At 72.0% G+C, this 57145-nt stretch carries 49 protein-coding genes (2 of these 49 running past the window's edge); 23 read left to right on the plus strand and 26 right to left on the minus strand.

Annotation, left to right across the window (positions count from 1 at the left end):
• Positions 1-1066, minus strand: the 5' portion of a protein-coding gene (locus tag ACO0E0_RS01855) for a threonine/serine exporter family protein (protein WP_422869700.1). The gene continues 248 nt to the left of window position 1, outside the view; only the first 1066 of its 1314 coding nucleotides appear in the window; its start codon is at positions 1064-1066; its stop codon lies beyond the left edge, outside the window.
• A 156-nt stretch (positions 1067-1222) separates the two neighbouring features.
• Between ACO0E0_RS01855 and ACO0E0_RS01860 the strand changes: the two genes are divergently transcribed.
• Entirely contained in the window at positions 1223-1648 is a 426-nt protein-coding gene (locus tag ACO0E0_RS01860) for a VOC family protein (protein ID WP_422869701.1), read from the plus strand.
• A 115-nt stretch (positions 1649-1763) separates the two neighbouring features.
• Here ACO0E0_RS01860 and ACO0E0_RS01865 read toward each other — a convergent pair whose 3' ends face one another.
• Entirely contained in the window at positions 1764-2165 is a 402-nt protein-coding gene (locus ACO0E0_RS01865; protein ID WP_422869702.1) for an EVE domain-containing protein, read from the minus strand.
• A gap of 361 nt (positions 2166-2526) precedes the next feature.
• A complete protein-coding gene (locus ACO0E0_RS01870; protein WP_422869703.1) occupies positions 2527-3171 on the minus strand; it encodes a TetR/AcrR family transcriptional regulator in 645 nt (214 codons plus the stop codon).
• A 90-nt stretch (positions 3172-3261) separates the two neighbouring features.
• Between ACO0E0_RS01870 and ACO0E0_RS01875 the strand changes: the two genes are divergently transcribed.
• Positions 3262-3606 carry a DoxX family protein gene (locus tag ACO0E0_RS01875; RefSeq protein ID WP_422869704.1) on the plus strand — a complete coding sequence of 115 codons (345 nt, stop codon included), beginning with the start codon at positions 3262-3264 and terminating at the stop codon, positions 3604-3606.
• 383 nt (positions 3607-3989) lie between these two features.
• Here the strand turns inward: ACO0E0_RS01875 and ACO0E0_RS01880 are convergent, their stop codons facing one another.
• Together ACO0E0_RS01880 and ACO0E0_RS01885 are read right to left on the minus strand one after the other, a co-directional pair.
• Positions 3990-5387, minus strand: a complete 1398-nt coding sequence (locus tag ACO0E0_RS01880) for a GNAT family N-acetyltransferase (protein WP_422869705.1) — start codon at positions 5385-5387, stop codon at positions 3990-3992.
• A gap of 77 nt (positions 5388-5464) precedes the next feature.
• Positions 5465-5980, minus strand: a complete 516-nt coding sequence (locus ACO0E0_RS01885) for a hypothetical protein (RefSeq protein ID WP_422869706.1) — start codon at positions 5978-5980, stop codon at positions 5465-5467.
• Between the two features lie 173 nt (positions 5981-6153).
• Here ACO0E0_RS01885 and pnuC point away from each other — a divergent pair, with 173 nt between their 5' ends.
• Together pnuC and ACO0E0_RS01895 are read left to right on the plus strand one after the other, a co-directional pair.
• Positions 6154-6822, plus strand: a complete 669-nt coding sequence (pnuC, locus tag ACO0E0_RS01890; RefSeq protein ID WP_422869707.1) for a nicotinamide riboside transporter PnuC — start codon at positions 6154-6156, stop codon at positions 6820-6822.
• Between the two features lie 59 nt (positions 6823-6881).
• Complete coding sequence (locus ACO0E0_RS01895; protein WP_422869708.1) at positions 6882-7181, plus strand: hypothetical protein; 300 nt, start codon at positions 6882-6884, stop codon at positions 7179-7181.
• 33 nt (positions 7182-7214) lie between these two features.
• Here ACO0E0_RS01895 and ACO0E0_RS01900 read toward each other — a convergent pair whose 3' ends face one another.
• The 10 genes from ACO0E0_RS01900 to ACO0E0_RS01945 form a co-directional block, all read right to left on the minus strand.
• Positions 7215-8408: an alpha-hydroxy acid oxidase gene (locus ACO0E0_RS01900; protein ID WP_422869931.1), complete on the minus strand. Its 1194-nt coding sequence runs from the start codon at positions 8406-8408 to the stop codon at positions 7215-7217.
• A 128-nt stretch (positions 8409-8536) separates the two neighbouring features.
• Positions 8537-10051 carry a rhamnulokinase gene (locus ACO0E0_RS01905; protein ID WP_422869709.1) on the minus strand — a complete coding sequence of 505 codons (1515 nt, stop codon included), beginning with the start codon at positions 10049-10051 and terminating at the stop codon, positions 8537-8539.
• Positions 10052-10055: 4 nt separating this feature from the next.
• The gene (locus ACO0E0_RS01910; RefSeq protein WP_422869710.1) at positions 10056-12194 is read right to left on the minus strand and encodes a bifunctional aldolase/short-chain dehydrogenase; all 2139 of its coding nucleotides are present in this window, start codon (positions 12192-12194) and stop codon (positions 10056-10058) included.
• Positions 12187-13350, minus strand: a complete 1164-nt coding sequence (gene rhaI, locus ACO0E0_RS01915; RefSeq protein ID WP_422869711.1) for an L-rhamnose isomerase — start codon at positions 13348-13350, stop codon at positions 12187-12189. The genes ACO0E0_RS01910 and rhaI overlap by 8 nt, the downstream gene beginning before the upstream one ends.
• 211 nt (positions 13351-13561) lie before the next feature.
• On the minus strand, positions 13562-15919 hold the full coding sequence (locus ACO0E0_RS01920) for a family 78 glycoside hydrolase catalytic domain (RefSeq protein WP_422869712.1): 2358 nt from the start codon (positions 15917-15919) through the stop codon (positions 13562-13564).
• A 25-nt stretch (positions 15920-15944) separates the two neighbouring features.
• Positions 15945-16781, minus strand: coding sequence for a carbohydrate ABC transporter permease (locus ACO0E0_RS01925; protein ID WP_422869932.1), 837 nt, complete (start codon positions 16779-16781; stop codon positions 15945-15947).
• Positions 16782-16822: 41 nt separating this feature from the next.
• Positions 16823-17755, minus strand: a complete 933-nt coding sequence (locus ACO0E0_RS01930) for a carbohydrate ABC transporter permease (protein WP_422869713.1) — start codon at positions 17753-17755, stop codon at positions 16823-16825.
• 5 nt (positions 17756-17760) lie between these two features.
• On the minus strand, positions 17761-19110 hold the full coding sequence (locus ACO0E0_RS01935) for an ABC transporter substrate-binding protein (protein ID WP_422869714.1): 1350 nt from the start codon (positions 19108-19110) through the stop codon (positions 17761-17763).
• Positions 19111-19283: 173 nt separating this feature from the next.
• Positions 19284-20375, minus strand: a complete 1092-nt coding sequence (locus ACO0E0_RS01940; RefSeq protein ID WP_422869715.1) for a LacI family DNA-binding transcriptional regulator — start codon at positions 20373-20375, stop codon at positions 19284-19286.
• Positions 20376-20469: 94 nt separating this feature from the next.
• Positions 20470-21474 carry a LacI family DNA-binding transcriptional regulator gene (locus ACO0E0_RS01945; RefSeq protein WP_422869716.1) on the minus strand — a complete coding sequence of 335 codons (1005 nt, stop codon included), beginning with the start codon at positions 21472-21474 and terminating at the stop codon, positions 20470-20472.
• 219 nt (positions 21475-21693) lie between these two features.
• On the opposite strand from ACO0E0_RS01945, the gene ACO0E0_RS01950 reads away from it, so the two are divergent.
• From ACO0E0_RS01950 to ACO0E0_RS01970, 5 genes are all read left to right on the plus strand, one after another.
• Positions 21694-23040, plus strand: coding sequence for an MFS transporter (locus ACO0E0_RS01950; protein ID WP_422869717.1), 1347 nt, complete (start codon positions 21694-21696; stop codon positions 23038-23040).
• On the plus strand, positions 23037-23378 hold the full coding sequence (locus tag ACO0E0_RS01955) for an L-rhamnose mutarotase (RefSeq protein WP_422869718.1): 342 nt from the start codon (positions 23037-23039) through the stop codon (positions 23376-23378). Before ACO0E0_RS01950 ends, ACO0E0_RS01955 begins: the two co-directional genes overlap by 4 nt.
• Before the next feature lie 477 nt (positions 23379-23855).
• On the plus strand, positions 23856-24284 hold the full coding sequence (locus ACO0E0_RS01960; RefSeq protein ID WP_422869719.1) for an HhH-GDP family DNA glycosylase: 429 nt from the start codon (positions 23856-23858) through the stop codon (positions 24282-24284).
• Between the two features lie 144 nt (positions 24285-24428).
• Positions 24429-25355, plus strand: coding sequence for a metallophosphoesterase (locus ACO0E0_RS01965; protein ID WP_422869720.1), 927 nt, complete (start codon positions 24429-24431; stop codon positions 25353-25355).
• Positions 25356-25472: 117 nt separating this feature from the next.
• Positions 25473-26468 (plus strand): NADP-dependent oxidoreductase, encoded by a 996-nt coding sequence (locus ACO0E0_RS01970; protein ID WP_422869721.1) that lies wholly within the window; start codon positions 25473-25475, stop codon positions 26466-26468.
• A 149-nt stretch (positions 26469-26617) separates the two neighbouring features.
• On the opposite strand, the gene ACO0E0_RS01975 is transcribed toward ACO0E0_RS01970, so the two are convergent.
• From ACO0E0_RS01975 to ACO0E0_RS01985, 3 genes are all read right to left on the minus strand, one after another.
• Positions 26618-27556, minus strand: a complete 939-nt coding sequence (locus ACO0E0_RS01975) for an ABC transporter permease (RefSeq protein WP_422869722.1) — start codon at positions 27554-27556, stop codon at positions 26618-26620.
• Entirely contained in the window at positions 27543-28493 is a 951-nt protein-coding gene (locus ACO0E0_RS01980; RefSeq protein ID WP_422869933.1) for an ABC transporter ATP-binding protein, read from the minus strand. Before ACO0E0_RS01980 ends, ACO0E0_RS01975 begins: the two co-directional genes overlap by 14 nt.
• A 73-nt stretch (positions 28494-28566) precedes the next feature.
• A complete protein-coding gene (locus ACO0E0_RS01985) occupies positions 28567-29649 on the minus strand; it encodes a LolA family protein (RefSeq protein ID WP_422869723.1) in 1083 nt (360 codons plus the stop codon).
• A gap of 195 nt (positions 29650-29844) precedes the next feature.
• On the opposite strand from ACO0E0_RS01985, the gene ACO0E0_RS01990 reads away from it, so the two are divergent.
• Positions 29845-30693, plus strand: a complete 849-nt coding sequence (locus ACO0E0_RS01990; protein ID WP_422869724.1) for a hypothetical protein — start codon at positions 29845-29847, stop codon at positions 30691-30693.
• Between the two features lie 129 nt (positions 30694-30822).
• Here the strand turns inward: ACO0E0_RS01990 and ACO0E0_RS01995 are convergent, their stop codons facing one another.
• Positions 30823-31353, minus strand: coding sequence for a DinB family protein (locus ACO0E0_RS01995; RefSeq protein ID WP_422869725.1), 531 nt, complete (start codon positions 31351-31353; stop codon positions 30823-30825).
• Between the two features lie 75 nt (positions 31354-31428).
• Here ACO0E0_RS01995 and ACO0E0_RS02000 point away from each other — a divergent pair, with 75 nt between their 5' ends.
• On the plus strand, positions 31429-32085 hold the full coding sequence (locus ACO0E0_RS02000; RefSeq protein WP_422869726.1) for a histidine phosphatase family protein: 657 nt from the start codon (positions 31429-31431) through the stop codon (positions 32083-32085).
• A 614-nt stretch (positions 32086-32699) separates the two neighbouring features.
• Here ACO0E0_RS02000 and ACO0E0_RS02005 read toward each other — a convergent pair.
• Positions 32700-34487 carry a glycerol-3-phosphate dehydrogenase/oxidase gene (locus tag ACO0E0_RS02005; protein ID WP_422869727.1) on the minus strand — a complete coding sequence of 596 codons (1788 nt, stop codon included), beginning with the start codon at positions 34485-34487 and terminating at the stop codon, positions 32700-32702.
• Between the two features lie 227 nt (positions 34488-34714).
• Here ACO0E0_RS02005 and ACO0E0_RS02010 point away from each other — a divergent pair, with 227 nt between their 5' ends.
• The 4 genes from ACO0E0_RS02010 (at position 34715) to ald (ending at position 39424) form a co-directional block, all read left to right on the plus strand.
• Positions 34715-35677, plus strand: coding sequence for a sugar-binding transcriptional regulator (locus tag ACO0E0_RS02010; RefSeq protein WP_422869728.1), 963 nt, complete (start codon positions 34715-34717; stop codon positions 35675-35677).
• Between the two features lie 40 nt (positions 35678-35717).
• Positions 35718-36728 carry an AraC family transcriptional regulator gene (locus tag ACO0E0_RS02015; RefSeq protein WP_422869729.1) on the plus strand — a complete coding sequence of 337 codons (1011 nt, stop codon included), beginning with the start codon at positions 35718-35720 and terminating at the stop codon, positions 36726-36728.
• 23 nt (positions 36729-36751) lie between these two features.
• The gene (locus tag ACO0E0_RS02020) at positions 36752-38155 is read left to right on the plus strand and encodes an FAD-binding oxidoreductase (RefSeq protein ID WP_422869934.1); all 1404 of its coding nucleotides are present in this window, start codon (positions 36752-36754) and stop codon (positions 38153-38155) included.
• Positions 38156-38326: 171 nt separating this feature from the next.
• Positions 38327-39424, plus strand: a complete 1098-nt coding sequence (gene ald, locus ACO0E0_RS02025; protein WP_422869730.1) for an alanine dehydrogenase — start codon at positions 38327-38329, stop codon at positions 39422-39424.
• 122 nt (positions 39425-39546) lie between these two features.
• Here the strand turns inward: ald and ACO0E0_RS02030 are convergent, their stop codons facing one another.
• Complete coding sequence (locus tag ACO0E0_RS02030) at positions 39547-40356, minus strand: TspO/MBR family protein (protein ID WP_422869731.1); 810 nt, start codon at positions 40354-40356, stop codon at positions 39547-39549.
• 212 nt (positions 40357-40568) lie between these two features.
• Here ACO0E0_RS02030 and ACO0E0_RS02035 point away from each other — a divergent pair, with 212 nt between their 5' ends.
• From ACO0E0_RS02035 to ACO0E0_RS02070, 8 genes are all read left to right on the plus strand, one after another.
• Positions 40569-41552 carry a magnesium and cobalt transport protein CorA gene (locus ACO0E0_RS02035; protein WP_422869732.1) on the plus strand — a complete coding sequence of 328 codons (984 nt, stop codon included), beginning with the start codon at positions 40569-40571 and terminating at the stop codon, positions 41550-41552.
• A gap of 23 nt (positions 41553-41575) precedes the next feature.
• Complete coding sequence (locus ACO0E0_RS02040) at positions 41576-42550, plus strand: PhzF family phenazine biosynthesis protein (RefSeq protein WP_422869733.1); 975 nt, start codon at positions 41576-41578, stop codon at positions 42548-42550.
• 76 nt (positions 42551-42626) lie between these two features.
• On the plus strand, positions 42627-43142 hold the full coding sequence (locus tag ACO0E0_RS02045; RefSeq protein WP_422869734.1) for a hypothetical protein: 516 nt from the start codon (positions 42627-42629) through the stop codon (positions 43140-43142).
• Positions 43143-43291: 149 nt separating this feature from the next.
• Positions 43292-44581 carry a chloride channel protein gene (locus tag ACO0E0_RS02050; RefSeq protein WP_422869735.1) on the plus strand — a complete coding sequence of 430 codons (1290 nt, stop codon included), beginning with the start codon at positions 43292-43294 and terminating at the stop codon, positions 44579-44581.
• Between the two features lie 153 nt (positions 44582-44734).
• Positions 44735-44947, plus strand: a complete 213-nt coding sequence (locus ACO0E0_RS02055) for an antitoxin (protein ID WP_422869736.1) — start codon at positions 44735-44737, stop codon at positions 44945-44947.
• Positions 44948-45158: 211 nt separating this feature from the next.
• Complete coding sequence (locus tag ACO0E0_RS02060) at positions 45159-46544, plus strand: aminotransferase class V-fold PLP-dependent enzyme (protein WP_422869935.1); 1386 nt, start codon at positions 45159-45161, stop codon at positions 46542-46544.
• Positions 46541-46990, plus strand: coding sequence for a Fe-S cluster assembly sulfur transfer protein SufU (gene sufU / locus ACO0E0_RS02065; RefSeq protein WP_422869737.1), 450 nt, complete (start codon positions 46541-46543; stop codon positions 46988-46990). The genes ACO0E0_RS02060 and sufU overlap by 4 nt, the downstream gene beginning before the upstream one ends.
• Before the next feature lie 170 nt (positions 46991-47160).
• Entirely contained in the window at positions 47161-48582 is a 1422-nt protein-coding gene (locus tag ACO0E0_RS02070; protein WP_422869738.1) for an LLM class flavin-dependent oxidoreductase, read from the plus strand.
• An 819-nt stretch (positions 48583-49401) separates the two neighbouring features.
• Here the strand turns inward: ACO0E0_RS02070 and ACO0E0_RS02075 are convergent.
• From ACO0E0_RS02075 to ACO0E0_RS02095, 5 genes are all read right to left on the minus strand, one after another.
• Positions 49402-50298, minus strand: a complete 897-nt coding sequence (locus ACO0E0_RS02075) for an NAD-dependent epimerase/dehydratase family protein (protein WP_422869739.1) — start codon at positions 50296-50298, stop codon at positions 49402-49404.
• Positions 50299-50444: 146 nt separating this feature from the next.
• A complete protein-coding gene (locus ACO0E0_RS02080; protein ID WP_422869740.1) occupies positions 50445-51431 on the minus strand; it encodes an ABC transporter ATP-binding protein in 987 nt (328 codons plus the stop codon).
• Entirely contained in the window at positions 51424-52506 is a 1083-nt protein-coding gene (locus tag ACO0E0_RS02085; protein ID WP_422869741.1) for an ABC transporter ATP-binding protein, read from the minus strand. The genes ACO0E0_RS02080 and ACO0E0_RS02085 overlap by 8 nt, the downstream gene beginning before the upstream one ends.
• Positions 52503-54827 (minus strand): FtsX-like permease family protein, encoded by a 2325-nt coding sequence (locus tag ACO0E0_RS02090; RefSeq protein ID WP_422869742.1) that lies wholly within the window; start codon positions 54825-54827, stop codon positions 52503-52505. The genes ACO0E0_RS02085 and ACO0E0_RS02090 overlap by 4 nt, the downstream gene beginning before the upstream one ends.
• On the minus strand, positions 54824-57145 hold the 3' portion of the coding sequence (locus ACO0E0_RS02095; RefSeq protein WP_422869743.1) for a hypothetical protein. It continues 465 nt past the right edge of the window; 2322 of the gene's 2787 nt are visible here — the last part of the coding sequence; the start codon falls outside the window, past its right edge; it ends in the stop codon at positions 54824-54826. The genes ACO0E0_RS02090 and ACO0E0_RS02095 overlap by 4 nt, the downstream gene beginning before the upstream one ends.

Genomic DNA, 57145 nt, shown 5'->3' on the forward strand with positions numbered 1-57145 from the left:
CACCGGTCGCGACGATGCTGCCGAGGAGGGGCGAGAAGGCCGAGACCAGGGCGTACGCCCCGATCATGACCACGATGGACGCCGCGGTGAGCTTCCATCCGGCACCGAACACCAGGCCGATGCCGACGGCCAGCACCGCGACGGCCACCCAGGACAGCCAGTAGGGAGGTACCGCCTCCCAACCGCCGCGGTCGGTGCCGACCCCCGCGACCTGGCCCACGAGCGCGGCCGACCGCGGGTCCACGTGCAGGCCGGTGAGAGCGGCGCCGGCAGCGATCCCGGCAGCCATGAACCCGAGCATGATGATGCCCTGCATCAGGCGCGCCGACCCGGTGACGATGTCCGCGGCGGTCAGCTCGAGGAGTGCGTTCGTGATGAGTGCCCCGGGGACGAACACCGCGACCGGCGCGCAGACGGCGAAGAGCGGGACGTGTCCGAAGGACGTCTCGGCGGCGACGAGTCCGACGATCGTCGTCGACACGAAGGCGGCGAGGAACGGGATGACGGCGACGGCCTCGCGGAAGCGGCGCAGGAGCAGTCCGATGACGCCGACGACCGCGCCGACCCCGAGCGCGACGAGGATCGCCCACCACGGGCAGCGGAACACAACGGCGAGCCCGGCGGAGGTCAGCGCGTTGCCGAGCACCCAGGGGAGCGGGGCCGGGGGACGACTGCCAGCACGGATCGCGGCCGTGCGCGCGGGGATCTCGGCGAGGGCGATCGAGCCGCTCTCGAGACCGAGGACGAGTCGGTTCGCGCGGGCGGCCTGACGGAACGAGAGCTCGGTGCCCGCCGCGTTCACGACGGTGGCGCTCCCGGTCGTGGCGTCGCTGATGATGACGAGCGCGGGCAGGACCCCGATCGTGAGCTCGTCACCGACCCCGGCGGCGTCCCGGGACTTCTCGACGGCGGACCGGACGTCGGTGACCGAGCTGCCGGCGTCGAGGAGGAGCGCGCCGAGCGTGCCGAGCAGCGTCCCGACGGGGGCTGGGTCGCCGTCGCCGTCGCCGTCCTCGCGGTCCGGTGCAGGAACAGGGGGTCGGAGGACTCCGCGGAGAGTTGCCAAGGCGCTGCCGAATCCGACCACACCGAGCATCGTAGGTCCTCGGCGGGGCAGGGTGCGTCTTGCCTCGGCGGGCGGCCGACCTCCCGGCGGTGCGGATCGCGGGACCAGTCTGGTAGCGGACATGCACTGACCGCTTCTCCTGCGAGAGTCGTCTGCATGACGATCATCACGACTCCGCATCTCAACTTCGACGGCAACGCCCGCGAGGCGCTCGACTTCTACGCCGCCGCACTCGGCACCCAGGTCACGTCCATGACCTACGGCGCGATGGGTGCCAGCGACGAGCCGGCCTGGGCCGACCGCATCGTGTGGGGGCAGGTCGAGTCCGCGTCCGGCGTCCGGGTCATGGCGTTCGATGTCTGGCCGGGACAGCCCTACGACCAGGGCGCGAACGCCTCGTACGTCTACCTGCACGGCGACGACGCCGACGAGGTCACGAGCGTGTGGAACGGCCTGCTCGACGGCGCAGAGGTCCGCCAGCCGCTCGGTCCGTCGGCATGGGCACCGCTCGCCGGACAGCTGCGGGACCGGTTCGGGGTCATCTGGGCCCTCGACGTCGCGGGCGACGCTCCGGCACACTGACCGGAGCCCGATCGGACGGGAGGCGCGGTGCGGGGCCGTCCCGCGCCTCCCGTCCGTCAGTGCTCGTCTCCGTCAGTGCTCGAGGTGCGTGTGTCGATCCTGTCCGCGAGGGCGTTCAGCGCGACATGCTGGCGACGATCGTGTTGAAGTCGCGTTCCGGGATCCGGAAGAGTCCGTGACGGAACGGGAGTCCCCAGTGCGTCGGGTCGGCGATGAACGACAGCTCGTCCACGAGGGGCTTCGCATCCACCGGCCGCCACGGATGGAAGCTCGCCGCGAGTCGCCAGGGGTGGAAGTCCTCGCTGACGTGTGCCTGGTACGGCTCCTCGCCGGTGATCGTGGCCCACGCGGTGAACTGCCGAACGGGTCTGCCGCCCATCAGGTCGGTGCGCGGGGAGTAGAACAGCATCTCGTCGCCGGGTCTGGGTCGCCGGAGCCGGGTCCCCGCTCCGTGGTCGGCCTGGGTGAACCCACCGACCGCCGCGGCTTCGACGTGGTCGAGGCTGACGGTGTTCATCCAGTGCCCCACGGTGTCGCTGATGGTCGGCTCCCTCGTTCGCGACGACGTCGGGGCGAACGTGCTCCGACCTCCACCAATCTATGTCAGAAGACTGACACGCGTCAACGGCTGGGGCGTCAGATGCCGGCGGTCACGACCGCGACGGCTGCGAGCCCGGCGAGCGTCACCACGAGCGGGAACACCCAGCCTGTCCGGACCGGTCGGCGATGGTGGCGCGGTGCGTTCGTCATCCCACGACCGTACGGAGCGGTGGCCCGCTGGTGCATCGACCGAACGGACCGGTTGTCCCGTCGATCGGACCGGTTCGTCCGTCGAACGGATGAACCGAACGGATCGGGGTCCTCGCCCGCGGAGGACGTCAGGTCCGCTGCATGACGGCGCGCCAGACCTGGTTCGGCAGGAGCGGCGGGGCGCTGAGCGGGCCCGGCGTCGGCGTCCGCAGTCCGTCCAGGACGAGGTCGACCCAGCGGCGGTGGACCTCGGGTGCGACGTCACGGAACACCTCGATGGTCCGGGCGATCGAGAGCTGCACCATCGCGATGTCGGTGGTCGCGAGGTCGGGGCGCACCGCCCCGGCGTCTCGTGCGCGGGTGATGATGCGGTCGACGTGCCCCTGGATCGCAGCACGGATCCGGAGGAGTTCATCGGCGCCCTCGAACCGCGTGGTCATCAGGGAGTGGTACCCCTCGCGGCGCGCCTCGATCGCGGCCGTACGGTGGACGTACTCGGCGAGGCCCGTCCAGGGATCCGGCTCGACCTCGCACGCGGTCACGACGTCGAGCACCTCGAGGAGCGGGTCGCGGAGGACGGCCTCCCAGAGGGCGGCGCGTGTCGGGAAGTGCCGGTGGAGTGTCGCGTTCCCGAGTCCGGCGGCCGCGGCGATCGGCTCGAGGGGTGCGTCGAACCCGAGCGCGGCGAAGGCTCGTCCGGCCGCGTCGAGGAGCGCGCTCCGGTTCCGGGCGGCGTCCTTCCGCACCGGACGTCCTCCCTGGAGATCGACCACGACCCGATCCTATGCTTGCGGATCGAAGAAATGGACAGTAGTGTCCAGATCGAAACGGATACACCTGTCCGTTTCAGACTCGGAGTCCTCATGACCATCGCAGCAGTTGTCCTGTCCCTCGTCCTCGCCGCCGCCATGCTCGGCTCGGGCACCATGAAGCTCCTCCGCACTCCGCAGATGCTGGCGCAGGTGGGCGTCGTGCACGTGACGCCTGCGCAGACACCCGTGCTCGGCGCGATCGAGGTCGCCGCGACCGTCGGGCTCGTCGTCGGACTGTTCTGGACCCCGATCGGGATCGCGGCGGCGATCGGCGCGGTGATCTACTTCGTCGGCGCGGTGGTCGCGCATGTTCGTGCCCATGACCGTGGGTTCGTGCCTGCGCTCGTCCTCGCGCTGCTGTCCGTCGCGACGCTCGTGGTGCTCATCCTGCGCTGACCGTGCGGTTCGGCCCCGTCTGAGGCTGTCCCACGCGGCCGAACTGCACGCTCGGCGGGTGGGCTGCGGCCGGCGGGCTGTGGGCGGCGGGCTTCGGGGCTGCGGGCTGCGGGACGCTCGGGACTAGGGACGTTCACCCTGCGCTGACCGTGCAGTTCGGCCGCGTCGGAGGCTGTGGCACGCGGCCGAACTGCACGCTCGGCGGCTGCGGGCTGCGGGCTGCGGGCTTCGGGGCTGCGGGCTGCGGGACGCTCGGGACTAGGGACGTTCACCCTGCGCTGACCGTGCAGTTCGGCCCCGTCGGAGGCTGTGGCACGCGGCCGAATTGCACGCTCGGCGATGCGAGGGTGGGCGGACGGGGCGGACGGGGCGCGGGCGGCGGGCTAGAAGTAGCTGATGCCGTGAGGGGCGCGCTCCGGAGCGAGCATCGCACGGAGCAGTCGGACGGCCGCCGGGCTCCCGTCCACGAGTCCCGCCGCGGCCAGCCCTACCGGGTCGATCGCCCCGATGAGCACCGCACCGAGATCGGCCACGTCGAGCAGGAGGTCCGGAGTACCCGCCTCGGGAGCGCCAGCGCCCCCGAGCTCAGCACCAGCAGCGCTCGCCGGACCCGCACCCGCCGGACCGGACGCCGGACCGCCGCCGATCCGCTCGACGCGCCCGCGGCCCTCCCGGACGGTGAGCCGGTACGTGCCGGACGCGTGTTCGAGCGCATCCGCGATCCCGATCGTCAGCACGCCATCGGTGGCGTACGGGCGGGACTCGAGCACCCGCACCGGATCGAGGACCCGGAGCCAGACGTGGTCCTCCTCGTGGACGATCGACACGGCCCGGTTCTCCGGGACGGCGTGCACGATCGGGTCGTCGAGGCGCGCGCGGGTGTACCGCACGCGCTCGTTGAGGTCGACCGCGAGCAGGTAGTCCCAGAGCCCCAGGTACGCCTCGTCGGTCGCGTACACCAGGTCGATCACGTCGAGGCGCGCACGGTCCGTCTCGCCCTCGACGACGCGGTAGGCGACGTACCCGTCCACGGTGCCGCCGTCCGCCGGGTGGTGGACGGCAGCACGCACCGCGGGGTCCTGCTCGTCATCGGACGTGCGGCCGAGCAAGGAGTCCCACGCCCCGGGGTTCCGCGCCATCGATCCCGGGGTGCGCGTGTGGAAGCGGGCGTACACGTCGGCGGCCAGCCCGTCCTGGAGTGTCGACGGCTCGACGACGACGACCTCGCCCGACGTCGGGACGAGGAACGGCGTGGCACCCCGGCGGCGGACCTCGATCACGCGCTCCCGGATCGCACAGCCGAACCCGAAGCGGCGGTAGATCGAACCCTCGCTCGCGGTGAGGGCGGCGATCGCGTACCCCTGGTCGACCGCGCGGTCGAGGGACGCCGTCATCATCCGGCGGAGGACGCCGCGCCGGCGTTCGGTCGGCCGGACCGTGACGCCGGCGATCGCGAACGTGTCGATCACGGCCCCGTCCTGGCCCCAGCTCAGCTCCTTCCGGAACGACACGAACGTGCCCACCGGCTGGGTCTCGTCGACGGAGCCGGGGACCGGGTCGCGCCGGTGGACGGCGAGGAGGTCCTGTCCCATCGCGATCTGGTGCCGGACCTGACGGAGGAGGTCGGCGGGCTTGTCCCGGGGCTCGTGGAACCCCATGCCGATCGCTGCGGTGAACGCCGTCGTCTGCGCGTCGACGGCGGTGCCGTCCGCGGTGAGGGCCGGCTGGGACCAGCGGAGCTCGTACCGGTCGTCGGGGGCGTCGTTGCTCGTGGTGCGCACATCCCGAGCCTAGTGACGAGCGGGCCGCGGTGGCAGGGTGCACGCGCGGTCTCGGGACGGAGGGACGGGGCGAGCCGTCACGCACCCTGCGGCGGGTGGACGAGCAGTTCGACACGGTCGGTCAGGTAGTCCGTCAGCGGGACCGCCGCGTCGTCGCTCGCGGTCGGACTCCAGCGCACGAGCGCGCGATCGCCGTCGATGAAGACCGGTCCGGACGCGCCGACGAGGTGCTCGTCGATCGTGATCGGGCGGGCTCCGTGGTTGACCGTGTCGCCCGTCCGGAAGTGCCCCTTGTTCGCGGCGGCCCGGTAGGCGCGGCGGATCTCGGCGGAGGTCGACTGATACTGCGGGCGTCCGGGCTCGGTGACGCGCGTGATGGAGCCGGTCGCCCAGAGCGATCCGTCGCGGTGGAGCAGGAGGGTCCCGAGCCGCCAGACGCGTCCGAGGTCGCGCATCGTCGGGTCGCGGCGGATGCCAAGCACGGGTCGTGGCCGGACGTACTCGCCGAGGGCCTCGTCGCGCGCGCCGGCGGCCTCGAGCGTCGCCCGGGTGTCGTCGAGCAGCGCTCGCACCGACCGCAGCACCTCGTCCACGCTGCCACCCTAGGCTGGTCCGGGCACACGGGAATGGGACCCGGGTCGATGCGGTTGCATGGAGCGACCCCGAGGCGTTCGGCCCCGAGGCGTTCGGTCCCGAAGCGATCGGTCCCGAGGCGTTCGGCCCCGGGTGCGCCACGGGGTGCGTTCCCGGCAGGACGAGAGGCGACATGGGCATCGTGCACTGGCTGTTCGACGCGCAGATCGTCATCGGCGACCAGACGATCCTCTGGCGCGAGGTGATCGGCAACGTGTTCGGCCTCCTCAGCGCCCTCGGTGGGATGCGCCGCCGGGTCTGGGCCTGGCCGGTCGGCATCGTCGGGAACGCCCTGCTGTTCACGGTGTTCCTCGGCGCGGTGTTCGACACCCCGAACCCCGTGAACCTGCTCGGTCAGGCCTCCCGTCAGGTGATGTTCGTCATCGTCTCGGTGTACGGCTGGTACCGGTGGACCCACCGCCCCGCTGCTGCCACCGCCGTCGTGGTCCCGCGTTGGGCCTCGTGGCGGACCCGCGTCGGGCTCGTCGTGGCGATGGTCGGTGGCACGGCGCTCCTCACGCCGATCTTCCGCGCACTCGGGTCGTACGAACCGGTGTGGAGCGACGCCTGGATCTTCGTCGGCTCCCTGCTCGCGACGTACGGGATGGCGAAGGGCTGGGTCGAGTTCTGGCTCGTCTGGGTGGCGGTGGACGTCGTCGGCGTGCCCCTGCTCTTCTCCGCCGGGTACTACGCCTCCGGCCTGATGTACGTGTTCTACGGGGCGTTCACCCTCGCGGGGTTCTTCGTGTGGATGCGGCAGCGTCGGATGAGCATCCCCTCGGTGGAGACCGTCGGCGCCTGACCCGGCACCCGTCGGCGCCTGCCCCCAGCACCGGGGCAGACAGCGCGCTCGTCGATGCGGTGGATTGGGACGCATTGCTCATCGTGACCTACGACCGGTGGACCGAGCTCCGCGCGGACGGACGGCGTGGTGCGCCGGTACCGCGCTCGACCCTCGACATGGTCCGGATGACGCTCGCCGAGGACATCGCGGATCCCGAGCACGCCGCGACCCAGCTCCTCGCGATGTACGAGGGGCTGCAGATCCAGATCCTCGTCCGCCCGCACGTCGACGTCCTGCGGGAGTACGACCTCGCCGCGCAGACGCTCCGGCAGGGCTGGAGGACGCGTCCGGTCCCGACGTGGGACCTCACGGTCTGACGCACCATGGCATCGGCACCCGATGCTGGAGCACTACGACCGCGGCATCGGCACCAGACGCTGGAGCTGACGGACGTGCCCCGGCTCGAGCTCCTCGAGCGCGTTCACCCCGAGCAGCCGCATCGTCCGCTCGATCTGCTCGGACAGGATCTGGATCATCCGGTCGACGCCGGCCTCGCCACCCGCCATCAGCCCGTACAGGTACGCGCGCCCGACCATCGTGAACCGGGCACCGAGCGCGACGGCCGCGACGATGTCCGCCCCGGACATGATGCCCGTGTCGAGGTGGACCTCCGTGTCGTTCCCGACCTCGCGCACGACCGACGGCAGCAGGTGGAACGGGATCGGTGCCCGGTCGAGCTGCCGGCCGCCGTGGTTCGACAGGGTGATGCCGTCGACACCCATCGAGGCCAGGCGCTTCGCGTCGGCGAGCGACTGCACGCCCTTCACGACGACCTTGCCCGGCCATTGGTCCCGGATCCACGCGAGGTCCTCGAACGTCACGGTCGGGTCGAACATCGCGTCGAGGAGCTCCCCGACGGTCCCGGACCACCGGTCGAGCGACGCGAACGCGAGCGGCTCCGTCGTGAGGAAGTCGAACCACCACCACGGCCGGGGGATCGCGTTGATCACGGTCTTCGGCGTCAGTGCCGGCGGGATCGAGAACCCGTTCCGCTTGTCCCGGAGGCGCGCCCCGGCCACCGGCACGTCGACGGTCACGAGGAGCGTGTCGAACCCGGCCCGGGCGGCGCGGTCGACGAGCGCCATCGACTTCTCGCGGTCCTTCCACATGTACAGCTGGAACCAGTTGCGGCCGTGCGGGTTCGCGTCGCGGACGTCCTCGATCGCGGTCGTGCCCATGGTCGAGAGCGAGAAGGGGATGCCCGCGCGTCCCGCCGCCGCAGCCCCGGCCCGCTCGCCCTCGGTCTGCATCATCCGCGTGAACCCCGTCGGCGCGATGCCGAACGGCCGTGCGACGGGGGCACCGAGCACGTCCCAGCTCGTCGAGACGGTCGACACGTCGCGGAGGATCGACGGCGTGAACTCGATGTCCTCGAACGCCTGCCGGGCACGGGCGAGGGAGATCTCCGCCTCGGCCGCCCCCTCGGTGTAGTCGAACGCGGCACGCGGGGTCCGACGGGCGGCGATGTCGCGGAGGTCCCAGATCGTCAGCGCCTGGTCGAGGCGGCGCTTGCGGGCGTTGAGCTCCGGCTTCTTGAACTGCATGAGCGGCGCGAGGTCGTGCACGTTCGGCAGCTGACGTCGGACGTTCGTGCGCCGCCCGCTCGACCCCGGTCCCGCCACGGGAGCCCCCGTCGCCGGGTCGACGCGCTGGTCGGAGGTGTGTGCGGTCATCAGATGCTCCTCGCGGTTGCGGCCCGGGACGTGGTTCCGGGGTGGGACGTCGGTGTCGGGGAGGACACGGTCAGACGTCCGATGTCTGGATCGTAGCGGGTGGGTTCGACAGTCCGGGCGACGACGTCGCGGAGCGCCTCGAGCGAGCTGCCCCCGAGCTGCCCCAGCCCCGCGGCGCGGGCCTGCACGAGCACGTTGCCGAGCGCGGTCGCCTCGACGGGTCCGGCGAGCACGGGCCGTCCGGTCCGGTCGGCCGTCAGCTGGCAGAGCAGGCGGTTCTGCGATCCGCCACCGACGACGTGCACGACGCGGATGGCACGGCCGGACACCCGCTCGAGCGTCTCGATGGTCTCGCCGTAGGCGGCGGCCAGGGACTCGAGGATGCTCCGGACGTACTCGGCCTGGCTCCGTGGGGCGGACAGGCCGTGCTCGTCGCACCACGCGTCGATGCGCGCCGGCATGTCGCCCGGCGGTGTGAAGCGGTCGTCGGTCGTGTCGAACACGGGGACCCGGGTGGTGACGGACGCTGCGGCGGTGAGCAGTGCCTCCAGGCCGATGCGCTCGCCGGCGCGTTCCCAGGTCCGCACCGACTCGGACAGCAGCCACAGGCCGGACACGTTCTTGAGGAACCGGACGCGGCCGTCGACCCCACCCTCGTTCGTGCAGTTCGCGAGTCGCGCGGCGTCGGAGAGGAGCGGGGCCTCGAGTTCCACGCCCACGAGGGACCAGGTGCCGCTCGAGATGTACGCGAAGTCCGGCTCGGTCGCGGGGACGGCCACGACGGCGCTCGCCGTGTCGTGCGAGCCGACGAGGGTGACGCCGAGGGCGTCGGGCGCGCCGATGGCGCTCCGGACGGTCGGGAGGAGCGGGCCGAGTCGGTCTCCCGGGTCGCGGAGTGCCGGGAGCAGACCGGCTGGGAGGGCCGTCTCCCGCGCCAGGGACGTGTCCCATCCGCGGGTGGTCGGGTCGAGCATGCCGGTGGTCGAGGCGTTCGTGCGCTCGGCGGCCTCGACCCCGGTGAGCCAGTAGCCGAGGAGGTCCGGCACGAGGAGCATCCGGTCGGCGTCGGTCAGCGCGGGGTCGGCGGCGAGCTGGAACAGGGTGTTGAACGGGAGGTGTTGGAGGCCGTTCCGGCGGTACAGCTCGGCGGCGTCGACCCGGGCGTGGACCGCGCGGACGCCGTCCTCGTGCCGGGCGTCGCGGTAGTGCGTCGGGAGGCCGAGCAGCCGGCCGGCTCGGAGCAGTCCGTAGTCGACCGCCCACGAGTCGACCCCGATGCTCGTGAGGTCGGCGTTGTCGCGGACGGCCTCGCGGAGTCCGTCGACGGCGTGCGCGTACAGGCCGACGACGTCCCAGTGCAGGGTGTCCCGGCTGCCCTCGTGGAGTGACACGGGGCCGTTCGGGAACCGGCGGACGTGTTCCATCCGGACACCGTCGGCGTCGACGTGGCCGACGATGACCCGACCGCTCGTCGCACCGAGGTCGATCGCGGCCACACTGCCGCTGCGGGGCACCGCGCTACCTCAGGAACGCTGCCGCGACGCCGGCGTCGACGGGGACGTGCAGGCCCGTCGTGTGCGAGAAGTCGCTCGTGCAGATGGCGTAGACCGCGTTCGCGACGTTCTCGGGCACGACCTCGCGCTTGAGGATCGTCCGCTGCGCGTAGAACTCGCCGAGGTCCTGCTCCTCGATGCCGTACGTCGCCGCGCGGTTCGCCCCCCAGCCGGACGCGAAGATCCCGGAGCCGCGGACGACACCGTCGGGGTTGATCCCGTTGACCCGCACGCCGAACTCCCCGAGCTCCGCCGCGAGCAGCCGCACCTGGTGCGCCTGGTCCGCCTTGGTCGCCGAGTACGCGATGTTGTTCGGGCCGGCGAACACCGAGTTCTTCGAGGAGATGTACACGACGTCGCCGCCGAGTCCCTGCTCGATGAGCACCGTCGCCGCGGCCTTGGACACCAGGAACGAGCCCTTCGCCATGACGTCGTGCTGCAGGTCCCAGTCGGCCTCCGTCGTCTCGAGCAGCGACTTGGACAGCGACAGCCCGGCGTTGTTCACGACGAGGTCGAGGCCGCCGTACTGCAGCAGCGTCGCCTGGATCGCCCGCTGGATGTCCTCGGCGCTCGTGACGTTCGCGGCGACACCGATCGCGGTGTCCGTCCCGCCGATCTCGGCCGCAGCCGCCTGGGCCTTCGCGAGGTCGAGGTCCGCGATGACGACGCTGGCGCCCTCTGCGGCGAGCCGTGTGGCGATGGCCTTCCCGATGCCGGAGGCGGCGCCGGTGACGAGCGCGATCCGGGTGCTGAGCGGCTTCGGCGCGGGCATCCGCTGCAGCTTCGCCTCCTCCAGGGCCCAGTACTCGATCCGGAACTTCTCGGCCTCGTCGATCGGCGCGTAGGTGCTGAGGCCCTCGGCCCCGCGCATGACGTTGATCGCGTTGACGTAGAACTCACCGGCGACCCGGGCGGTCTGGGCGTCCTTGCCGTACGAGAACATCCCGACACCGGGCACGAGGACGATGAGCGGATCGGCGCCACGGATCGCGGGGGAGTCCGCCGTGGCATGCCGGTCGTGGTAGGCCTGGTAGTCCGCGCGGTACTCCTCGTGGAGCTCGCGGAGGCGGGTGATCGCGTCCTCGACGCTCGCGGTCGCGGGCAGGTCGAGGATGAGCGGCTTCACCTTGGTCCGGAGGAAGTGGTCCGGGCAGCTCGTGCCGAGAGCCGCGAGTTCCGGGGCGCGCGACGACGCCAGGAAGTCGAGCACGACGTCGCTGTCGGTGACGTGTCCGACCTGCGGCCGGTCGTGTGACGCGATGCTGCGGATCGTCGGGGCGAGTGCAGCGGCACGTTCCCGGCGCGGAGCCTCGGGGAGCGCCTCGAACCCGGGTCGCACGGGCCCGAACGGCTCCGGGCGGGAGTGCCCGGCGATGTACGCCTCGGCGGTGTCGATGATCCAGCGCGAGTTCGCCTCGGCCTCGTCGGAGGTCGCGCCCCACGCGGTGATCCCGTGTCCGCCGAGGATCGTGCCGATCGCGTCGGGGTGCTCGCGGTGCACGGCGGCGATGTCGAGCCCGAGCTGGAACCCCGGTCGGCGCCACGGCACCCACACCACGCGGTCGCCGAAGATCGTCGACGTCAGCGCCGGTCCGTCCGCGGCCGTCGCGATCGCGATGCCGGCGTCCGGGTGCAGGTGGTCGACGTGCGGGGCGTCGACGAGTGCGTGCATCGCGGTGTCGATCGACGGTGCGGCACCGCCGCGTCCGTGCAGGCAGTGGTCGAACGCGGCGACCATCTCGTCCTCGCGCTCGACACCCGGGTAGACGTGTTGCAGCGCGCGGATCCGGTCGACCCGGAGGACGGCGAGGCCACCAGGGGTGAGCGTCCCGAGGTCACCGCCGGAGCCCTTCACCCAGAGGAGCTCGACCGGCTCGCCCGTCACCGGGTCCGTCGCGGTGCCCGTGGCGGAGGTGTTGCCGCCCGCGTAGTTGGTGATCCGCGGGTCGCTCCCGAGTCGGTTCGACCGCGCGATGAGCTCGGCGACCACCTCGGCGCCGTCCGCGACCGCCTCGGCGCCGTCCGCCGGTCCGGCGGTCCCGGCGCGTGCCTCCAGGCCGGTCGTGCCCTTCGTGTGGCTGGTGTCCGTCGACAACTCAGGCACCCCATCCGGCCTGGACGCCGCCGAGGCGCTCGTCGGCGATCTTCTGCTGGTTGCCGGACGCCAGGTAGGCGGCCATCGGGTCGGCCGGCAGGCCGCGGGACTCGCGCCACGCGGCGAGGTCGGCACGGACGTCGGTGGAGAAGGCGTCCATCATGACCTGATTGGCGCCGAGGACGTCGTGCGCCTCCTGCGCGGCGGTGAGTGCGACACGGTCGAGGAGGAGTGCGCGGGCGGTCATCTCCTGGACGTTCAGCACCGAGCGGATCTGGCCGGGGATCTTGTCCTCGACGTTGTGGCACTGGTCGAGCATGAAGGCCACGTCGGGGTTCGCGAACCCGCCGCCCCGAAGCACCTCGACGAGGATCCGGAACAGCTGGAACGGGTCGGCGGCCCCCACGATGAGGTCGTCGTCGGCGTAGAAGCGCGAGTTGAAGTCGAACGACCCGAGCTTGCCGAGGCGGAGGAGCTGCATGACGATGAACTCGATGTTCGTGCCGGGCGCGTGGTGGCCGGTGTCGAGGCAGACGAGGGCCTTGTCGCCGAGAGCCTGCGTCTGCACGAAGCTCGTCCCCCAGTCCGGCACGTCCGTGTGGTAGAACGCGGGCTCGAAGAACTTGTACTCGAGGACCATCCGCTGGTCGTCGCCGAGCCGGTCGTAGATCGTGCTGAGCGACTCGTGGAGGTGGTCCTGGCGGGAGCGCATGTCGCCCTGGCCCGGGTAGTTCGTGCCGTCCGCGAGCCAGACCTTGAGGTCGCGGGACCCCGTGGCGTCCATGACGTCGATGCACTGCAGGTGGTGGTCGATCGCCTTCTGCCGGACGGCCTTGTCCGTGTGGGTGAGCGAGCCGAACTTGTAGGCGTCGTCCTGGAAGGTGTTCGAGTTGATGGTGCCGAGCTCGACGCCGTGCTCGTTCGCGTGTCGCCTGAGGTCGGCGTAGTCGTCGACGAGGTCCCACGGGATGTGCAGCGCGACGGTCGGGGCGAGGCCGGTGTACTCGTGGACCTTGGCGGCGTCCGCGATCTTCTCGTACGGGTCGCGCGGGGTGCCCGGCGTGCTGAACACCTTGAAGCGCGTGCCGGAGTTGCCGAAGGCCCAGCTCGGGAGTTCGATCGCCTGTCGGGCGAGGTCCCCGGTGATGTCGGAGAAGGTCGTCATCGTGTCTCATCCTCACGCTGGTTGAATCGTTTCAGAACGCTACCCCTGCGGCGGCGACGACGCAAGCGGGGTGCTGGTGCCGGGGTGGTGGTGCCGGGGTGGTGGGCCGGGAGCCGGAGGTCGGGCCCGTCCCGAGCCCGAGCTCGCGCCCGAGCCCGAGCCCGGGCCCGGGCCCGAGCCCGAGCCCGAGCCCGAGTCTGTCCCGCGGTGCTCAGGCCGCGGGGACGACGGACGGGAGCGGCGCGCGGAACTCGTGCGTGCCTCCCGTCCGGCGCTGCTCGTCGGCTCCCGGCAGCCGCACGACGGCGGTGACCCCCTCGGGGACCGTGGCGCGGAGCACGAGCGACCCGTCGGCGAGCTCCCACCGCACCGCGATCCGGCCATGGACCGACTCGACCGAGGTCTCCGCCCACGTCAGCCCCCCGCCGGGCTGCGGCGCGATGAGCACCGACTCGTACCCGGGCGTCAGGGGCGCGAGGCCGCCGACGGTCCGGTGCATCCAGTCCGCCACCGCGCCGAGTGCGTAGTGGTTGAAGGAGGTCATCTCGCCCGGGTTGATCGTGCCGTCGGGGAGCATCGAGTCCCACCGCTCCCACACCGTCGTCGCACCCATCGTCACCGGGTAGAGCCACGACGGGCACTCGGTCTGCAGCAGCAGCGCGTACGCATCGTCGAGGTGCCCGGTCTGCGTCAGGGCGTCGGTGATGAACGGCGTCCCGGCGAACCCGGTCGAGATCCGGTGCCCCGACGCCGCCGCGAGCTCCGCCAGGCGGTCGCCGGCTGACTCCTCGTCTGCCGAGGACAGGATCCCGAACACGATCGCGAGCGCGTACACCGTGGTGCAGTCCGACAGGATGCGACCGTCCGTCACGTAGTGCTCCCGGAACGCGGCCTGGAGGCCCGCGGCGAGTTCCCGGGCCTCGGTCGCCTCCGCCTCGTGGCCGGTCAACGTCGCCGCTTCCGCGACGAGGGTCGCGGAGCGGAACGCGCAGACCGTCGCGACGACGCCGGGGTCGGCCTTCGCCTTCGCGGCGTCCTCCGGCGGGGCGTCCGGGTCGAGCCAGTCACCGAACTGGAACACGGTGTCCCAGAGCCCCTGCGGGGACAGGTGGTCCCGGACGCGACGGAGGTGCGCGATCATCGAGGGCAGCTGCTCCTCGAGGACGGCCGTGTCCCCGTACGCCTGGTACAGCGTCCACGGCACCCAGACCCCGGCGTCGGACCAGATCGCGGTGGCGTCGGGCTTGCCGAAGTCCTCGGCGGGGGAGTACTTGAGCACGTCCGGCACGACGAACGGGATGACCCCGTCGGCGTGCTCCTGCTCGAGCGCGAGGTCGCGGAGCCAGTCGCCGAGGAACGCCTGCGTGTCGAACAGGTACGACGCCGTCGGTGCGAACGCCGCGATGTCGCCCGTCCACCCGAGCCGCTCGTCGCGCTGCGGGCAGTCGGTCGGGACGCTCAGGAAGTTCCCCTGCATGCCCCGGACGACGTTCTCGTGGAAGGTGTTGAGCAGGTCGTGGCTGCTGCGGAACGACCCGGTGCGGGTGAGGTCCGAGCCGACCTGGACCGCGGTGAGCGCCGTCCTGAGGTCGTCGAGGGAGCCGGGCCAGCCGTCGACCTGGGCGTAGCGGAACCCGTGGAAGGTGAAGCGGGGCTCGAACACGTCGGGGTCGCTGCTGCTGCTGCTGCTGCCGCTGCCGCTGCCGCCACCGCTCAGGGTGAAGTGGTCGGTCGCCTTCGCAGTCCGCAGGGGGCGGGTGCCGAGCTCGTCGTGCTCGAGCACCTCCGCGTGCCGGATCGTCAGGACGGTCCCGGCCGGACCGCTCGCCGTGACCCGGAGCCAGCCGACGAGGTTGACCCCGAAGTCGACGAGGGTCGCTCCCGACGGGCTCGTCCAGACGTCGACCGGGGCGATCTCGGCGAGGGGCCGGACCGGCGGCACGGTGTCGGCGACGAGTTCGCGCTCGCCGATGTCGACGGTGTGCACGGTCGTCGTCGTGCCCGCGTGCCCGTCGACGCTCGGGGTCGTCGGCGTGCCGGGCACCAGGAAGCTCGCGTCGCGGAGCCGGGCGTCGATGTCCTGGCCGTCGTAGAGCTGGTCGTCGGTGATCGCACTCGACAGGGCCTGCCAGTCGGTGTCGGTCGCGACGGTCTGCACGTGCCCGTCCTCGAACGTGATCCGCAGCTCGGCGAACCCGGCGCGCTCGTCCGTGTACCAGCCGCCGCCGCCACCCCAGGCGAGGCGTCCGGCAGCCCAGCCCCGACCGAGGACGAGGGCGAGGACCGCGGCGCTCCCGGGGGCGGTCCCGGTCAGGTGCCCGGTGACGTCGTGCGAGACGACGCGGATGCGCCACTCGTAGCTCGTCCACCCGGGTTCGAGCAGGTGGTCGGAGACGCGGTCGCCGCCGAGCCAGGCCTCGACCACGCCGAGGGCGCTGAGGTCGAGCGTCGCCGAGCGGACGGCGCCGTGGCCGTCGTCGAGCGTGAACTCGCGGCGGAGGATCGGGGCGCTCCCGAGGTCGCTGTCCGAGTCGGCCGCGATGAACGGTGCGGTCCAGGTGGAGGTCATGGTGTCCTTCCGGGCGAGCACGTGCTCAGCCCTTGACGGCGCCGCTGGTCATGCCGGCGACGATCTGACGGTTGAAGAAGATGTACAGGACGAGCGGGGGGATCGTGATGAGCAGCACGTCCGTGAAGAGCAGGTTGAGCTGGCTGACCGACTGGCTCTGGAACGCGTAGAGGGTCTGTTGCACGGTCGCGTTGTCGGCCCCGGGCAGGAAGTACAGCGGGTTCGCGAAGTCGTTGAAGACCGCGACGGACTGCACGAGCACCACCGTGATGATCACCGGCTTGAGGAGCGGCAGGACCACCCCGAAGAACAGCCGGATCGGTCCGGCACCGTCGAGCACCGCCGCCTCGTCGAGCTCCTTCGGGATCGTCGCGACGAACGCCCGGAACAGCAGGATGCAGAACGACAGGCCGAACGTCGCCTCGATGAGGATCATCCCGCCCATCGTCTTGAACAGGGCCAGGCCCTGGAGCACCCAGATCGTCGGGACGATCGCCGGCGGGACGATGAGCCCGGCGAGCACGAAGAAGTTGATCACGCCGTTCCACCGACCGGGCCGCCGCTGCAGGACGTAGCCGACCATCGCCGAGAAGACCACCATGATGACGACGCTCCCCACGGTGAGCACCGCGCTGTTCAGGAACGCCCGGAGGATGTTGCTGCTCCCGGAGGTGAACACGGCCTGCAGGTTCTGCCACAGCTGCCACTGGGTCGGCAGGCTGAAGCCGAGCTGGTTCGCCTCGGCGGGGGACTTCATCGCCTGGAGCAGGACGAACACGAACGGCACGAGGAACACGACGAAGCTGACGACGATGGCGATGATGCCGACCGTCCAGCGCTGGGTCCTCGCCTGGCGGGACATGGACCGCCGCGGGATCGCGGAGACGGGGGTGCGGAGCGTGCTCACAGTTCGGCCGGCTTCCTGTTGATGAGCCAGGACACCGGGACCATGATCGCGGTGACGACCACGAACAGCACGACGTTGCCCGCGGTCGACAGGCCGTAGAAGCCCGCCTGGTACTGCTTGTAGATGACGCTGGCGATGACGTCGCTCGTGAACCCGGGGCCGCCGCCGGTCATCGCCCAGATGAGGTCGAACGACCGCAGGCCGCCGATGAGCGACAGGATGATCACCGTCCCCATGGCCGGGCGGGACAGCGGCAGCGTGATGGTCCGGAAGATCGTCCAGGCGTTCGCGCCGTCGACCCGTGCGGCCTCGAAGTACTCCTGGGGGATGGCCACGATCCCGGCGATGAAGATGAGCGTCGCGATGCCGACGCCCTTCCAGATGTCCACCGCGGCGACGCTCCAGAGCGCGAGGGCCGGATCGGTCAGCCACCCCGGGGTGGGGAGGCCGACCGACCCGAGCACGCCGTTGATGATCCCGTGGAACGGGTCCATCAGTGCCTTGAACGTGATGCCGATGCCGATCGTGGACACGAGCACCGGGAAGAACACCACGGCCCGGAGGTACCCCCGCCCGAGCACCGGGGACGTGAGGAGCAGGGCCAGGGCGAGTCCGAGGACCACCTTCGCCGCGCTCGTCACGAACCCGTACTCGAACGTGTGCAGGAACCCGGACAGGAGCTGCGGGTCCTGGAAGAACCGGACGAAGTTGTCGACGCCGATGAACGTCTGGTCGAACAGGGTCCATCGGGTGAGCGAGAACCAGAACCCGGCGAAGGTCGGGACCGCGAAGAACACGACGTACAGCGCGATCGCGGGGACGAAGAACCACGCCGGGTAGAACGAACGCAGCTTCTGGCGCGCCGGTCGACCCGCCCTCGGGTTCGTCGACTGCGACGGCGTGACGGCCGTCGTGAGCGTCGCGGTCACCGTCGTCACCAGCCCTTGAGGCCGAGCTGCTGCGCCTGCTGCACGACGTCCGCGTCGTACTGCTTGGCACCGACCGCTGCGGTGGAGATGCCGGACCCGACCTGGACGCAGATCTTCTCGAGGTTCGGGCCCTTGATCGGCGAGAGGAACTCGAGGGCCGGTGTCGCCTTGTCGCCGTCGATGTACTTCGCGAGGTCGCCGATCATCGGCGGGACCGAGTCGGGGAGCTTGCAGGACGAGATGACGTACGGGCCGCCGGGTGTCCCGGTGTCGTTCTGCACCTTGCAGCCCGGCGACGAGTTCGCGAAGGTGATGAACTTCTTGGCCGCGGCGAGCTTGTCCCCGGTGGTCGTCTTCGGGATGTAGAGGCCGTTCGGCTCCCAGATCGTCATCCGCGTGTCGGCTGCGGTCTCGGCGGGGAGTGCGAACACCCCGATGTCGTCCACCGCGTCCGGGTTGTCCTGCTGGATCGTCGAGATGGCGTTCGTCAGCATCGGGTACTGCGCCCCGGTGCCCTCGGCGAGCATCTTCAGGCCGTTCGCCTGCGTGGCCGACGCGTAGTCCTGGTTGAGCAGGCCCTTGTCCTTCACCTCGGCGAGGTGCTGGAACCCGGCGAGTGCCGGCTGCTCGGCGTAGGACTCCTTGTGCGCGGTGTACTTCGTCGCCCAGTTCGACTGCTGCGCGGTGATGTTCGCGAAGTCGCCGAGGACGAACAGCTGGCTCGTCCACGTGTCGCCGTACGTCTGGATGATCGGGTCGACCCCGGAGGCCTTGATCTTCTCGCTGTTGCTGATGAACTCGTCCCACGTGGTGGGGACGCTCAGGCCGAGCTTCTCGTAGACCTTCTTGTTGTACATCACGCCGCCGCCGAACGAGGTGCCGATCGGGGCGCCGTACATGCCCTTGTCGGTGCTGACGACCTTCGTGAACTGCTTGTCGACCTTGCTCGCCCAGCTCTGGTCGGAGAGGTCGACGAGGGTGTTGTCCGGGTTGAGCGCCTGCATGAGCGACCCGGAGTTGTAGTTGAAGACGTCGTCCATCTCGCCGGTCGACAGCCGGGTCTTCACCAGGTTGTCGCCGTCGGTGCCCTGCGGCTTCGTGTCGAGCTTCACGGTGATGTCCGGGTTGGCCTTCTCGAACGCCGCGATGAGCGCCTTCGAGGTGACGGCCGTGGCGTCGGAGTTGTCGACCAGGTAGCTGATCTGGACCTTGCCGCCGCCGCTGCCGGAGCCGGAGCCTCCGCCCGACGAGCCGCCGGACGAACACGCGGCGAGGCCGCCGATCAGGACGGTGGCACCGCCGATGGCGATCAACCTGGTGGCGATCGACCTGGTGGTGCGGGAACGTGCTGACATCCTTACCTCCTCGTAAGGTCCTGGCGCATGACGCCCGGTGGAACGGACCGGACGTCGCGTCGTCGCGGTGCCCGGTGAAGCAGTTAGAACGTTTCAATCGGAATGGAACCACGCGGATTGAAGCGTGTCAATCCTTGATCCGGATTCGTGACCGAACGCGTCGTCGCGGTCGGTCAGGCCTCGGTGCGCCGCGGGTCGTCAGCGGCGGGCATCCGCTGCGGTGCCGACGCGGAACGTCCCACGGTGCTCTCGCGCGGCACCAGCTCGCTCGGGAGCACGATCGACCGGTGCACGTGCGCGCCCGGCTCGTCCGTGAGCTCGGCGAGCAGGAGCTCGATCGCCGCGGCCCCCATGTCCGAGCCGTGCATGGTCACCGACGTCAAGGGCACCGCCCCGCCCCAGGCGACGGAGTTGTGGTCGCAGCCGGACACCGGGATGTCCTCCGGCACGCGGATCCCGGCGGCGCGGAGCTCCGTGACCACCGCCATCGCGAGGAGGTCGGTCACCCCGAGGACGCCGTCGGGCCGCTCGGAGGCGGGCATGCGGGCGATCCGTTCCCCGGCGTCGGTGCCACCGGGCGGGTCGATGTCGCCGGCGTCGATCTCGACGAGCTCGACGTCCGGGTGCTCCGCGACGGCACGCAGCACGCCGAGGCGGCGGCGGTGCACCGGCTGCAGCTCCGGGCGAGCGCTGACGAACCCGATCCGCCGGCAGCCGCGGTCGACGAGGTGCGTCGTCGCCAGGTACGCCGCCTGTTCGTTGTCGACGACGACCGAGCACGCGTCGACCTCGGACGGTGCGAAGTTGACGTAGACGACCGGTCGACCGTGCCGTCGGGTGAGGTCGACCTGGTCACGGGACTCGGTCATCGGCGCGAGCAGGATCCCGGACACGCGGGCACTCTCGAGGTACGCGAGGTGCTCGGCCTGCGCGTCCAGGTCATCAGCGGAGCTCGCGACGAGCAAGGTGTACCCGTGCTCGCGCGCGGTGAGCTGTGCGCCGTTCACCATGTCGCTGAACAGGGAGTTCCGGAGCGACATGACGACGAGCCCGATCGACTTCGAGCTCCCGGAGACGAGTGCGCTCGCGATGTGGTTCGGCGTGTACCCGAGGTGCTCGATCGCGGCGCGGACCCGGTCCGCGGTCGTGTCGCGGACCCGCTCGGGGTGGTTGACGACGTTCGACACCGTCGCGAGTGAGACCCCGGCCCGTTCTGCGACGTCGTGCACGCTCGGCGGACCGTCGCGTCGGGGGGCCTGGGCCATGTCCCGATCGTAATGGGCGCGCCGTGGACCAGTCGGACCCGGACCGCACGAGCGCTGCCGTCGCGGGGGCTCGACCCCGCGGTGCGGTGTTGCGTCAGCCCGTCGTCGAGGCCCGGACGACGAGCTCCGGCTGGAACTCGACGTGCTCCGTGGGGGCGTCGGCGCCGAGCTCGATCTGCCGGAGCAGGAGCTCGATCGCCCGCGATCCGATCTCGCGGCTCGGCTGGCTGATGCTCGTGAGCGGGACGACCGTCGCCTCGGCGAAGTCGATGTCGTCGTAGCCGATCAGGGCGATCTCACCTGGCACCGTGACCGAGCCGCGCATGATGAAGGCCTGCTCGAGTCCGACCGCGACGAGGTCGTTCGCGGCGAACACCGCGTCGGGCCGGTCCGCTGGGGAGCGTCGTTGGATCTCCTCGCCGATGCGGCGACCCTCGAGCACGCTGAGCGACGTCGTCTCGATGACCTCGAGCGACGCCCCGGCGGCCCGGACAGCCTCGAGCGCACCGCGGTGCCGGTCGGCGATCTGCCGGATCGAGAACGGGCCGCCGACGAACGCGATCCGCCGTCGCCCGATGTCGAGCAGGTGGCCGGCCGCCAGTCGTCCGCCCGCCAGGTCGTCCACCGAGACCGACGGGAACTGCTCCACGTCGGCCCGGCGATCGACGAGGACCACGGCCGTCCCGTGGTCGCGGAGCCGTTCGAGGCGGGACAGGTCGTCGCCGGCGGGGGAGATGAGGAGCCCGGCGACGCGGCGCTCCTCGAACAGGTCGATGTAGGTGCGTTCGCGCTCGACGGACTCGTCGCTGTTGCCGACGAGGACCGCGAGGCCCTTCGTCATCGCGGCGTCCTCGGCCCCGCGCGCGACATCGGTGAAGAACGGGTTGCCCCCGTCGAGCACCACGAGGCCCACGGTGCTGCTCCGACCCGCGCGGAGCTGCCGGGCGAAGTCGTTCCGCACGAACCCGAGCTCGGCGATCGCGGCCTGGACCCGCGCGACGGTCGTCGGTGCGACCTTGTCCGGGCGGTTCAGCACGTTCGACACGGTCCCGAGTGAGACACCGGCGAGTGCCGCCACCTCACGCACGCTGACCGCCATGGCCCCATCCTGACACCTGGTCGTGTCCTGGCGGCTCGCGCCGCGCCTCCAGTCCGTGTCGCGCCGGGTGGACCGCCGGTCCGCAAGCCCGTCTGGAGGCCCGGGGTCGCGCCGGGCGGACCGGTCGAGTCCGGCGACTCCCACCTCCGACTTGCGCACCCGGAACGCGCAGGCCTACAGTGCTGGTCGGTGTTGAAACGATTCAGAGCAGGAGGACCAATGGCGGTCCGCATCGGAGCCCGGAACACGACCGGATGGAAGGCCACGATCTCCGTGGCGATGTCGAACTACATCGAGTCCGGCTCGATCATCGCGATCGCGACGAGTCTCAGCCTCTGGCAGGCGCAGTTCCACGTCGGCGACCTGGCCGTCGGACTCCTCGCCTCGTTGTCGGCCAACGCGTTCGGCGCCGCGGCCGGAGCGATCATCGGGGGACCGCTCTGCGACCGGTACGGGCGGAAGTTCATCTACACGTACGACCTGCTCCTGTACATGCTCGGCATCGTGCTCGCGGTGTTCGCCGGGAGCTACGCGATGCTCCTCGTCGGGTTCATCCTCACCGGCATCGCGGTCGGTGCCGGCGTGCCCGCGTCCTGGACCTACATCGCCGAGCAGGCACCTGCGGACCGGCGTGCGGCCCACGTCGGGACCGCGCAGCTCGCGTGGTCGATCGGCCCGATGGTCGGCTTCGCGTTCGCGATCGCGATGGCACCGCTCGGCCTGCTCGGGAGCCGGGTCATCTTCGCGCACCTGTTCGTCGTGGCCGCCATCGTCTGGTGGCTCCGGCGCGGTCTGCCCGAGTCGGACATCTGGAAGGACGAGCGTGCCGCCACCGGACGGCAGTCGTTCTTCCACGGCATCGGGCAGCTGTTCGGCAGGCGGGTGAACATCACCGCGATGCTGTTCCTGTTCGGCGTCTACGCGCTGTGGAACACCGTCGCGGGACAGGCCGGGATCTTCCAGCCGCGGGTCTACAGCGCCACCGGGGTGACGAGCGTGACCGAGCAGTACGCGCTGCAAGTCCTGGTGTGGTTCTGCACCGTCGCGGTCACGTACTTCGGGTTCATGCGGCTCGGCGACCGGATGAGCCGTCGGGTGCTGTTCGCGATCGGGGCCGGGCTCGCGATCGTCGCGTGGGCGGTGCTGATCTACGCACCGGCGAACCTCGGGACCCTGCTCTTCTTCGCGATCGTGTGGGGCGTGTCCTCCGGGATCGGCGCGCAGGCGTTCTACGGGCTGTGGACGAGCGAGCTGTTCGCGACCCGGTACCGTGCGAGTGCGCAGGGGGTGCTGTTCCTCGCGGCGCGGGTGATGGTCGGGCTGCTCTCGATCTGGTTCCCGGTGCTCCTCGCGGGGATCGGGCTGCGGGCGCTCGGCGCGCTCATCCTCGGGCTGCTGTTCCTGTCGTTCCTCGTCGGGACGATCTGGGCGCCGCGGACCCGGGGTCGGAGTCTCGAGGAGATCGAGGCGGAGCGGTACGGCACCGTCACGTCGGCGACGGGGACGACGCGTTCGGTGGCGGGGTCGCCGACCGGTCCGCGGTCCGGGGCTGGGGCCGGTCGATGACCCGGGTGTGCTTCCGCCTGCAGGTCGATCCACGGCACCTGGACGCCTACCGCAAGCGGCACGCCGAGGTCTGGCCGGCGATGCTCCGGGCGATCGCGGCGGCCGGGCGGCGGAACTACTCGCTGTTCCTCGACGACGACGGCCTGCTCATCGGCTACTACGAGACGGACTCCGTGGTCGATGCCGATCGTGCCCTGGCGGCCAGTGCGGTCGCGTCGGCCTGGGAGCGGCACATGCAGGACTTCTTCGATGGCCTCGAGGTCCGGGCCGACCAAGGCGCCCGCATCCTCCCGGAGGTGTTCAACCTCGAGGACCAGCTCGCCGCCGCTGCCGACTGACTCCGGCGCGCGGTCCGGTCGGGTGGTCCGGAGCGGCGGTGTCGGCAGGGGCGGTGTCGGTCGGGGCGGTGTCGGCAACTCAGGAGGACTGTGCGGTCGCGGGCGGCGTGCGTCCCGTGCGCGTGCGAGTTCCTGCGTTGCCGACAGCAGCGGCAGCGCAGTGGCGGGCGCGACCAGGCAGCGGACGGGAGGCGCGGTGGCGGGCGTGTGCCGCGCCTCCAGTCCGGCGGTGGTCGCGACCGCTGCTCGCATCCCCAGCCATCCTGCGCGGTGCATGTCGACAACGCAGGAAGAGCGGTCGCGGACGGAGGTCCGAGGGCGTCCGGGGTGCAACCATCCTGAGTTGCCGACGGGCGGACGGGCCGACGGGCGGAAGGCCGACGGGCGGACGGGCCGGGTGACAGGCAGGCCGGGCGGGCGGACGAGCCGCGGGACGGAGTCGAGCGCGAGTGCGTGGGGGCGGCGTAACCTCCGGGCATGGCCAGCGTGACGCATGCATCCGACCTCGGGATCGACCTCGCGGAGGGCAAGCCGCAGCAGCTGTACCGCTGGTTCCTCGCGAGCCTGCTGTTCGGACGGCCGATCCAGCAGGAGATCGCGGTGAAGACCTACCACGCCCTCATCGACCACGGCCTGACCAGCCCGAAGCACTTCGCCGAACACAGTCACGAGGGCCTCCGCGCCATCCTCGACGAGGGCGGCTACGGGCGCTTCGACCACCAGATGACCGACGCCCTGCACAGCGCGATGGCCTCGATCGACGAGGACCACGGATCGGTGTCGCACCTCGTGTCGAGCGCCGCCGATCGTGCCGAGGTCAAGCGTCGCCTGGAAGCCCTCACGGGTGTCGGGCCGAAGGTCGTCGAGATCTTCCTGCGGGACGTGCCGGCGGAACTGCTGCCCTGAGCGCCGGTTGTGGACCGGCGGCCGGTGCGGGCGCATCGAGCAACACCCACCGACGGTCCGGGCCGGTCCGGGGGCGCACCAGATCGTGACCGGGTGACGCTCGCCCGTCGGGCAGTCAGGACCGCCCCTCGCTACAGTGTCCGCATGCTGCACGTCGCACCCGGAACCCTGCGCATCCTGCACCTCTCCGACACCCACCTGACGGGCGACGGCACGCCCCACCAGGGATCGGTCGACACCACGGCGGTGCTCGACACGGTCCTCGACGGACTCGCCGGGGTGACCGACGTCGGGCTCGTCGTGGTGTCCGGCGACTGCTCCGAGGACGGGACGCCGGCGTCGTACCAGCTCCTGCTCGACCGGATGTCGGCGTTCGCCCGGGCGCACGGCGCCGCGCTCGTGACGGTCCCCGGGAACCACGACGGCCGCGAAGGCTTCCGCCAGGTCCTCGGCAACGGGCACCTGCTCGGGGAGGGTGCTTCGCCGCTCATGCACACGCTCGAGTTCCACCCGCCGGAGGTCCCCGTCGACGGCGTCTCCCTCGTCGCCGGCCGCCGCGTCATCACGGTCGACAGCTCCGTGCCCGGCGCCGGCTACGGGCTGCTCCGCGACGAGCAGCTGCGTCGACTCCGCGAGCTCCTGACCGCGGATCCCGGGACCGATGCCCCGTACGGCAGCGTGGTCGTCCTGCACCACTCCCCGCTGCCTGCCCCGACCGCGCTCCACGAGGGACTCCGGCTGCAGAACCCCGAGGCGCTCGCCGCCGCGATCGCGGGGACGGACGTGCGACTCGTCCTCGCGGGCCACTACCACCACCACTTCGCCGGGAGCGTCGGTGGGGTGCCGGTCCTCGTCGCGCCGGGTGTCGCGAACGACACCGACGTCACCGGGCCGTGGGAGACCGAGCGCGCGACGGTCCGGACCGGTGCGCTGCTGGTCGACCTGGCGGCGGACGGTGCCGTGCTGTCCACGCCGCTGCCGGTGGCGCTGGCGGACGACGGCCGCGAGGTCTTCTCCCTCGACGCGGACCAGGTCCGCGACGTGGTCGCGCGGTCCGGCCCACGCGGCTGACCCGCGCGGCTGACCCATACGGTCTGCCGTCGCCGAACCTGACAGTGTGCCGACCGTGCCGGACGCCGACCCCGCAGCAGCGGAGGCTTTCGCCTACCAGATGCGAGGGAGCACGACATGCGCGTGGGAAGAGCCGTCGAGTACGACCGCTACGGCGGGTTCGAGGTCGTGCATCTCGTGCCGCAGGAACGACCTGTCGCCCGCGCCGGTGAGATCGTCGTCGAGGTCGTCGCCGCAGGACTGAACCACATCGAGCGGTTCGTGCGGGAGGGCCGGTTCCAGGACCGCGTCGACATCACCTTCCCGGCCCGTCAGGGCACCTGCTTCGCCGGCATCGTCCGTGAGACCGGGGAGGGCGTCACCGACCTCCGCAGCGGAGCCGAGGTGATGGGCCACGCCGTCGGCGGTGGGGCGCACGCCACCTGGGTCCGCGTCCCACGCACCGCCGTCGTCCAGAAGCCGCCGACGATGGCCTTCGAGGTGGCGGGTGGCCTGTACCTCGCCGGCTGCACGGCGCTGTCGATCGTGCGCGGCCTCGAGCTCACCCCGGAGGACGTCGTGGTGGTGTCGGCGGCGGCCGGTGGCGTGGGTCACCTCGAGGTGCAACTCGCCCTCGCGAGCGGCGCGAAGGTCATCGGCACCTGCAGCCCGCGGAACCACGACTACCTGCGCCAGATCGGGATCCACCCGGTCACGTACGGGGACGGCATCGAGGACCGTATCCGGGAGGCTGCGGGGGGACGACCGATCACCGCGTTCATCGACAACCACGGTGGTGACAACCCCGAACTGGCGGTCGCGCTCGGTGTGGACCCGGCGCGGTTCGTCTCGAGCGACCACCGCCGCGACGTCGAGATCCGGTTCCTCCGCGCGCCCGCCGACGACGCCGAGGTCACCGCCCTCATGACCGAGCTCGCGCGGCTCATCGAGACGCACAAGCTCCGGATGCTCATCTCCGGCTTCTACCCGTTCGACTACATCGTCGACGCGTATGAGGACCTCGCCGAGATGCACTCCCGCGGCAAGGTCGTCGTCGGGATGCAGCCCGTCGAGACCGGTGCGCGGCTCGCCTGGTACCGGTCGGAGAAGGCCCGGACCGTGCACGAGCGGTAGGCCGGACGGAGAGGGCCCGGACGGTCCACGGGCGGTAGCTGATCGCCGCCCGGCCCGCGCAGCGCCCGTCCGGCGCCGTGCTCCTGGACGACCGACGGGTCCGGCGCACCATCCCCGATCAACGCGGGATGTCCGTGCAGCACGTCCGATCAGCTCAGGATGTCCTTCGACGCGAACCGCGCGTACGAGAACGCCCCGAACACGACGACGTAAGCGAGCTGCAGCAGCGCGTTCTGCCCGAACGAGTCGAACGAGATCGGGAAGCGCAGCAGGTCCCCGAACCCGAGCCACAGGTGCGAGAACAGGAACGGGTGCAGCCAGTCGAGCTGTGGCAGGGCGTCGGCGATCTGGGCGGCCCCGGCGAGCACCACCGTCGCGGCCATCGCCCCGACGGGCACGCTCGTCAGCGTCGAGATGAACAGCCCGATCGCGCTCAGTCCGAGCATCGACATCGCCACGTACGCGACGAGGAGCAGCGCCCGGCCGGCGTACGACCACCCGCCGACCTGCGTCCCCGAGAGCAGGGTCACCGGGCCGATCGGGAACAGGATCGCCCCGATGACCGCACCGACGACGACGATCGTCAGACACGCCGCGATCGCGAACACGGTCGCCCCGGCGAACTTGACGAGGATGAGCCGGAGTCGTCCGGCCGGCGCGACGAGCAGGTAGCGCAGCGTCCCGAGACTCGCTTCGCCGGCGATCGTGTCACCCGAGACGACGCCGATCGTCAGCGGCAGGAACAGCGGGATCGACACCGTCAGGGCGGTGAACCCGACGAACAGGCCGTTGTTCGTGATGTCCGACAGGAACGCCGGGCCGCCGTCGCCGTGTCTGGTCGAGACCCGGACGGCGACGGCGATGAGGATCGGGACGAGCGCCAACGCACCGAGCATCGCCCACGTCCGCCAGCGTCGGAACACGAGGCCGATCTCGGAACCGAGCAGTGCGAACGTGCGGGTCCGCGCGACGGGACGGATCGTGTCGGACGCGGCCCCGGGCCTCCCGTCCGGCTCCGCCGACCGCGTTGGCTCCGCCGACCGCGTCGGTTCCGCCGCCCTGGCGGCGCCTGCGTCAGCCTGCGACATCGAATCCCTCTCCGGTGAGCGCGACGAACAGGTCCTCGAGCGTGCCGCCGCCGACGGCGAGACCGCGGACGCGGACGCCCGCCTCGACGAGTGCGCGGGTGATGTCCTCCGGCTGGACATCGGACGGGAGGCCCGCCACCACCCCGTCGGATCGGCTCGCCTCGTCGACGGGGAGACCCATGCGGGTGAGCACGGCGCGTGCCGTGTCGACGTCCGGTGTCCGGACCGTCACCTGGCTCGACCCGGCACGACGGAGGTCGTCGAGCGAGCCCTGCGCGACGATCTTCCCGGTGCGCATCACGGCCGCGTGGGTGCAGACCTGCTCGATCTCCGCGAGGAGGTGGCTCGAGACGAAGATCGTCGTGCCGTCGGAGGCGAGGGAGCGGATGAGGTTCCGGACCTCGCGGGTGCCCTGCGGGTCGAGGCCGTTCGTCGGCTCGTCGAGCACCAGGAGGTCCCGCGGGGCGAGGAGCGCGTTCGCGAGACCGAGCCGCTGCTTCATGCCGAGCGAGTAGGCGTGCGCCTTCTTGTCAGCGGCGTGTGTGAGGCCGACGCGGTCGAGCGCGAGGTCCACCCGCGCGGTCCTGGTCGTCGGGGACGATCGCGGGTCGGCGGCGTCGAACCGGTGGAGGTTCGCTCGGCCGGAGAGGAACGGCGCGAACGCCGGACCCTCGACGAGCGCACCGACGCGGGGCAGCACGCTGTGGAGCGCCTTCGGCATCGGTTCGCCGAGGACTTCGATGGAGCCGGTCGTCGCACTCGACAGCCCCAGCAGCATCCGGATGGTCGTCGTCTTGCCGGAGCCGTTCGGACCGAGGAACCCGAACACCGAGCCGCGGGGGACGGCGAGGTCGATGCCGTCCACCGCGTGCTGCTTGCGGAAGGTCTTGCGGAGGTCGGTCGTCCGGATCGCGAGCGGGACGGTCGCCGACCCGATCTCGGCGCCGTCCGTCCTGACGCCGCTGTCCGTCCTCGCGCCGGCGTCCGCGGTGGCTCCGTCGGGCACGCTGCTACTTCGCCGCGGCGACGAGGTCCGCCACGGGCACTGCGCCCGCGAGGACCCGGCCGTCGTCGGCGATGTACACCGACACCAGCGAGGTCTGCAGTGCGCGACCGCCGTCGACCTGCTTCGTGAGCTGGCCGAGGAGCTGGCTGCCGTCGGCGCCGATGCCCTTCGCGTCGAACGTGCCGGCGGGGAGCGTCGCGATGGTGCTCCAGCCCGTGCCCGTCGTCGCCGGGCGGGCGTGACCGGTGCCGTCGGTTGCGTGGTGGTGCATGCCGCGGTGGTGTCCGGAGGCGTCCGAGAGGTCCTTCGTCTTCACCGTGGCGCCGGACGGCGGGGTGAAGTCGAAGAGCTGGGCGTCGGGGGTGCCGTAGTCGATGCTCGTGTACGTGACGGAGACGGCGGGCTTCGTCTGTCCCTTCGCGTCGATCGCGGCGCTGAGCGGGAGCCCGGTCTTCTTGTCGATCGCGAGGGTGACGTCCTTGACGAGCGTCGACGAGCTCTTCGGCGTCAGGACGATCTGCCACGCGGCCTGCCCGGCGACCTTCGTCGAGGTGGGCGTGCCGACCCTGGTGGTCGGGGTGATCGCGGCGATGGCCTGCTGCGCGATGTCGGCGGGTGTCGTGGTGCCTGACGGGGTCTCGGCCGCGGACTGCTTCGTCGGGAGGGTGACCTTCGTGGCACGGTCGGCCTTCGAGTCCCAGGTCCAGACGGTCTTCCCGTTGACGACGACGTCACGCTCGGCGAGCTGGTCGAGGACCTGCACGCGGGCCTTCGTCGCACCGTCGACGTAGACGCGGGCCGAGTGCGAGGTCGTCAGGAGGTCGAGGACGTCCGAGGCGTTCGACTCGACGGAGTTCGCGCCGGAGCCGCCCGAGGAGGTCGGCAGGGTCGGCAGGCCGAGGTCCGCGGTCTGCGTGACCTTGCCCGAGTACGCGAGGTCTTTGGTCTTGGCGACGCTCGCGAGCACCGATGCGGCGCTCGGTGCGTCCGAGGAGGACGTGGCGGCGTTGGCGACGGCAGGCGCCACGATCGCGCCGGCGACGACGACGGGGGCGATGACGGCGGGGAGCCAGGCGGAGTTCTTCATGCGGTGCACCTCGGGAGGAGTGGGAAGGTCTGAGCACAGTACGTCTGCAGACCGGACGTACGCTGTGCAGTGCCGGCTCCCGCACCGGCAGATGCGGACCGTCCGCCGTGGCCAGGCCTCGAACGGGGAGTGGCGTCCCGCGACCCCGGTGTCGAGGATGTTCGAGTGGTCATCCTGGCGAGTCGGTTCATCCGCGTGAGCAACAGCACGATCGGCGGTCTGGTCGCCGCCATGGGGGTCGTCGTGTTCGGGGCGGCGTACGAGCGTCCGTCGGACGTCCTGGTGTTCTTCCCGCTGATCGTGATCCCGGCCCTGGGGATCGGCGCAGTGCTCGTCCGCAACGCTCTTCGTCTCGGGGTCGACTGCGGGGACGACGGGATCGTCGTTCGAGGCCTGCTGTGGTCCCGCCGGATCCCCTGGAAGGCCATCAGCGCGGTGTCATCAGACCCCGCCGGAGAGTGGTTCATGCCCGTCGTCACGTGGCGCACCGTGCGGGGATCGAGGCGCCTCACTCCGTTGACGGGCTTCTGGGTGACGAACGACCCGTTCGGCCTCGTCACCGGTCCCGCGCGTCGGGGACTCCGAGCCCTCAGGCGCGAGTGGCGGGCGAGGCTCGCCGTCGATCAGTCACGGACCGCCGCTCCGTCGGCCGTCGAGTCCGCGTCGGCCGAGTCCGTCGCCCTCGCCCCGGGCCTCGACCGCATGGTCGACGTGTCGACGGCCGATCTGCTGCTCGACGACGTCGCGTTCCCGTTCGAGTGGCTCGACGTCGATCTGCAGCGCGGACTGGTGCGACTCCGCGGTGAGGCACTGCTCCGGCCGATCGGCGGCGGCCGGCGTCGGTGGTACGGCGTGACGGTCGAGCTGCGGGGGGTCACCACCGTGTCGATCGACCCGGATCGCGGGCCGCTCGTGCTCTCCTGGGACATCACCGACGTGCTCCCGGACCGGCTCCTGCTGACCTCCAGCGACTCGGGCAGTGTGTCCCTCGTGGGCGCCCGCCGGGAACTCCGTCTGCAGGTCGCACCCGAGCCGAACCCATGATCCCCCGAGTGTGCGGCGCCACCGCCGGTGCGGCGCCACCGCCGGTGCGGAGCCACCGCCAGTGCGGCGCCACCGCCAGCGCGGCGTCCGGACGACGACGTCGTCGACCTCGGTCAGAGCGTCGAGCCTTCAGGCGGCGGAGGTGCGCCGCACGTCGTGCAGGTGGTGCACCGGGTCGTGCACGAAGTACCGTGCCAGGGTCTCGACGGTGAAGGCACTGCCGTCGCTCCGGAGTCCGGTCCGTCCGAGGTCCTCGTCGCGGACGGCCTCGAACGCCACCGCGACCCGCTCAGCGGCCTCGAACAGCTCGGCCGAGACGACCGCAGGGTCCTGCTCGGCGTAGCGGTCCTCCACCGCGGTGACGTCCTGGTCCCAGTTCGCGAAGGTCGGTGCGTCCTCGGCGAGCATGAGCACGAGTCGTTCCTCGAACTTCCGGAACACGTCCCGGACGTGCGCGCCGTACTCCAGCGGCGACCAGGTGGCGTCGTCCGGGCGGTCACGGACGTCGTCGCAGGTGAGCTCGGCGGGCCAGGCGCGGGCGTTCTCACGCACCAGGGTCGGGACCTCCCGGAACGTCACGGTCGGTCCGTCGAACCCGCACTCGTCGCACCGGTCGTCGAGGACCCACGTCCAGTTCTTCGTGTCGGGTTCGATCGCCATGTCGAGACCGTAGCAGCGCCGCACACGACACCTGCCGTTCACGGGACGCCCTCGGCGGGTCAATAGGGTGGAGGCATGCGCCTGCTCCTCATCCGCCATGGTCAGACACCGGCGAACGTGTCCGGCATCCTCGAGACGCGGGTCCCTGGGCCGGGGCTCACCGAGCTCGGGCAGGAGCAGGCCGCCGCGCTCCCGCAGGCGCTCGCGGACCGGGACATCGAGGCCGTCTTCGTCTCGAACATGATCCGGACGACCCTGACCGCGCAGCCGCTCCTCGACGCGCTGGGCCTCGAGCCGGTCGAGCTCCCGGGGCTCCGCGAGATCGAGGGCGGGGACCTCGAGGGTGCTCGCGACGAGGCCGCGGTCAAGGTCTACCTCGGCACGGTGCGTTCGTGGATCAACGGCGATCGGACCCCCGGGATGCCCGGCGGACCGAACGGCCACGACTTCTTCACGCGGTACGACGACGCCGTCGCCCGGATCGCCGCCGCCGGGGTCGAGGTCGCGGCGGCGTTCAGCCACGGCGCCGCGATCCGCACCTGGGCCGGGACGACGGCGACGAACATCGACGAGACGTTCAGCACCGGGCAGGTCCTCGAGAACACCGGCATCGTCGAGCTCGACGGCTCCCCGGCGGCCGGGTGGCGGGTCGTGTCGTGGGAGGGCCAGCCCGTCGGGGGAGCGGACCTCGTCGACGACGGCGCTCCGGACCCGACGGGCGAGCGCTTCTAGGCGCGACGCGCGGGGGCTTGCGGCTGGCACCGGCCGGGAGGTGTGGTGCGGTTCGGACTCGCCCCGCACCTCCCGGCCGCGCCCGCGTCCCGTGGTGCGGCTGCGCCCACGTCGGCAACTCAGGAAGTGTGCTGCGGTGCGCGCTGCGACGCGCCCTCCGCGTGCAGGTTTCCTGCGTCGGCGACGGGGCGGGGTGTGGCAGGCACGTCGGCGCTCGCCGCCGAAGCGCATCGGTGATTCAGGAAGATCACCGTCGTGCACGCTGCGGCGAGCCCTCCGCGTGCTGCATTCCTGAGTTGCCGACGGCTCGACGAGGCGGCGTTCGGCACGCGGGCGGGCGCCAGCCGGGAGGCGCGGTGCGGGTCCGTCCCGACCGCGCCTCCCGTCCGAGCTCGCGTCTCCGACCCGTGGTCGGCCGCGCGAGCGTCGGTGACGCAGGAAGATCGCTGCGGTGCGCGCTGCGCGTGCGGGATTCCCGGATCACCAACAGGCGCGGGACCGACGGACGGGGCGATCGGACGACGGCCTCGCTCCAACCCCGCACACACCCCGCAACGCACGACGCCCGCGCCCCCGACCGGAGTCGGGACGCGGGCGTCGGGAACGAGCGCGGGTCAGCGCGTCGCGGCCGCCTGCGGGCCGGCGACCTGCGACTCGGGCGCGGCGGAGACGGAACCCGACGTGAGCGGCACGACGACCCCGTGCGCGACCCGGAGTTCCTCGAGGGTCGCGGCGATCTCCTCGTCGCGCTCCTCAGCGCTCCACGACAGCGACTGCCCGAGGACGTCCGCGAGTTCCGTCAGCAGCTCGATCGTGACACCGCCGACGAAGGCCAGGTTCGTGCGACGGAACACCACGTCGGACAGGTGCACCGCGTGCTCGCGCTCGGCGAAGAACGCGACCTCGGCCGTGGTGAGCTCGGAATCGGACTCGAGCGGGACGACGGCGTGGTCGAGCAGCACGTCGATGACGTCCGTTGCCCGGGTGCCGTAGCGCGAGAGCAGGCGGTCGACGGTGGTCTCGTCGAGGCCGTCGGCGTGCGATCGGACCCATGCAGTGCGTGCCGAGTCGGTGGTCGGGAAGCCCTTGCCGCCGCCGATCGCCATGCCGAGCGTGTCGACCTTGCGGTCGACGCCGAGGCGGTTCGTGGCCTCGGTCGACAGGTGCGCCGAGAGCGCCCGGAACGTCGTCCACTTGCCTCCGACGAGCGAGAGCACCTTCGCATCGGGCAGGCCGCCGATCGGCGTCTCGACGATCCGGTAGTCGCGGGACACGAACCCGGGGGCGGTGTCCTCGTGGCGGGGGAGTGGCCGGATGCCCGAGTAGCGGTAGACGATGTGGTCGCGCGTCACCTCGATCTGCGGGAACACGTGCTTGACGAGGTCGAAGAAGTAGTCGACCTCGTCCTCGGTGACCTCGGTCGGCTTCGCCGGGTCGGCGTCGATGTCGGTCGTCCCGATGAGCACGCGGCCCTTGAGCGGGTAGATGAGGACGATGCGGCCGTCGTCGTTCTCGAAGAAGATCTCACGGCCTCGGGTGGCCTCGAGCAGCTCGGGGTTGTCGACGACGATGTGGGAGCCCTTGGTGCCGCCCATGTACTTCGTCTCGCCGCCGAACGCCTGGTTCGTGAGGTCCGTCCACGGCCCGGAGGCGTTCACGACGACGTCGGCGTGGAACACGAACGACTCGTCGGTCTCGCGGTCGTGGAGGAGCACGCCGCCGTCCTGCGTCCCCACGGCCTCGACGTAGTTGGCGCTGCGCGCGGTGGCGGCGGGCCCGGTGCCGGTGCCGGCGGCGAGGCCGTCCTTGAGCACGTCGAGCGCGAGCCGCTCGGGCTCGTGCACGGACGCGTCGTAGTAGGTGCCGGTGTACTTGAGGTCCTTGTTGAGGGCCGGCATGTCCTCGAGCGCGGCCTTCTTCGTGAGGAATTTGTGCTTCGGCACCGAACCGCCGTCGCGCGAGAACGAGTCGTACAGCGTCATGCCGATCTTGATGAGGGCGGCGCCGCGCTCCTTGGTGGACCGCTGCTTGTGCGTGAGCATGCGGAGCGGGGCGTTCATGATGCCGGACATCGTCGAGAAGATCGGCATCGTCGTCTGCAGCGGCTTGACGTAGTGCGGCGCGATCTTGATGAGGCCGTTCCGCTCCTGCACGGATTCGCGGACGAGCCGGAACTCGCCGTTCTCGAGGTAGCGGATCCCGCCGTGGATCATGTGGCTCGACGCGGCGGACGCCCCGGAGCCGTAGTCGTTCCGTTCGACGAGCACGACGTCGACGCCCTGGAGCGCCAGGTCGCGGAACGTCGCGATGCCGTTGATCCCGCCGCCGACGACGAGGACCTGTGCCCGGGGCCGCTCGGTGATCGCGGTCACGGTCGGTCGCTGCAGCGTCTTCTTCGACATGGTCTGTCACGTCCCTTTCACTTGGTCGGGTTCATCAACGATGCTGCGCTTCGCTCCCTGAGCGGGCAACCGGACTGCACATACGTGCAGCCCGTGCTCCGGTCGTGGCCGTCGCTCCAGTCCGGACTGGCGTGGACGGACGGGAGGCGCGAGAATGGAACCAAGGCCGCTGCACGTCCGTGCATGGCCGGGTCGAGCACGACCGTTCGAGGTGCTGGAGGATCGACATGAGTGACGCGGCAGGGCCGCTGCGGACCCAACAGGCGCTGCGCGCAGCGCAGCTCTACTACCTCCAGGACCTGACGATGGAGGCGATCGCGGACGAGCTCGCGACGTCGCGTTCGTCGGTGTCGCGGCTCCTCAAGTACGCGCGGGACACCGGACTGGTCGACATCCAGATCCGCTCCCCGCTCGACCAGGCCGCCGCCCTGAGCCGGACCCTCCGCGGCCGGTTCGGCGTGCACGCACACGTGGTCCCGGTGCCGGACCACACGAGCGACGTCGACCGGCTCGAGCGGGTGGCGCTGTCGGCGGCCCGGATCCTGACCCAGTACGTCGAGTCGAACATCGTGTTCGGGATCTCCTGGGGCTCGACGGTCAGCGCCGTGAGCCGGTACCTGGTGCCGAAGGCGACGCACGGCACGACGATCGTCCAGGTGAACGGTGCCGCGAACACCCGGACGACCGGCATCGTCTACACGAGCGAGATCCTCCGCCGCTTCGGGGACGCGTACGGGGCCGTCGTGCAGCAGTTCCCGGTGCCGGCGTTCTTCGACGCCGCCGAGACGAAGCACGCCCTGTTCCGGGAGCGGAGCATCCGCCGCGTGTCCGATCTGCACGCGCGGATGGACGTCGTCCTGTTCGGCGTCGGGTCCCCGCAGGCGCTCGTCCCGAGTCACGTGTACTCGGGCGGGTACCTCGACCCCGCGGACCGCGAGGAGCTCAGCCGCGAGAAGGTGGTCGGCGACGTCTCGACGGTGTTCTACCGCGCCGACGGTTCGTGGAAGGACATCGGTGTCAACGAACGTGCCGGCGCGCCCGACCTCGACGTCATCAAGCGGACGCCGCGGCGGATCTGCGTCGTCGCCGGCCGGTCCAAGGCGGCGAGCCTCCGCGGCGCGCTCGCGGCCGGGCTGGTCACCGACCTGATCATCGACGAGAGTGCCGGGCAGGCACTGCTCGAGGGATGACCCCTCGTCGATGTCGGAGGTGGCGGGTACCGTCGGCGACATGACCATGTCATCCGAGCTCCGCCCTGCCTCCGCGGGTCCCCGAAGCGTGTCGGACGGCCGGTACGTCCGCCGGGTCACCGGTTCGGACATCGACGAAGCCCTGGCGTTCTTCAGCGCCGGGTACGCGATCCGCGACCCGGACGTCACGCGGACGGGCCCGGTCTTCTCGTGGGAGCACGCCGCCGTGGGGGACGTCGACATGTCCCTGCGGACCTCGCGGTTCCTCGCCGGGCTCCGCGGGACCAGCAAGAACGAGCGCGAGTTCATCGTGCTGTGGAACCGCGCCGGGCGCACCGTGCTGACGATTGAGGAGCGCGAGGTCGACCTGCCCACCGGCATCCCGATCGTGCTGCCGATGGACCGCTCGTTCACGATGCACCACACGAACGTCGTCCAGAGCCTCGTCCACCTCGACCGCCGGTTCGTCGAGACGCTCGCGGCGACGAGTGACGACCCCGACGGCACCCGCCTGGCGTTCGACCCGTTCCGCGCGCAGACCCCCGAGGCGCTCGCGTCGTGGCGCGCCGTCGTCCGTCGGGTCTCTCCGCGGTTCCTCGACCTCACGAATCCGCCAGGGCCGATCGCCCGTCACGAGATGGCCGAAACGCTCGCGACGGCGATGATCGCGACGTTCCCGCAGCGCAGCGGCCTTCGCGTCCCCGAAGGCCGGATCGGGCCGGAGATCGACCGGGTCCGGCGAGCGATCGACTACGTGCACGCGAACGCGCACCTGCCGATCGGCACCACCGAGATCTCGGCGGCGGCGGACCTCAGCCCTCGCGGACTGCAGCAGAGCTTCCGGCGGCACCTCGACACCACGCCCGGGGCGCTCCTCCGGTCCGTGCGGCTCGACGCCGTGCACCGGGAGCTCGTCGCCGCCGACCCGTCAGCCACGACCGTCGCGGAGATCGCCCGCGCGTGGGGGTTCGCACACCTCGGCCGGTTCTCCGCCGCGTACCGGTCCCGGTTCGGCCGCCTCCCGAACGAGACGCTCCGAGCGCGACCGTGACGGACCGCGCGTCGGGCACCGGGATGGACACGGGCGCCGGCTCCGGCGCGGACGTCGTCGCGCGGCTCCGGGTGGCGCTCGACGGCACCGTCGTCCGCACCGACGCCGCCGTGCTCGACGCCAGCCGCACCGACAAGTCCGGCTGGGTGTCGGCCGGGACCCCGCTCGCCGTGGTCGAGGCCCGGTCCGTCGAGCACGTGCGGGCGGTCCTCCGGACGTGTTCCGCGCTCGGCGTCGGCGTCGTCCCACGCGGTGCGGGGACCGGGCTCGCGGGCGGGGCGAACGGCACGGACGGCGTGGTCGTGCTCAGCGTCGCGCGGATGGACCGCGTGCTCGAGATCGACACCGAGAACGAGCTCGCCGTCGTCGAGCCGGGGGTCCTGAACGCCGCGTTCAACGAACGGATCGCCCCGCTCGGTCTCCGGTTCGCACCGGATCCGGCGAGTCGGGCGATCTCGAGCATCGGCGGGAACATCGCGACGAACGCGGGTGGACTCCTCTGCGTGAAGTACGGCGTGACGCGGGACGCCGTCCTCGGGCTCGACGTCGTGCTCGCCGACGGCCGGCTGGTCTCGACCGGGCACCGGACGGTCAAGGGCGTCACCGGGTACGACCTCACGGCGCTGTTCGTCGGTTCCGAGGGCACGCTCGGCGTGATCGTCGGGGCCACCATCCGGCTCGTGCCGATCCCACCCGGGGAGCCCGTGACGCTCGGGGCGGTGTTCCCCGACGTCCGGACGGCGGCAGCGGCCGCGTCGGACCTGATGCGCGTCGGTGCCCGCCCCTCGACGCTCGAGCTCCTCGACGCCGACGCGCTGGCCGGCATCGGGGACCTCCTCAGCCCGGAGGTGCTCAGCGCGACCACGGGGGCAGCGGGCGCGGGAGGTGCGTTCCTCCTGGTGCAGTTCGACGGCCCGACCGCAGCGGCGGACGCGGACGCCGCCGCTCCGCGCCTCCAGTCCGGTGGCGGCACCGTCCGCGTGGCCGCCACGGCGGCGGACACCGACCGCCTGCTCACGATCCGGCGCTCGTTCCACCCCGCCATGGAGGCCCGTGGCCGGGTCCTCATCGAGGACGTCGCGGTCCCGCGGTCGCGACTGGCGGACATGTTCGCGGCGATCGAGCGGATCGCCGCGGAGTTCGAGGTCGCGATCCCGACCGTCGCGCACGCCGGCGACGGCAACCTGCACCCGAACTTCGTGTTCACGGGGACCGAGGTGCCGCAACGGGTGTGGGACGCCGCAGATGCGCTGTTCCGGACCGCCATCGACCTCGGTGGGACGCTCACCGGGGAGCACGGCGTCGGCGTGCTGAAGCGCCGGTGGCTGCGGGACGAGCTCGGAGACGACGCCTACGCGCTGCAACAGGGCATCCGGCGGGTGTTCGACCCGACGGGGATCCTCAACCCCGGCAAGGTCTTCGACTGATCGTCCCGCCGATCGTTCGGCCGGGACCGCTCCGACGGCGTCCTGCCCGAATCCAGGACCACGGAACGCGTCGTCGTCGGGACATCCTTCGAGTGCGGCCCCTCGTGTCGGAACATGTGGATGAATGAGTGCCGGTCCTGACACAGCCGTCCGCGAGCACGAGGAGTCCTGATGCTGATCGGCGTCCCCACCGAAGTGAAGAACAACGAGTTCCGCGTCGCGGCGACACCGGCGGGCGTGGCCGAGCTCGTCCAGCACGGCCACGAGGTCCTCGTCCAGTCCGGTGCCGGCCTCGGTTCCGCGTTCGAGGACGCTGAGTACGCCGCCGCCGGCGCGACCCTGGGATCGACCGCCGAGGAGGTCTGGGGTCGGGCCGACCTCGTCCTCAAGGTCAAGGAGCCCGTCGCGAGCGAATACCCGCTCATGCGCAAGGACCAGATCCTCTTCACGTACCTGCACCTCGCAGCGGACCGGGCGCTGACGGACGCCCTCGTGACCGCACGGACGACGGCGATCGCGTACGAGACGGTGCAGCTGCCGGACCGCTCGCTGCCGCTGCTGTCGCCGATGTCCGAGATCGCCGGGCGCCTGTCCGCACAGGTCGGTGCGACACAGCTCATGAAGACGAACGGCGGTCGCGGGTTGCTGCTCGGGGGCGTCCCCGGCACGCCGAAGGGCCGGGTCGTCGTGATCGGCGGTGGGGTCGCGGGGGAGCACGCGGCCGAGATGGCGCTCGGGCTCGGTGCCGAGGTGACGATCTTCGACATCGCTCTGCCACGGCTGCGGGTGCTCGACGCCCGGTTCGGCGGCCGGGTCACGACCCTCCGGTCCTCGGCTCTCGCGATCGCATCGGCGCTCGCCGAGGCGGACCTGGTGATCGGCTCGGTGCTCATCCCCGGGGCCGCGGCGCCGAAGCTCGTCACCGACGCGATGGTCGCCGACATGCGGCCCGGGTCGGTGCTCGTCGACATCGCGATCGACCAGGGCGGCTGCTTCGAGGGATCACGGCCGACCACGCACGACGACCCGACGTTCGCCGTGCACGACACCGTCTACTACTGCGTGGCGAACATGCCCGGGGCGGTGCCGCGCACGTCGACGATCTCGCTGACGAACGCGACCCTGCCGTACGCGGTGGCACTCGCCGGGCGGGGGCTCGCTGCCCTCGACGACGACGCCGCCCTCGCCCGCGGGCTGAACGTGCACGCCGGTCGGGTCGTCAACGCGGCGGTGGCGGCAGCGCACGGGCTGGTCGTCGCCGGCGCGTAGGGACGGGGCGACCCCGCGCCGGACCGGCCTCGACGAACCCGCGTCCGGCGGTCCGGCAGTCCGGCGGTCCGGCGCTCTGGCGGTCCGGCCGTCGGGCGCTCTGGCGGTCCGGCTCGCGTCGGTCAGGCCGTGGCCGTGCTCGACCGTCGCACGGCCCCGAGCCGGATCGCGGCCGTCGTCGCGACGACGACGAGCGTGGCCACGAGCGCTGTCACCGCGGTCGGCACGGAGACGAGCGGGCCGTCGAGGCGGGCGACCGCGACCCAGACGAGTCCCCATCCGAGCGACAGCGTCGGGGCGATCCGCCCGCGACCGGTCACCGCGACGAGCAGCCCGACACCCCCGGCGACCGCCGCCACGACGGACCCCCAGAGGTCCTGTCCGAGCCCGAACCCCTGGAACCCGTCGGCGCTCAGCACGGCGGCGATGTTCGCGACCGTCGCGACGCAGACCCAGCCGAGGTAGAGCCCGAACGTGCCGTCCGTGACCACGGCCTCGGTACGGGACCGCGACGGATCCCGGCGGAGCAGCACGAAGGTCCACGCGAGGACGGCGAGCAGCGCGACGATGACGACCCAGCTGAGCTGCAGCAGACCCGCCTGCACGGACAGGATCCAGGCCGCGTTGAGGAGCAGGGACAGCGTCGCGGCGATGCCGATCCGGTCGTGTCGCCGACGCAGGGCCGGGTCGCCGCGGTGCGGGAGGAACTGCCACACCGCGAACGCGAGCAGTCCGACGTAGACGACGCTCCAGATCGCGAAGGCCGGGCCGGCCGGGGCGATCGCCGTCGCCGACGCGGAGAGTGCCCCGCCCGCGGCGTCCTGGATCGGGGTCCCGCCGGCCGCTCCCGAGCCGATGAACGAGCCGACGACGGCGATGACGGCGCTCGCGGCGATGACGATCTTCCGGACGGTTCCGCTGAACCACGACATGGGGTGCTCCTCTGCTCTGGATGTTCCTGATCCGCCGACGCGGTCGTCCCGCCGACGCGTTCCCGCCGGCGACCGACGCCGGTGACCGACGCCGGTGACCGACACCGGCGACCGATGCCGATGACGGACGGCGGTCGATGGTGATCAGCATGCTGATGACCGTGACGCTACCCGTCTCCGAGCCGTCGCGTACGCTCCAGGAGGAGGCCACCATGACCGTCGCACTGAACACCGTCTACGTCGACCAGATCGCGCCGATCACGGCACCGTCGCTCGAGGACACCTTCGCGATGCTCGACGGCCAGGGCGCCACCGCGACCATCTGCCTCCACCGCCCGGACGCCGAGGAGCTCGGCGACGTCGCCGTGGCGCTCGACCTCCACGAACTCGCGGTCGAGGACTCTTCGGAAGGCCACCAGCGCCCGAAGCTCGAGCGCTACGGCGACACCCTGTTCGCGGTCCTCAAGCCGGCGCTGTACCGCGACGCCGAGGAGCGCGTGGAGTTCGGCGAGGTGCACGCCTTCGTCGGTCCGAAGTTCTTCCTCGCCGTCGTCAAGGCCGACCCTCGGGGCGAGACCGCCGTGCCGAACGCCCTCCGTCGCATGAGCGGCAAACCGGGACTCGTCTCCGTGGGGCCGCAGGCCGAGCTGTGGGCGCTCTTCGACTCGATCGTCGACGACTACCGCCCGGTCATCGACGGTCTCGAGGAGGACATCAACCAGATCGAGGACCAGCTGTTCTCCGGCGTGAGCGGGACGTCGAAGCGGATCTACGAGCTGTTCGGCGAGGTCGTCGACTTCCAGCGGGCGACCCGGCCACTCATCTCGATGCTCGACAACATCCACCGCGGCGCCGAGAAGTACCACCTGCCGGTCGAGATGCAGCGCCGGTTCCGGGACGTCCTCGACCACGTGATCCGCGCCGCCGAGCGGGCGGACACGTTCCGCGCCCTGCTCCAGAACGCGCTGACGGTCGACGCCACACTGGCGCAGCAGAAGCAGAACGACGACACCAAGCGGATCTCGGGGTGGGCGGCGATCCTGTTCGCGCCGACGCTCATCGCGGCGATCTACGGGATGAACTTCGCGAACATGCCGGAACTGAAGTGGACGTACGGGTACCCGCTGTCGATCCTGGCGATGATCCTGTTCGCGGTCGTCCTGTACATCGTGTTCAAGGTGAAACGCTGGTTCTGACACCGGGTCGGGAGCACGGCGACATGGTCGACGTCCTGCGCCTCGCCGCGTTCACCTTCGATCCGGCCGGCGGCAACCCCGCAGGAGTGGTGCTCGATGCGAGCGACCTCGACGACGCCACGATGCAGCGGATCGCGCGCCACGTCGGGGACGCGGAGACCGCGTTCCTGGTCGCGCCGGGAGCACCGCGAGCACCACGGGTGTCGGGTGAGTCGTCCCCCATCGCGATCCGGTACTTCTCCCCGACCGCCGAGGTCCCGTTCTGCGGACACGCCACCATCGCCACCGCGGTGGTGCTCGCCGAGCAGGCCCTCGCTGCGGGACGGACGCCGTCCACGTTCGCGTTCGCGACCCCGGTCGGGCCGGTCACCATCACGACGTCGATCGATCAGGACGGCCGCGTGGTCGCCGCCTTCACGAGCGTCGAACCCACCACGGCACCGATCGACCCCGCGGTGCTCGACCGTCTGACCGCGCTGCTGCGGGTCCCCGTCGACGTGCGCCGCGCCTCCAGTCCGACAGACGGTGCGGGAGACCGCCGGACGGGAGGCGCGGCAGCGGGCGTCCGGTCCGTCACCGCTCGGGACCTCGCGCCCGGGTTCCCGCCCATGCTGGCGTCCGCCGGCAACACGCACCCGGTGCTCGTGCTCGCGGACCGCCGGACGTTCGACGCGTTCGGGTTCGACCCGGACGCCATGCGGGCGCTGATGGACGAGCAGGGCTGGGCCGGCACCGTGACGATCCTGCACCCGGTCGGACCCGGCCGGTTCGAGGCGCGGAACCTGTTCCCGGTCGGCACGATGGACGAGGACCCCGCGACCGGTTCCGCGGCCGCGAGCGTCGGCGGGTACCTCCGGGCGCTCGGGCTCGTCGAACCCCCGGCGCACGTCGTCATCGAGCAGGGGCGACACGTCGGGCGTCCTGGCGTGCTGCACGTCGACGTCCCGGTGTCCGGCGGGATCGTGGTGTCCGGCACGGCGGTCGTCATCCCCGGCTGAGACGGGGGTTGTCCCCACCATCGGTCCGGGAGCGCACCGGATGGGCTCCGCCGGCACGCTGCGGGACGCTGGATGCATGAACAACGACACCAACCGCGCCAGCCGTGACCGTTCCGCGACCCTCGCCGCCGTCGGCGCGGTCGGCATGGCCGCCGTGCTCCTCACCCTGACCGGTTGCAGTGCCCTCACTCCGTACCAGAAGGTCCAACAGCAGCACTTCGCGACCTACGCCGACGCCCCGACCAAGGGCGACCTGGCGTGGGTCATGCCCAAGTGGGTGCCCTCGGACGCGAAGGACATCGACGTGCGCCTCGACACCGAGGACCCCGGGTACGACATCCGGTTCACGTCCGCCCGGGGCGTCGACCCCACCGCCTGCACGCCGCTCGACGACACGCACGGCGGCCCGGCGATCCCGGCCGAGTTCCTGCCGGAGACCCTGCCGACGGACGGGCTCATGACCTGCGGCGACGGTCGCGCGACCGTCCGGGTCGGGGACGCCTGGTACGGGTGGACCACGAAGACGGCGATCGAGTCGGGCTCCGGTACGGACGACACCCTGCGCCCGTCCGGGTCGCCCTCCGCCGGCTGAGGACCTCGCGGGCGTTCCGCCGGGCGGTCCGTGCGGTCCTGGTGGTCCGCGGGGTCCGCGGGGTCGGGCGGTCCTGGCGGTCCGCGGGGTCGGGCGTTCCGACCCGGGGCTGCGGCTCGCGCGCGGAGGCGCCCCGCTAGTGTGGGCGCGTGCCGCATCCGATCGACCGAAGTGCCCACACGACACCGCGGTGGATCGCCCGCATCGTCGTCGTCACCGGTCTCGTCGGGGTCGCCGGGGGCATCGCCGGGATCGCGGTGTTCCTCGCCCTGCACCTCATCCAGGTGGTGGCGTTCGGGTTCCCGTTCCACACCGGAGCCGAGGCCGCCGACGAACCCGACCCGTTCCGCCGGTTCGCCGCCGTGCTCGCGGCCGGGGTGCTCGCGGCCGTCGGGTGGTGGGCGCTCCGTCGCTTCGGCCGGCCCGTCGTGTCCGTGCACGGCGCGGTCGGTGGTGCACGGATGCCCTCGCTCGTGACCGTCGGGAACGCCGGCATCCAGATCCTCGCCGTCGGACTCGGTGCGTCGATCGGCAAGGAGGTCGCCCCCCGGGAGATCGGTGCCTGGCTCAGTCAACTGGTGACCGAGCGCGCCGGGCTCACCACGCGGGAGACGAAGATCCTCGTGGCATGCGGTGCCGCCGCCGGGCTCGCCGCCGTCTACGACGTACCACTCGGCGGTGCGCTGTTCGCGGTCGAGGTGCTGCTCGGCGAGATCACGTTCGCCACCGCGCTCCCCGCGTTCGCGACGAGTGCGATCGCCGCCTTCGTCGCGCGGCTCGTGGTCCCCGTCGAGACGCTCTACGACGTCCCGCACATGACGATGTCGCCGTCGCTCCTCGTCTGGTCGATCATCGTCGGGCCGGTGCTCGGGTTCGCCGGGGTCGGGTTCGTCCGGCTCACGACGGCCCTCCAGACGCACCAGCCGCGCGGGTGGCGGATCCTCGTCGTGATGCCGATGGTGTTCGCGCTCGTCGGGGTGGTGGCGGTGTTCGTCCCGGAGATCATGGGGAACGGCCGCGCGACCGGGCTCGCCGCGATGAACGCGGACCTGTCCGGTCCCGCCGTCCTCGGACTCGCACCGATCCTGTTCATGCTCGTGCTGGCGATCGCGAAGACCGCCACGACGGTCGGGACGATCGGCGCCGGAGCGGCCGGTGGGACCCTGACGCCCTCGATCGCGATCGGCGCCGCCGCGGGGGCGTTCCTCGGCGGTGCCTGGATGCTCCTCTGGCCGGGATCGGGCCTCGCCGCGTTCGCGTTCGTCGGCGCGGCGGCGTTCCTCGCGACGACCCTGCGGGCACCGTTCACCGCGCTCGTGCTCGTCGTCGAGTTCACCGGGCAGGGGCCGACGATCCTCATCCCGACGTTGCTCGCGGTGAGCGGAGCGGTCGCGGTCGGCTACGTGCTCGGGCGGCGGCGGTTGGTCGGCGTGGCCTAGCGGGCGCTGGGCGGGCCGGCGCTGGGCGGGGCCGGCGCTGGGCGGGGCCGGCGCTGGGCGGGCCGGTCGGGTCTGGTCCTGAGCGGGGTCACAGGCATACCATCGCCCGCAGGGACGGGGCACTCGGCGCCGTCATCCACGACGGGAGCGGTCATGGCCGGGTTCGACGACATCAGCAAGAAGGCGCAGCAGTTCCTCGGGAACGACAAGGTCAAGGACGCCCTCCGGAGCGAGAAGGCCGAGGGCATCAGCGACGACCTGCTCGACAAGGTCGCCGGCGCGGTCGACAAGGCCACCGGCGGGAAGTACAGCGACAAGATCGAGAACGCCAAGCAGCAGGCCGACAAGCACGTCGGGAACGAGTAGCTCCTCGGCGCTCCGCCGGGTGGACTCCCGGCGGAATGGCGAGCACGATGGACGGGTTCTGCCAGTGACACCAGGAGGCACCCCCCACGTGACGAGCACCGATCCGACCTCGACCACCACCGCATCGACCACCACCGCGTCGACCGCCACCGCGTCGACCGCCACCGCGTCGACCGCCACCGCGTCGACCGCCACCGCGTCGTCCGCCGACCTGACGGACGCTTCGACGGCCGGCGGCCCGTTGCGCGACGCCGAGGTCCGGGCGATCCGCGCCGACTTCCCGGTCCTCCAGCAGGACGTCAACGGCGTGCCGCTCGCGTACCTCGACTCCGGGGCGACCGCCGAGCGACCGCGGCAGGTGCTCGATGCCGAACGACGGTTCCTCGAGACCGACAACGCCGCCGTGCACCGCGGTGCGCACACCCTGGCCGGTGCGGCCACGGAAGCCTTCGAGGACGCCCGGGCGACGCTCGCGCGGTTCGTCGGGGCGACGTCGCCGAGCGAGATCGTCTGGACGTCGAACGCCACGGACGCGCTGAACCTGGTCGCCTACGGCATGGCGAACGCGTCGCACGGGCGCGGCGGTGCCGGAGCGGAACGGTTCCGGCTCGGAGCCGGTGACGAGATCGTCGTCACGGAGGCCGAGCACCACGCGAACCTCGTGCCATGGCAGGAACTGGCGGCCCAGACCGGCGCCGAGCTCCGGTGGGTGCCGGTCGACGACAGCGGATGCTGGACCGCCGAGGACGCCGCCGCCGTGATCGGCCCGCGTACCCGGGTCGTAGCGTTCGCGCACGTGTCGAACGTCACCGGGATGATCGCGCCGGTCGAGCAGGTCGTCGCCCTCGCGCACGCCGTCGGTGCGCTCGTCGTGCTCGACGCCTGCCAGTCCGCACCCCACCGGCCGCTCGACGTCGCGGCGCTCGGGGTGGACTTCGCCGCGTTCTCGGGTCACAAGATGCTCGGACCGACCGGCATCGGCGTGCTGTGGGGCCGCGGGGAACTCCTCGACGCGCTGCCGCCGTTCCGCACGGGGGGCTCGATGATCACGACCGTCACGATGGAGCGCAGCGACTTCATGCCCGCGCCGGAACGGTTCGAGGCCGGCACGCAACCGGTGTCGCAGGCGATCGCCCTCGCCGAGGCGGTCCGCTACCTCGACGAGATCGGAACGGAGCGGGTCCGAGCGCACGAGGAGCAGCTCGCCCAGCGGATGCTCGACGGTCTCGCCGCCGTCCCCGGTGTCCGGGTCGTCGGTCCCGCCCGAGGCGTCGCCCGTTCCGGGCTCGTCAGTTTCGACGTCGAGGGCGTCCACGCGCACGACGTGTCGCAGTACCTGGACGCACTCGGCATCGCCGTCCGGAGCGGGCACCACTGCGCGCAGCCGCTGCACCGGCGGCTCGGACTCGTCGCCACGAGCCGGGCCAGCACGTACGTGTACACCACGGACGAGGACGTCGACCGCTTCGTCGCGGCGGTCGGGGGCGTCCGGGCGTACTTCGGAGTGGAGGCTGCCGCCGACGTCCTCGGCGCCGCGCACCTGTCCCTGTCCGCCGACCCTGCCGCGGACACCGGGGTGCCGGAGGTGTCGCGATGAGCGACGTGCTCGCCGGGCTCTACCAACAGGTCATCCTCGACCACGCGAAGGCCCGCCACGGTGACGGTCCACTCCCCGACGCCGATGCCGAGCACTTCGAGCGGAACCCCACCTGCGGCGACGAGATCACCGTGCGGGTCCGGCTCGAACCCGGCACCGACCGGATCGCGGCCCTGCAGTGGGAAGGCGCGGGCTGTTCGATCTCGATGGCCTCCGCGTCGGTGTTGGCGGACATGGCCCCCGGGCGGACGCTCGGCGAGCTGGCCGTCCTGACCGACGCGTTCCGCGCGATGATGCGGTCGCGGGGTGTGGGCGAGCCGGACGAGGACCTCCTCGAGGACGCCGTCGCGTTCCACGGCGTCTCGAAGTTCGTGATGCGGGTCAAGTGCGGGATGCTCGCCTGGGTCGCCGCGGAGGCCTGCTCCGCCGTGCTCGCTGCGCGCTGACCCTGCCGGGCGCCGACCCTGCCGCGCGCTGACCCTGCCGGGCGTGACCGCCCGCCGGGGCCGAGCCCGCACTCGCGACCGCAGCCGCGCCTCCCGGCCGTCGGCGACCCCGGTGTCACGCGAGGTCACAGTCGGAGCGGTCGCGGCGGCGCCCGACGTAGCCTCGCCGCGTGAGCACATCCGAGCAGCCCGACACCACTCCGGACACCCCGCGGCAGATCCGGTTCAACGCGTTCGACATGAACTGCGTCGCCCACCAGTCGTCCGGCCTCTGGCGGCACCCGCGCGACCGGTCCCGACACTACAACGACCTGTCGTACTGGACCTCGCTGGCGACACTGCTCGAGTCCGGCACCTTCGACGGGTTGTTCATCGCAGACGTCCTCGGCACGTACGACGTCTACGGCGACTCGAACGAGGCGGCGCTCCGCACCGGGTCGCAGGTGCCGGTGAACGACCCGATCCTGCTCGTGTCGGCGATGGCGGCGGTGACCGAGCACCTCGGGTTCGGGGTCACCGCCGGGACTGCGTACGAGCACCCGTACCCGTTCGCACGCCGGATGTCGACGCTCGACCACCTCACCGAGGGGCGTGTCGGCTGGAACGTCGTCACCGGGTACCTGCCGAGTGCCGCGCGCAACATGGGGCAGACCGACCAGCTCGCCCACGACGACCGCTACGACGTCGCCGACGAGTACCTCGAGGTCCTGTACAAGCTGTGGGAGGGGTCCTGGGAGGACGACGCCGTCGTCGAGGACCGTGCGACCGGCGTGTTCACCGACCCGTCGAAGGTCCACCCGATCGAACACCACGGGGAGCACTTCGACGTGCCCGGCATCCACCTGTCCGAGCCCTCGGTGCAGCGCACGCCGGTGATCTACCAGGCCGGTGCGTCGCCGCGTGGCATCCGGTTCGCCGCCGAGAACGCGGAGGCGATCTTCGTCGGGGCACCGACCATCCCACAGCTCGCTGCGACCGTCGGGCGGATCCGCGACGCGCTCGAGGCCGCCGGACGCGATCGGTACGCCGCGCGCATCTACACCCTCCTCACCGTGATCACCGATGCGACGGACGAGCTCGCGCAGGCGAAGTACGAGGACTACCTGTCGTACGCGTCGGACCTCGGGGCGCTCGTCCTGAACAGTGGATGGATGGGCGTCGACCTCTCCGCGTACGACCTCGACGAGCCGCTCGGGAACGTCGAGTCGAACGCGATCCAGTCGGCGGCGGCGAACCTGGCGGCGGCGACCGGATCCGACGGCTCGACGTGGACTATCCGGGACATCGTCCGCCAGACCTCGATCGGCGGTCTCGGGCCGGTCGAGGTCGGTTCCGGAGCGACGATCGCCGACCGGATGCAGGAGATCGTGGCGGCGACGGACGTCGACGGGTTCAACCTCGCCTACGCGGTGACGCCCGGGACCTGGGAGGACGTCATCGAGTTCGTCATCCCGGAGCTCCGTGCACGGGGCGCGTACCCCGCGGCGTACCAGGAGGGGGCGCTCCGCAACAAGCTCCTCGGGCGGGGGGATCGGTTGCCGGAGGAGCATCGGGGTGCGTCGTTCCGGGTGGGGGCGCGCGCGGGGGTGTGACTCGGGGGCGGGGGCGGGGGCGGGGTGGGGTCGTGCGGGTGCGGGTGCGTGTGGGGGGCGGTGCGGGTGCGGGTGCGTGCGGGTGCGGGTGCGGGAGCGTGCCGGTGGTGGGCATGGCCGGCAACTCAGGATCCCGGGCGGATTCCGGTGGCGGATGCTGGTGCCCGGACGTGTTGTCCTAGTCGGCTGCAGCGGAGGTCGTACGCGCGATGCATTGCAGGTCAAGTCGGCGCGGCGGTTCAGGAGTCACCGAGGGTTCCCGCTCGGAAGCGCTCGTCAGCGGAGCATCGTCCTGAGTTGCCGACGCGCGGGCTCCAACATGAGGGCGGGCAGGGGCAGGGCACAGGGCGGACTGGAGGCGCGGTGCGGGCGAGGTGCGGCGGCGCGGCAATTCAGGAAACGGGCATGATCCACGCGGGTGAGGGCCCTGCCCTGGGTCGTCGTCCTGAATTGCCGAGGGTGGGGAGCTGAGGCTCGGGGCGGACACGGGCGGACTGCAGCCGCGGTGCGGACTGCAGCCGCGGTGCGGACTGGAGGCGCGGTGCAGGCGGGGTGCGGCGGTGCGGCAATTCAGGAAACGGGCATGATCCACGCGGGTGAGGGCCCTGCCCCGGGGCGTCGTCCTGGATTGCCGGCGGTGGGGAGCTGGGGGCACGGGCACGGGCACGGGCGGGCAGGGGCAGGGCACGGGGCGGACTGGAGGCGCGGTGCAGGCGGGGTGCGGCGGCGCGGCAATTCAGGAAACGGGCACGATCCACGCGGGTGAGGGCCCTGTCCCCGGGGCGTCGTCCTGAGTTGCCGACGGGGGAGCGGGTGCGGTCAGCGTGCCGCGGATGCTCGACGCCACTCCGTGAACGACGTCGGCATGTCGTCGAGGACGCCCGGCTTCGTCGGGATCCAGCCCAGACGTGAGCGCGCCTTCGTCGAGTCGATGACCTCATCGTGGTCGAAGCCTCGGTAGGTCGGCAGCTCATCGGCGATCGGAGCGAAGGCGACAGGACCCTCGTACCCGGCGGTGCGTGCCGCGGCAGTCAACACCGTCAGCGCCGGCGCCGCTTGGTCGTCCGCGAGGAGGTACACCTGGCCATCGTGCGCAGCCGGTTCGCGGAGGACAGCGGCATAGGCGGCTCCGACGTCGTCGACGTGCACCCATGACCAGAGCTTGCCGGGTTCGCCGTGGTGCACTGCACGCCCGTCGGCGGCGTCACCGAACCACCGGCCGACGATCGAGCTCCGGGCATCCGCCCCGTGGACGAACGCGGGCCGGATGATCGTGTGCGCGAGCCCGGTGTCGGCCAGTTCGACCTCGAGCCGTGCCCGTCGGTTCTCCGGGTCGACGGGTGTCGTCTCGGTGAGCACGGTGTGCACCCCGGAACCGTAGGTCGAACATCCCGTGGTGTAGACGACGTGTCGGCTGCGGCGGTCGTCGGTGTCGGCCTGCCGGACGGCCGCGAAGAGTCGCTGGTCGGCGCCGACCGGATCGTCGGCGTCGACGACGGTGTGCACGACGGCGTCGACATGCGGGAGGAGGCCCTCGTACGAGGCCACGTCGGCGACGTCGCCGGCCACGGGGCTCACCCCGACGCGCTGGAGTGCCGTCGCCCGCGAGCCGGTCGGGTCACGCGTGAGGCCGAGGACGTCGTGTCCGTCTCCGGAGAGGGCGGTCGCGATCGAACGACCGATGTACCCGGTCGCGCCGGTGACGAGGATGCGCACACGCGGAGACTACGACGGGCCCGCGACACTCGCTGTGGACACGCCGCTGGGGGAGAGCCGGCGCCGGGCCGCGGTGCTCGGCCGGGCGCCGAGCGGCGGGGCTGAGCAGGGCTCCGGTCCACGGTGCCGGACGCGGCACCGTCACCTCAGGCCCGGTGGGAACGTCGGCCTGCCGGACGCGGCTGCTCGGGGACGGTGGGGGACCCGCTCGACGGAGGACGCGCCTCCCCTTCGGACAGCGGAGCGCGCCCGGGATGCTCTCCGTGTGCGGCGCGCGGCTCGGGATGCTCTCCGTGTGCGGCGCGCGGCTCGGGCGGTGCGTCGGCAGCGTGCCCTCCGCGCCCCGGAGGCCACAGGCCCTCCTCTGCTTCGGCTTGCGCGCCGTGCCCCCCGTGCTCGGCGACCACTCGGCCGTCGCGGAGTTCCAGGACGCGGTCCGCCTGCTCCATGATGAGTGGATCGTGGGTGGACACGACCACAGCGACGTCGTGGTCGTGGGCGAGGCCGATGAGCAACCGCATGATCTGGTCCGCGGTGACGCTGTCGAGTTGCCCGGTCGGCTCGTCCGCGAGGAGCACCGGGTGTCGCATGACGATCGCCCGGGCGATGGCGACACGTTGTTGCTGGCCGCCGGAGAGTTCGGTCGGTCGTTGGCGAGCATGGCGTTCCAGCCCCACGGCGGCGAGGACCTCGGCGACGCGTCGGTCCCGTTCCGCCGGTTCCACGCGGGCGACCCGGAGCGGGATCTCGACGTTCTCCGCGGCGGACAGCGTGGGGAGGAGCCCGAAGTCCTGGAACACGAACGCGACGTCCTCACGACGCACCGCGACGAGGTCGTCCTCGTCGGCCGTGGACAGTTCCCGACCTCCGACATGCACGGTGCCGGAGGTGGGGCGGTCGAGGCCGCCGAGCAGTCGGAGCAGCGTGGACTTGCCGGCACCGGATCGACCGCGGAGGACGACGATCTCCCCCGGGCGGACGTCGAGCGAGACGTCTTCACACCCCCGCACCTGGTCCTTGCCGTCGCGGTACCGGCGGGTGAGCGCGCGTGCCTCGAGGATCGGCGCGGCGAGGTGCGGGACACCGGTCGGGTTCGACGTGCCGATGGCCGGATCGGTCGGGATGTCAGGCATCGAGGCGCTCCTCGGGGTCGGTCCGGTTCGTGGCGGGGACGTCGTCCGCGGGCAGGTCCTGTGAGCCCGCCCCAGTGTGTCCGGACGGGTACACGCCGACGTGGTCGTCCCGCAGCGTCAGCCGGACCCGCTCCCGGATGCCGAGCGTGTCGAGGTACTCCTGCGGCAGCTGCATCCGACCGGCGTCGTCGACGACCGTGTACTCCTCGGCCGACAGCCCGTCGGACCCGATCGCCCGGTCGCCGCGGAGCACCTCGGTCGAGGTCCGGCCGTCGCGGATGCGGACGGTCCGACCGACGTGCTCGGACACGGCTGCGTCGTGGGTGACGATGAGCGTCGTCGTGCCGAGTTCTCGGTTCACCGTTCGCATCATCTCGAGCACCTCGGCACTCGTCGCCTCGTCGAGCTCGCCGGTCGGTTCGTCCGCGAGCAGAACCGACGGCGCGTTGGCGAGCCCGACGGCGATCGCCGCCCGCTGCCGTTGACCGCCGGACACCTCGGCGGGGAGGCGTTCGGTCAGGTCCCCGAGTCCGAGCAGCTCCACGAGCTCACCGGCACGCCGCGACTGGTCATCGCTCCGGCCGAGCCGCATCGCGAGGAACACGTTCTCGCGGATCGACAGGTACGGCACGAGGTTCTTCTCGGTCTGCTGCCAGACGAACCCGACGACGCTCCGTCGGTAGTGCAGATGGTCAGACGCTCGCATCCGGGTGAGGTCGAGCCCCGCGACGGCGACGGTCCCCGCGGTCGGACGGTCGTGGCCGGACAGGATCCCGAGCAGTGTCGACTTGCCCGACCCGGACGCGCCGACGAGGGCGACGAGCTCGCCACCGGCGATGTCGAGGTTGAGTCCTTGCAACGCCTGGACCTCGATCCCATCGGCGGCGTAGATCCGCACGAGGTCGCGGCACCGGATGGTGCGCTCGGCGACCGGGGTCGCGCGACCGGGCCCGTCGACCAGGGCCGCGGGACCCTGACCGGGCCCGTAACGCGGCCGGGAGGCCCGGGGCACCCGGGCCCGTCGAGTCGCCTCCGCCTCTGGTCCGGAGCCGTCGGTGCGGTTCGACGCCGTCATGCGTCGCTCCTCTCGTCGAGGACGCCGGAGCGTCGTCGGTCGCTGATCACGGCCGTGATCGTCGCGATCACGGCGGCCAGCGTGAACAGTCCCGCTGTCGCGAGGACGGCGCCCGGGTCGAGGACCAGGGAGTTCGCACCGCGCACCGCTGCCGGCGGCACGACCGCCGGGACCAGGACGAGTGCTCCGAGGACACCGAGCAGGATGCCCGCGACGATCCCGAGCACGACTCGCGGGACGAGCTCCCAGAGGGTGACTGCGGTGCGCTGTCGCGCGGTGAGCCCGAGGGTCCGGAGCATGGCACCGCGCCGGCGGCGACCGGGTGCCGCGGCGACGACGGTGAGCGTGATCGATGCGGCGGTCATGACCGCGGAGAGCAGCAGGCCGGCCACGATGACCGCGGCGAGTCCGCCGACCAGGGCTGCGGTGTCGAGCCCGCGGGTGCGGCCGTCAGTCGGGAGGTCCGCGGCGGCGGCGCTCCGGAGCACGGTCCCCGCGAGGACGCCGATGCTCGTCGCGCCGACGATCGTGGCGAGTACCCAGGCGGCCCCGGACCCACCGCGGACGTCCTCGGCTGTGCCCACGAACGCCGCAGCTCCCCGACGACGCACGAGCCCGACGGACCACCGTGCGACGTGTGGTCGGAGTCGGAGGAGCAGCACCGCAGCAGCAGCGGCGAGGAGCAGCGGCGTCGCGGTGACGAGGACGTCGACGTGTCCGACGGCATCTGTGGCGGCCGCGGTCGCGGACACCGACGACGTCGACTCGAGCGCCGCGGAGTGCGCGACGAGCGCACGCTGGATGACGACGGTCACCGCACCGGCGGCCAGGACCAGTGCCAGGGCCTCCGGGACCCAGCGACGACGGAGCAGGGTCGTCCGACGGTCGGCGCTGCGGTCGAGGGCGCCGAGGGCGGCGGTGCACCAGGCCAGGACGGGCGGGCCCGCCGCACCGAGGACCGTGGCGACGATCCAGGTGCCGGTGTCGGCGGGGACGAGCCACACTGCGGCGAGTGCCCCGACGAGGGCTGCCGGAACGCTCGCCACCGCGACGTCGCGCGCCGCCGCCCACCCGAGTCCCACGGCGGACGCGCCCCGCCGTCGCATGAGCTCCCGGACGGCACGCCGCCGGTGCAGGAGTCCGCGGGTGCCGAGCAGCACCGTGACGGCAGCGACCCCGAGCGGACCCGTGGCGCTCACCGCGAGGACCGCCGCCGACGCGGTCGCCCGTGCCGCGTACAGGTCGAGCGTCTGCGGCAGGAAGGTCTGGAACCGGACGACGCGGTCGTCGCCCGAGGTGGCGCCGACGGTGGCCGGGTCGGCCAGCATCGCCGTCAGGTCGCTGCGGAACGCCGGCAGGGTGCCGACGCTGAACCGGTCCGGGTCGATCCCGAGCCAGGTCGAGATGGTCGTCGTGCCGAGCTGGGGTGCGAGGTCCGGCCAGCTGTCCGCGTCGATGAACACGGTTCCGTGCATCGTCGGGGTCCCGTCCTTCGAGTGGGTCACGGACGGCGATGCCCGGTTCGCGTCGATCACCCACAGGTCGCCGTGGGGATCGACGGGGCGGACGACGCCGACGAGTTCGACCCGGAAGTCCCCGACGAGCGCGCCGGAGAACGTCTGCCGTTCGTCGAGGCGCCAGCCCATCGTCCGGGCGGTCGCCGCCGTCGCGACGACCTGGAGCACGTCGTCCGTCCCGATCGTGCGACTCGGCTGCGGCCAGTGGCCTCGGACGAGCCGGGCGTCGGACCGGAGCTCCGGGTTCGCCTGCACGCGGTACTCGGTGTGCTCCGCGATGCCGCCGGGCACCCCGCTCGCGTCGAACCCCGCGGGCTCCGGGGTCCCGGCCCGCGCGTACCCGCTCGCGATGCCCGCGAAGTGCCCGCCGTCGACGATCGAGCGGAGTCCCGGGCGGAGGTCGTGCCGCACCGTGGCCAACGTCGTCGGCATGTGCCGCCAGGTCTGCTGCAGCAGCGCGTACGGGGTGTCCGAGTACGGGTCGACGGCCGACTCGATGCTCGAAGTGAGGTCGCGGTATGCCGGACTGGCACTCGCGATCGTGTGCCGGAGGTCCTGGTCGAGGAGCATGGCGGTGAGCCGAGGTGCTGCGGCGCCCGCAGCGGTGACGACCGCGACGAGGACGGCGAACGCCACGAGCGCCGACCACTGCGCCCCGAGCGATCGCCGGACGAACCGGATCGCCGCAGGCGCGCCCCAGGTCATCGCCGGGCGGCCGGGCTCGATGAGCGACTGGCCGGGCTCGCTGAGCGACTGGCCGGGCTCGCTGAGCGACTGCTCGGGGTCCTGGTGCCGTCCGCTCATCGGTCCACCCCCGATCCGGCCCGACGTGCGGCCCGACCGACCGTCACGGCGGTGAGCACGACGACGACCCCGCCGACCACCAGGACGACACCCACCGGGACGACGAGCACTGGCCAGTCGAGGACGAGCCGCGCCGGCAGGTCCGTCGGGGCGGCGGGCGCACTCGACCGAGCCGAGGTGGCCGCGACGATCGCCGAGGTCGCGACCCCGGCGACGAGACCGGCGACGACGCCGTGTACGACGACGACGGCCGGTCCGAACGCGCGGACGAGTCCCTGCGTGCGCGGCCGGACGCCGGCGGCACGCAGACCTCGGGCCTCGTCGCCGCGGTCCCGCCCGTTCGTGACCATGGCGGCCACGAGGGCGAGCACACCGAACAGCAGGCCGCCCGTGACGCCGAGCAGCAGCGTGTCGGTCCCGAGGTCGACGAACGGCCGCTCGATGGTGGTCGTCGGCGCGGTGATGGCCGCGCCCGACCCGAGCGCGGAGCGGAGGGTGGCCCGTGACCCGGCGCCGGCCGCCCAGATCTCGCGGGTGCGCGGGGGCTGCTCCGCCGCGGCGAGCATCCCGATGTCGAGTCCGGACAGGTCGGCGAGCACCGCGGCACCGCCGTCCGTCCCCGGGACCACGGGGACGACGGTGGCGACCCGTCCGCGGAACCCGGCCCAGTCGCCGTCCAGGGCGATCGCGTCACCGGCGTGGAGGCCCGCGGCCGCGGCGAGCGTCCTGCTCACCGCGATCGGGACCGTCCGTCCTGCCCCGGGCATGAGCCGGACGCCGGCCGCGGCGGCACCGGACGCCGGCAGCGTCGACGCGTGGACCGCGATCGGCCCGGACGACGTGCGGGCGTCCGCATCAGGGTCGGCCCAGGCGCTGCCGTCGAACGCGTAACGCGCGACGGACCATGACGCCCCCGGGAGCGCGACTGCTCGGGAACCGACGACGATCCGGGTGACACCGACCGAGACGTCCGTGACGTCGACGTCGCTCCGGGTGCGCAGGTCGACCGCGACGAGGCGCCACGGTCCGCCGGGTGGCAGCGTCGTCGAGACCGTGGGCGTGGTCGCGCTCGAGAGTCCGACGGTCGCGGTCGAGCTGTCGAGCGGTGCCAGGTCGCCGCGGCCGTCGGCGACCCACGCGGTGGCCGACACGATGAGCCCGGACGTGCCGACGGTGTCGTCCGTGGCGACGGGGCCGAGGAACGAGGAGTCGTCCGGAGCCGCCGCGGACGAGCCCGTGCGGATCGCGAGCGTGATGTCGAGCGCGCGTCCGGTGGTGCGCCCGAGCGCGAGACCGGTGGGATCCGCGCGCGCGATGCTGTGGTCGACCGCATCGGCGTCGAACGTCGCCCGGTCGACGCCGAGGACACGTCCGAGCGATCCGGCGTCGGTGCCGATCACGGTGACGTCGGTGGTGGGGGTGGTGGCGGCGAACCGCAGCACCGGTGTGACCCGGGCCTCGGACGAGCCGTTCCGGAGCGACGACGGCAGGAGGTCGTCGGGACCGTCCAGGGGCACGCTCCCACCGATCGTCGCGCGCACCGCACCGCCGTGGACGATCCGCCCCGAGTCGGTCAGGAACGCTCCGGTGGTGCCGGTCGTGCCGGCGGTGAGTGCACCCGCCGCGATCGCGAGCGCGAGCAGCGTCGTCGGCGTGGCCAGTACCCGGAGATCGCGTGCGGCGAGTCGCGTCGCGAGCACCCGTCCGACACCGCGGCCCCGGGCGGTGGCCGTTGCGGCCCCGACGAGCAACGGTCCGAGCGCGAGCGCGGCAGCCACCCCGAGCGCCGTCAACGCCGCGGCCGGTGCCGTGACCGCCAACGGGTCGGACGCCCGCGTGGCTGGTGTCGACGACGGGTCCCGGTAGCGCCAGACCGCGATCGCCGCGAGGACGAGAAGCACCACGACGACCGCACCCGACACCGCCACGGTGGTCCGTGCCGAACCGAGGTCGAGTCGTCGGGTCACGCCGGACAGCGCACCCACGGTCGACGCCCCGACCGCGAGCACGACGACGGCGACGACCGGGACCACGACCTCGAGCGGACCGGTCGGCGGTCCGAGCAACGGCCACAGGGCGAGCTGGGCTGCCGCCGCGCCGAGCACGGCCGCCGGAACGGCCACGATCGCCGACTCGACGGCTGCGGAGCCGACGAACCAGGTGCCGGACGCACCGCGCGCCCGCAGCAGACGGTCCTCGACCAGCCTGGAGGCGACGAGCAGTCGACCGAGCATGCCGAGGGCGACGGCGCCCGCGACCGCGAGGATCGTCAGCGGGACGGGCACGGTCTCCCGAGCGGCCTGCGCGGCGCCGTGCAG

The organism is Curtobacterium phyllosphaerae, assembly GCF_049341865.1.
Taxonomy (GTDB): Bacteria; Actinomycetota; Actinomycetes; order Actinomycetales; family Microbacteriaceae; genus Curtobacterium; species Curtobacterium phyllosphaerae.

Excerpts from the sequence above, each read along its gene's own strand:
- ACO0E0_RS02040 (WP_422869733.1), top strand. The coding sequence starts at position 41,576 with ATGGTCGACGTCCTGCGCCTCGCCGCGTTCACCTTCGATCCGGCCGGC.
- ACO0E0_RS02020 (WP_422869934.1), top strand. The coding sequence starts at position 36,752 with ATGGACACGGGCGCCGGCTCCGGCGCGGACGTCGTCGCGCGGCTCCGG.
- ACO0E0_RS01955 (WP_422869718.1), top strand. The coding sequence starts at position 23,037 with ATGACCCGGGTGTGCTTCCGCCTGCAGGTCGATCCACGGCACCTGGAC.
- ACO0E0_RS02035 (WP_422869732.1), top strand. The coding sequence starts at position 40,569 with ATGACCGTCGCACTGAACACCGTCTACGTCGACCAGATCGCGCCGATC.
- ACO0E0_RS01900 (WP_422869931.1), bottom strand. The coding sequence starts at position 8,408 with ATGCAGTTCAAGAAGCCGGAGCTCAACGCCCGCAAGCGCCGCCTCGAC.
- ald (WP_422869730.1), top strand. The coding sequence starts at position 38,327 with ATGCTGATCGGCGTCCCCACCGAAGTGAAGAACAACGAGTTCCGCGTC.
- pnuC (WP_422869707.1), top strand. The coding sequence starts at position 6,154 with ATGGGCATCGTGCACTGGCTGTTCGACGCGCAGATCGTCATCGGCGAC.
- ACO0E0_RS02080 (WP_422869740.1), bottom strand. The coding sequence starts at position 51,431 with ATGCCTGACATCCCGACCGATCCGGCCATCGGCACGTCGAACCCGACC.
- ACO0E0_RS01970 (WP_422869721.1), top strand. The coding sequence starts at position 25,473 with ATGCGCGTGGGAAGAGCCGTCGAGTACGACCGCTACGGCGGGTTCGAG.
- ACO0E0_RS02015 (WP_422869729.1), top strand. The coding sequence starts at position 35,718 with ATGACCATGTCATCCGAGCTCCGCCCTGCCTCCGCGGGTCCCCGAAGC.
- ACO0E0_RS02085 (WP_422869741.1), bottom strand. The coding sequence starts at position 52,506 with ATGACGGCGTCGAACCGCACCGACGGCTCCGGACCAGAGGCGGAGGCG.
- ACO0E0_RS01985 (WP_422869723.1), bottom strand. The coding sequence starts at position 29,649 with ATGAAGAACTCCGCCTGGCTCCCCGCCGTCATCGCCCCCGTCGTCGTC.
- ACO0E0_RS01975 (WP_422869722.1), bottom strand. The coding sequence starts at position 27,556 with ATGTCGCAGGCTGACGCAGGCGCCGCCAGGGCGGCGGAACCGACGCGG.
- rhaI (WP_422869711.1), bottom strand. The coding sequence starts at position 13,350 with ATGACGACCTTCTCCGACATCACCGGGGACCTCGCCCGACAGGCGATC.
- ACO0E0_RS02045 (WP_422869734.1), top strand. The coding sequence starts at position 42,627 with ATGAACAACGACACCAACCGCGCCAGCCGTGACCGTTCCGCGACCCTC.
- ACO0E0_RS01945 (WP_422869716.1), bottom strand. The coding sequence starts at position 21,474 with ATGGCGGTCAGCGTGCGTGAGGTGGCGGCACTCGCCGGTGTCTCACTC.
- ACO0E0_RS01865 (WP_422869702.1), bottom strand. The coding sequence starts at position 2,165 with ATGAACACCGTCAGCCTCGACCACGTCGAAGCCGCGGCGGTCGGTGGG.
- ACO0E0_RS02055 (WP_422869736.1), top strand. The coding sequence starts at position 44,735 with ATGGCCGGGTTCGACGACATCAGCAAGAAGGCGCAGCAGTTCCTCGGG.
- ACO0E0_RS01935 (WP_422869714.1), bottom strand. The coding sequence starts at position 19,110 with ATGTCAGCACGTTCCCGCACCACCAGGTCGATCGCCACCAGGTTGATC.
- ACO0E0_RS01860 (WP_422869701.1), top strand. The coding sequence starts at position 1,223 with ATGACGATCATCACGACTCCGCATCTCAACTTCGACGGCAACGCCCGC.
- ACO0E0_RS01995 (WP_422869725.1), bottom strand. The coding sequence starts at position 31,353 with ATGGCGATCGAACCCGACACGAAGAACTGGACGTGGGTCCTCGACGAC.
- ACO0E0_RS01950 (WP_422869717.1), top strand. The coding sequence starts at position 21,694 with ATGGCGGTCCGCATCGGAGCCCGGAACACGACCGGATGGAAGGCCACG.
- ACO0E0_RS01925 (WP_422869932.1), bottom strand. The coding sequence starts at position 16,781 with ATGTCCCGCCAGGCGAGGACCCAGCGCTGGACGGTCGGCATCATCGCC.
- ACO0E0_RS02030 (WP_422869731.1), bottom strand. The coding sequence starts at position 40,356 with ATGTCGTGGTTCAGCGGAACCGTCCGGAAGATCGTCATCGCCGCGAGC.
- ACO0E0_RS01940 (WP_422869715.1), bottom strand. The coding sequence starts at position 20,375 with ATGGCCCAGGCCCCCCGACGCGACGGTCCGCCGAGCGTGCACGACGTC.
- ACO0E0_RS02000 (WP_422869726.1), top strand. The coding sequence starts at position 31,429 with ATGCGCCTGCTCCTCATCCGCCATGGTCAGACACCGGCGAACGTGTCC.
- ACO0E0_RS01920 (WP_422869712.1), bottom strand. The coding sequence starts at position 15,919 with ATGACCTCCACCTGGACCGCACCGTTCATCGCGGCCGACTCGGACAGC.
- sufU (WP_422869737.1), top strand. The coding sequence starts at position 46,541 with ATGAGCGACGTGCTCGCCGGGCTCTACCAACAGGTCATCCTCGACCAC.
- ACO0E0_RS02010 (WP_422869728.1), top strand. The coding sequence starts at position 34,715 with ATGAGTGACGCGGCAGGGCCGCTGCGGACCCAACAGGCGCTGCGCGCA.
- ACO0E0_RS02005 (WP_422869727.1), bottom strand. The coding sequence starts at position 34,487 with ATGTCGAAGAAGACGCTGCAGCGACCGACCGTGACCGCGATCACCGAG.
- ACO0E0_RS01960 (WP_422869719.1), top strand. The coding sequence starts at position 23,856 with ATGGCCAGCGTGACGCATGCATCCGACCTCGGGATCGACCTCGCGGAG.
- ACO0E0_RS02090 (WP_422869742.1), bottom strand. The coding sequence starts at position 54,827 with ATGAGCGGACGGCACCAGGACCCCGAGCAGTCGCTCAGCGAGCCCGGC.
- ACO0E0_RS01965 (WP_422869720.1), top strand. The coding sequence starts at position 24,429 with ATGCTGCACGTCGCACCCGGAACCCTGCGCATCCTGCACCTCTCCGAC.
- ACO0E0_RS01875 (WP_422869704.1), top strand. The coding sequence starts at position 3,262 with ATGACCATCGCAGCAGTTGTCCTGTCCCTCGTCCTCGCCGCCGCCATG.